30 protein-coding genes are annotated in these 43,965 nt (G+C 40.4%); 5 read left to right on the top strand and 25 right to left on the bottom strand.

Annotated elements, in window-relative coordinates; genetic code table 11:
- The 3 genes from WC955_04890 to WC955_04880 all read right to left on the bottom strand — a co-directional run.
- On the bottom strand, window positions 1-459 hold a 459-nt coding region (locus WC955_04890; protein ID MFA5858383.1), incomplete at its 3' end, for a hypothetical protein.
- A 49-nt stretch (window positions 460-508) separates the two neighbouring features.
- Window positions 509-2,287 carry a hypothetical protein gene (locus WC955_04885; protein MFA5858382.1) on the bottom strand — a complete coding sequence of 593 codons (1,779 nt, stop codon included), beginning with the start codon at window positions 2,285-2,287 and terminating at the stop codon, window positions 509-511.
- 18 nt (window positions 2,288-2,305) lie between these two features.
- Window positions 2,306-2,878, bottom strand: coding sequence for an NAD(P)H-dependent oxidoreductase (locus tag WC955_04880; GenBank protein ID MFA5858381.1), 573 nt, complete (start codon window positions 2,876-2,878; stop codon window positions 2,306-2,308).
- Window positions 2,879-3,062: 184 nt separating this feature from the next.
- Here WC955_04880 and WC955_04875 point away from each other — a divergent pair, with 184 nt between their 5' ends.
- Complete coding sequence (locus WC955_04875; GenBank protein ID MFA5858380.1) at window positions 3,063-3,803, top strand: glycerophosphodiester phosphodiesterase family protein; 741 nt, start codon at window positions 3,063-3,065, stop codon at window positions 3,801-3,803.
- Between the two features lie 28 nt (window positions 3,804-3,831).
- Window positions 3,832-5,208 carry a hypothetical protein gene (locus WC955_04870; GenBank protein ID MFA5858379.1) on the top strand — a complete coding sequence of 459 codons (1,377 nt, stop codon included), beginning with the start codon at window positions 3,832-3,834 and terminating at the stop codon, window positions 5,206-5,208.
- A gap of 3 nt (window positions 5,209-5,211) precedes the next feature.
- Here WC955_04870 and WC955_04865 read toward each other — a convergent pair whose 3' ends face one another.
- On the bottom strand, window positions 5,212-8,268 hold the full coding sequence (locus WC955_04865) for a glycosyl hydrolase (protein ID MFA5858378.1): 3,057 nt from the start codon (window positions 8,266-8,268) through the stop codon (window positions 5,212-5,214).
- Window positions 8,269-8,424: 156 nt separating this feature from the next.
- Here WC955_04865 and WC955_04860 point away from each other — a divergent pair, with 156 nt between their 5' ends.
- A complete protein-coding gene (locus WC955_04860) occupies window positions 8,425-9,321 on the top strand; it encodes a dihydrodipicolinate synthase family protein (protein MFA5858377.1) in 897 nt (298 codons plus the stop codon).
- Entirely contained in the window at window positions 9,321-10,808 is a 1,488-nt protein-coding gene (locus tag WC955_04855) for a glycoside hydrolase family 43 protein (protein ID MFA5858376.1), read from the top strand. The genes WC955_04860 and WC955_04855 overlap by 1 nt, the downstream gene beginning before the upstream one ends.
- 22 nt (window positions 10,809-10,830) lie before the next feature.
- Here WC955_04855 and WC955_04850 read toward each other — a convergent pair whose 3' ends face one another.
- Window positions 10,831-12,450 (bottom strand): metallophosphoesterase, encoded by a 1,620-nt coding sequence (locus tag WC955_04850; protein MFA5858375.1) that lies wholly within the window; start codon window positions 12,448-12,450, stop codon window positions 10,831-10,833.
- 132 nt (window positions 12,451-12,582) lie between these two features.
- Between WC955_04850 and WC955_04845 the strand changes: the two genes are divergently transcribed.
- Window positions 12,583-16,485 carry a phosphodiester glycosidase family protein gene (locus WC955_04845; protein MFA5858374.1) on the top strand — a complete coding sequence of 1,301 codons (3,903 nt, stop codon included), beginning with the start codon at window positions 12,583-12,585 and terminating at the stop codon, window positions 16,483-16,485.
- Between the two features lie 19 nt (window positions 16,486-16,504).
- On the opposite strand, the gene WC955_04840 is transcribed toward WC955_04845, so the two are convergent.
- The 20 genes from WC955_04840 to WC955_04745 all read right to left on the bottom strand — a co-directional run.
- Window positions 16,505-18,979 carry a hypothetical protein gene (locus WC955_04840; protein ID MFA5858373.1) on the bottom strand — a complete coding sequence of 825 codons (2,475 nt, stop codon included), beginning with the start codon at window positions 18,977-18,979 and terminating at the stop codon, window positions 16,505-16,507.
- A gap of 6 nt (window positions 18,980-18,985) precedes the next feature.
- On the bottom strand, window positions 18,986-19,798 hold the full coding sequence (locus WC955_04835) for a sugar phosphate isomerase/epimerase family protein (protein MFA5858372.1): 813 nt from the start codon (window positions 19,796-19,798) through the stop codon (window positions 18,986-18,988).
- A 20-nt stretch (window positions 19,799-19,818) separates the two neighbouring features.
- Window positions 19,819-21,366, bottom strand: a complete 1,548-nt coding sequence (locus WC955_04830) for a sulfatase-like hydrolase/transferase (GenBank protein ID MFA5858371.1) — start codon at window positions 21,364-21,366, stop codon at window positions 19,819-19,821.
- 62 nt (window positions 21,367-21,428) lie between these two features.
- Window positions 21,429-24,269, bottom strand: coding sequence for a hypothetical protein (locus tag WC955_04825; GenBank protein MFA5858370.1), 2,841 nt, complete (start codon window positions 24,267-24,269; stop codon window positions 21,429-21,431).
- Window positions 24,270-24,272: 3 nt separating this feature from the next.
- The gene (locus WC955_04820) at window positions 24,273-25,112 is read right to left on the bottom strand and encodes a sugar phosphate isomerase/epimerase family protein (GenBank protein ID MFA5858369.1); all 840 of its coding nucleotides are present in this window, start codon (window positions 25,110-25,112) and stop codon (window positions 24,273-24,275) included.
- Between the two features lie 60 nt (window positions 25,113-25,172).
- Complete coding sequence (locus tag WC955_04815; GenBank protein MFA5858368.1) at window positions 25,173-25,742, bottom strand: epoxyqueuosine reductase QueH; 570 nt, start codon at window positions 25,740-25,742, stop codon at window positions 25,173-25,175.
- 48 nt (window positions 25,743-25,790) lie between these two features.
- On the bottom strand, window positions 25,791-27,587 hold the full coding sequence (locus WC955_04810; GenBank protein ID MFA5858367.1) for a glycoside hydrolase family 2 TIM barrel-domain containing protein: 1,797 nt from the start codon (window positions 27,585-27,587) through the stop codon (window positions 25,791-25,793).
- Between the two features lie 384 nt (window positions 27,588-27,971).
- Window positions 27,972-28,352 (bottom strand): response regulator, encoded by a 381-nt coding sequence (locus WC955_04805; protein ID MFA5858366.1) that lies wholly within the window; start codon window positions 28,350-28,352, stop codon window positions 27,972-27,974.
- Window positions 28,353-28,410: 58 nt separating this feature from the next.
- Window positions 28,411-30,696, bottom strand: a complete 2,286-nt coding sequence (bamA, locus tag WC955_04800; GenBank protein MFA5858365.1) for an outer membrane protein assembly factor BamA — start codon at window positions 30,694-30,696, stop codon at window positions 28,411-28,413.
- A gap of 110 nt (window positions 30,697-30,806) precedes the next feature.
- Window positions 30,807-31,403, bottom strand: coding sequence for a hypothetical protein (locus tag WC955_04795; protein MFA5858364.1), 597 nt, complete (start codon window positions 31,401-31,403; stop codon window positions 30,807-30,809).
- Between the two features lie 63 nt (window positions 31,404-31,466).
- A complete protein-coding gene (locus WC955_04790; protein MFA5858363.1) occupies window positions 31,467-31,799 on the bottom strand; it encodes a hypothetical protein in 333 nt (110 codons plus the stop codon).
- Between the two features lie 111 nt (window positions 31,800-31,910).
- A complete protein-coding gene (locus WC955_04785; protein ID MFA5858362.1) occupies window positions 31,911-33,884 on the bottom strand; it encodes an ABC transporter permease in 1,974 nt (657 codons plus the stop codon).
- Window positions 33,881-34,918 (bottom strand): efflux RND transporter periplasmic adaptor subunit, encoded by a 1,038-nt coding sequence (locus tag WC955_04780; protein ID MFA5858361.1) that lies wholly within the window; start codon window positions 34,916-34,918, stop codon window positions 33,881-33,883. Before WC955_04780 ends, WC955_04785 begins: the two co-directional genes overlap by 4 nt.
- Window positions 34,919-34,920: 2 nt before the next feature.
- Complete coding sequence (locus WC955_04775; protein ID MFA5858360.1) at window positions 34,921-36,219, bottom strand: TolC family protein; 1,299 nt, start codon at window positions 36,217-36,219, stop codon at window positions 34,921-34,923.
- 83 nt (window positions 36,220-36,302) lie between these two features.
- Complete coding sequence (locus tag WC955_04770; protein ID MFA5858359.1) at window positions 36,303-36,725, bottom strand: hypothetical protein; 423 nt, start codon at window positions 36,723-36,725, stop codon at window positions 36,303-36,305.
- Window positions 36,722-37,210: a zf-HC2 domain-containing protein gene (locus WC955_04765; GenBank protein ID MFA5858358.1), complete on the bottom strand. Its 489-nt coding sequence runs from the start codon at window positions 37,208-37,210 to the stop codon at window positions 36,722-36,724. Before WC955_04765 ends, WC955_04770 begins: the two co-directional genes overlap by 4 nt.
- Window positions 37,211-37,212: 2 nt before the next feature.
- On the bottom strand, window positions 37,213-37,893 hold the full coding sequence (locus WC955_04760; GenBank protein ID MFA5858357.1) for a sigma-70 family RNA polymerase sigma factor: 681 nt from the start codon (window positions 37,891-37,893) through the stop codon (window positions 37,213-37,215).
- 286 nt (window positions 37,894-38,179) lie between these two features.
- Window positions 38,180-39,694 carry a sulfatase-like hydrolase/transferase gene (locus WC955_04755; protein ID MFA5858356.1) on the bottom strand — a complete coding sequence of 505 codons (1,515 nt, stop codon included), beginning with the start codon at window positions 39,692-39,694 and terminating at the stop codon, window positions 38,180-38,182.
- Window positions 39,695-39,727: 33 nt separating this feature from the next.
- Window positions 39,728-41,257: a PorV/PorQ family protein gene (locus tag WC955_04750; GenBank protein MFA5858355.1), complete on the bottom strand. Its 1,530-nt coding sequence runs from the start codon at window positions 41,255-41,257 to the stop codon at window positions 39,728-39,730.
- 16 nt (window positions 41,258-41,273) lie between these two features.
- Window positions 41,274-43,965 (bottom strand): T9SS type A sorting domain-containing protein (locus tag WC955_04745; GenBank protein MFA5858354.1); only part of this gene is annotated, 2,692 nt, incomplete at its 5' end.

The following is a 43,965-nucleotide window of genomic DNA, read 5'->3' as shown; positions in this document are numbered from 1 at the left end:
CCTCATTTTATCAATAGGGAACGTTATAAGCATCGGCTGCCCTGTAGGAATCATTGCGAATAAAGAAGTAGAGGTTGTACTAACGAGACGATCGTAATTCTGTGAACGAACTTGTAAAGTAAACGCATACTCGCGGAGAAGGTGGTTTGAAGGTAATGATAAAACAGACATCTTTAAACTGTTATATTCTGTCCAGTCAGTAATTTTTGGGGTATAGATTACAAACGGGCGGGCTGACTTTACGGTTTTTGGATCGTCTAGCAAATACTTCAATGCGTGTTTACCGGACACCACAAATTCTGTCCCACAGATTTCCAGTGTACCGTTAAGCCCCTCATTTTTTATACAACTGGAAATACTGGTTTCAAAATCTTCAAGAATAAAAGTATCCGCAGCGTAGGTTATAGATGCACAAATTAACAATACCGCCATTGCTATACCAAAACGTAACTGTTTCACGAATTCCATCCTTAATAAAAGCATACTCGCGTTAAAACTTAAATTTTTATTATTTCAGTAACTCCAGCTTTTGTTCTGCGGTAAACTTTTTTATCATCTCATACTTCCATGACCCCTTCGGCGGGGTGGTATACACCCACATAATACCGGTTTGTTCCCACTCGATCTGCATTGCTTTCTCAAGATATTCTTTTGTTGGCCGTCCTTTTGGCCAGGATGAATGCGGGGTGAAGTAGATACACGGAAAAATAAGTTTATCCTTGCACAGATTGTAATAATCATAAATATCGACTGGCAGCGTAGAACAGTCCAAGCCCGCTTCCGGATCCGCAGCAGAGGAGTGTTGATACCCCCAGACGAACGCGTCGATATATGGCAGGTACCCGGCTTTAATACAATTATCTATCTGTTCGCGGTACACGCATTGGCCTAATAACAGTTTTGGATTAATTTTCTTCATTGCTTCGTACATCTTTTTTGTGTAGTCCAATGTGAAATACGCCCAGTTATGATAAAAATCGTCGATCATTATCATTGTGAGGTTAGGATATTTCAACGAAATCCTGGAAAGTTTTACCATCCATTTAACATAATCCATATTAAATGGCGGATATTTACGTTTTTGTATATCCTTATCCCCGCGGTTAATAGGAGCTTCAGTCGGGGGTACGAGGTAGACCCATACTTCAATCCCTTCCTTTGCCGCTGCAGCACAGAAGCCCGGCAGTTTTGCATATTCCTTCGCTGACTGGCCGTAAATAAGGTACGAATAATTATTCACCCCAGCATCTTTTAGCATATCAATAATCTTTGGGATATCCGGATACTTATCTTTATCATAAATATGGCCGGCATACATAGATACAATACCGCGGGAGAAGGGATCACCAGTTTTTTTTCGTGCAGCGTAGGTGTCTAGGTTACTTTTTACCATCTGTACCAAATCTTTTACCATAAACACAAAGTCTTCTCCGTTGAATGAAACAACATTTTTTTCGTCAGGAGTAAGCGCAACTTCCACTGTTTTAACTATATCGTTTGATTCAAATCCCATCTTATACTCAACCGATTTTCCTGTACTACTGGAAGTAATGACAATAGTTTTTTCTATCTTATCCGTAACTGGTTTATTATACTCTACGACCAACTCCACCTTTTTCCCGGGATCGTAATTATATACCCCGCGGTAGTAACAGCTACCTTCCTGATTAAACCTAAGCGAATACCATTGCGGTACATTACCTGAAGATTCCATTGGTATAGATTCCGCCATCATTGTTTTTACCGTATCCGTACTTAACACTATTTTGTCGATATAATACGCGCCGTTACTGTTGATAAACGAAACAACTACGTCCTTAACTGCAGAACGAAAATTCATTCTGTCAATCGGGAATGTTACTAGCACCGGCCGGCCTACGGGGGCTGTTACAAACAAACTGGATGATGTTGCCTTGTTTAGACGGTCATAATTCTGTGAACGAACCTGCAAAGAAAACGCGTACTCGCGGAGAAGGTGATTCGAAGGTAACGCTAAAACATACATCTTCAAGCTATTGTACCCTGTCCAGTCAGCAGTTTTCGGGGTGTACAACACAAACGGGCGGGAAACTTTTGCTGTTGTTGAGTCATCTACCACATACTTCAACGATTGCTTGCCGGATACCACAAACTCTGTCCCGCAGGTTTCCAGTGTACCATTAAGCCTCGAATTTTTTGTGCAACTGGAAATATCCGCCTCAAAATCTTCAAGAACAAAAACGTTCTCAGCGCAGGTCAAAGCTACAAATATTGACAGTATAGCCATAGTAATACATATTTTTTTCATTAATACCCTCATCATCTATTATTTCCCAATCTTTTTTAGTTGCTCAGTAAACGCGATAATTTTTTTGTTGTATTGTTCTTTATTCATTAATGTCGCATGGTCAAACCACAGAAACTCTACCGCCTTTTTACCGGCAATGGTATCCAGATCGGCAACGATTTTTTCAGGAGTACTGCTGCCTGAAGTTATGATATACGCAACATTCTTAAACTTTCCTTTTGTACTTTCGACATACGTTCTTAAAGCAGGCGGCATATTACCCGCCCAGATCGGTGTGCCAAGTATTATTATGTCATAATTTCCCGCGTCTTTCGTAACCGGAGCAAGAACAGTTTTGTTTTTACTCACTGCATCACGACCGCCGAAGATAAATCCCAGTATACCTTTCCGGCTCTTTTTATCGACAAGTTTTTCTGTATCCGCGTTCAGTAGTTTTGCTACGTCATTAACTACGCGTTCAGTATTCCCCGTACGTGAATAATATGTTATTAACACTTTCAACTCTCCTCCCTGTTTACTACTTTGTTCCGCAACAACGTTTGAAACGGATAATGTTCCCGCCAATATAAAGGTTAACAATGTTTTGTTCACTTCTATACCTCCTGATTTAAGAATTATCGTTTTTTTATTGTTTTTATTATACATTTTTGTGTTATGGTCATGCTCATACAATATTTCACCTATTGTCAGCTACCTTATTTTTTTGTAACATACTTCATAAATTATTGTTTTTTAGAATAAGTTAAAACTATATGTATTGGAGGTTAATGAGTAGATGAAACTATTTGGCCACCGCGGTGCCCGTGATCTTGTACCGGAGAACACAATGCCGGCATTTGAATTTGCATGGACGTTACCGGTTGACGGGATAGAACTTGATGTACAACTGACAAAAGATGAAAAGGTTGTGGTTATCCATGATACTAATACAAAACGTACCGCCGGGGTTGACCTACAGGTCAAGGACGTAACGTTTGATGAATTACGCGCGCTTGATTTTGGGATTTTCAAGGGCCCAAAATTTAAAGGCTATAAAATCCCGTTATTTGAAGAAGTTATATCTAAAGCCCCTAGGGACAGGATTGTTGAAATTGAAATCAAAAGCGAAGTAACAATCATCCCGTACCTAAAAGAGTTACTGCAGAAATATAACGCACTCGATATGATAATCCTCACAAGTTTTAAGTACGACGTAGTAACGGCATTACGGCAAAATTTTCCTAAGGTTCCGGTACAGTGGATACAAGCATCAAAAACTGATCCTTTAACACAGATACGCCCGCCCTACAGCCCGGACCTTATAACAAAAGCAAAAGTAGCTAATGTTACCGGCCTGAGCCTCAACGTTGCAGCATTGGAAGATAGTTATGTTGAAAAAGTACTTTCAGCCGGGCTAAGGTTACACGTATGGCAGATGAGCAGCCGTGAAATTTATTATAAATATACCGCTATGGGAGCATACGGCGCGTCAACTGATAACCCGGTAGAGTTTAACCACAAAACATTGGATAAGTAATAAGAAAGATAGGGTTATATGTATGGATATGAAGGTACTAAAAGTTGAGAATACAACAGAAGCTGTTACTGTTACCACTACCGGCGCAATGTATAAAATCTACAAAAACTCTGTCGGTACGATTGAGTGTTATCAGAGAATAGGGAAGCAACGCTTACTCGCGACTATGCGGTTAAACTCTACCCTTGAAAATCTTGAGGTTGACCATTTTGATGATAATAAATGTATTCTTTACAAACCGCTGTATGCTCTTGGTGTTAATATCCGGATAAACGCAGATTCATCGATGTACCTTCGTACATATGCAACCGTAAAAGTAGTTTATAATTCAACCTGGTCACCGGAATATTTTTCTGTGGAACAACAAAACTTTATCGCGATTGATCCGCATGGAGGAATCGCGGGATATACTCTCCCCACAGTCGGTAATGGCGGTGTATCAGAAATTAATAACGCAGGTACAGGGGTTGGGAAAGACGGATGGGCAGTAACTTTCAGCATAACATACGGCCAGCAGTTTATTACATCTGTATTCCCTCCGCGCGAGTATGACCACAAAAAAGCTTATACCCACAGGATTGTCCATCACCTGGTTTCACGTGAGAACAATACAACATGGACTCCGTATCTTTCAGATAATGAGATCAGGAAATACAGTAAGTACGGAAACGTTTTAGTGCTTCACTGGTGGAGTAAAGGATTTGCTACGCGAAAAGGTAAAGCCATAAAGTCGCGGAATGATATTTATAAAACAGAAGCCGCGTGGTCAAGTTACAAATACTTACCGATTAACCCGCGCAAACTTCAGCAGGTATTAACCACTGCGCATAAACACAGGATGAAAGTTATTGCTTATATGACGCCTTTCTTTTATCCGGGCGACCTCCTGGAATTCATCCCCGAACTAAAACGCGTAGTGAAAACTTACGGATTTGACGGGATATATTTCGATGGTGTACCAACCGATGTTGTTCAGGCACATACCGTTATGCGGGAAACCAGGAAAGTTTTGGGGAATAAACTTTTTTATGTCCATATGCCCTCACCGATTATTACCAAGGATTACAGCGGCGGGCGGTATGTTTATTTTCCGTTTATTGACACTTATGCAGACTACATCCTCCGCGCGGAACATGTTTTATCATTCACAAAACAATACTTGCGGTATGTTATCTCAGGTTACAATATCAGCAACGCCGTGGGTTTTGTGTGTAACTATGACTACAGCCCTGATTTTGTGAAAAAACTAATACCCGACATCCTGAAATCGCAAGTACGGATCCCGTACTGGACTGGATGGGAAGTATACCTCAAAGAATTAGGCAAAAACTATTTCCCTGAAGACAAAATGCATGAGGTAATGCATAAACATTACTTCCCGGCATTAAGAAAAACTAAAGTTTAGGGCTTACTTAATCCTTGACACTTCCACTTTAGTATGGCTCATCAAACCATAAGGGAAGATGTATTCATCCTTACTAAACGCCCGTCCTTCCGAACGGAATGTCCCGCAACTCATATAATGAGGATACCGCGCGTCATGCAACGGGCCAAGGATATTTCTTTGACTGCCGTAAACGGTTATATTAACAATATTCTTCCCGGGCTTAACAAACCGTGTAATTTCTACGCGCTGTGCGGAACGCCAGGGTAATGGTATAGGGTTATTGTTTACATTAACCACAGCAGTGGTACACTTAGCTTCCCCAAACGTAAAATAATATTTTTCATCCCCTTTAGGATCGAGTTCAAGTTCCGTAAGGTATTCCATGCTCCCACCATAGTACGGATATCCCTGGAAACACCAGTCTCCATACCGCAGAACGCCAGGTTCATTCACAACTTCTTTTGTGTTACTGTCAATACCAAAATCACCAACAAGATAACAATCCTCTACCTGCATACTATTCTTATAGTTACATTTTAATGTAACCACATTTTCGCCTGCAATGATGCCGGGTAACTCGATTTTATCAAAACTGCGGTCACACCACCATCCTGATGATTTATTTGAGACAGGATTACCGTTGAGCTCGATCTCAAACTGTTCCGCTCCTTCCACCACAAAAAATGCGGGAAGTTTTGGGATATTTTTAACCTTGAACTTAAACTTCAACACAAACTCCGCTGGGCCAATATTTACTTTTTCGTTTATCCATTTCCACCGTTGCAACCCGCCATTACCGGCAACCTGACGTAAACCAAGTTTTTCGCGGACTAACCTCTGAGCATGCCATACCGGCATTTCCTGTGACCACTCACTCCCGTTAAATTTGAACTCACAAAAATCCAGCGGTAATGAGTTTAGATCCAACCTGCGGTGTTTAAACACAGGGCCAAACGGGTAAGACACTAAGGTTTCATTACGTTGAGGCTTAACTTCATTCTTAACCTTACCTCCCTGACGGATAACGTATAACCTTGACTGTACCGGCATAAACGCGGGTTTTATCTCAAGATACCCGTTGTTAACCACTGCGTTACACTCTTCAATTTCACCGGTTAACAGATTCCATTCTTCCACGGCCCCGCGTGTTTTTACCCGCACTTTTGTTGTATACGTTTTATCCTTGCTCATATTCGCTAAGAATAAAACGGTATAACCCTCAACTTCGCGTTCGTGGGATACAATATCGCTGACTTCAATCCCTAACTCGTCAGTCACCGAAATACTGCGGGGCAGTACCTGTGTCAACGCATTCTCCAATGCTTGTATATCCGGCAGTACTGTCATATTTTTATGTTTAAACAGTTTTTTTAGGTCAGCACTGCTTTTCCCATCGGCAAGTACCGGTAATGGTTTTATGGCAATAACCTTACCGCCGTTATTCATAAACTTTTTCAGTAAATTCATGGTATTCGAAAATAATGTTAATGCAGGAGGCAGCAGTACAACTTTATACGCAGCATTATTTATTTTTATTGTTTTCCCGGTAACTTTCCCGTATTCCTCAAGTATCATTTCATCACCGTAATCATAATCACGGTGAAGCGATATTAACATCTTCGACAAATTCTTAAACGCATCGTTATAAGGAGTAATCAAATGCTTGGCGTAAGACGTGTATAACGACCATGCTGTAGAAACAGGGTGGATAAATAAAATGTCACGGACTGCTTTACCTTCACTTAATGTTAATGACAACCTCGCAAAATAATCTTCAACCACATTGTTTTGTTTCCACCACGAGTTCTGGTAATTAAACGACGGCGGGTAGTCGCGTTTCGCGCAACCGCGTAACGTATACAACGCCAGGTGTTGACACCTGAAGTTCACGCCTAACGCGTATTGCCAATCACCCACCCATTTTTGCCCTTCAAACGTAAACTCCCAGCCTGTACAGCCATATAGTTCGGATAATACGCGTTTACGGCCAAACTGGTTAGCTACTGACGTACACTGTTTCACCGTAGTAATTTCACGGAATTGTTCCGCTAAAATATCCACCCCGGGTTGTTGTTCATAAACATACAGAGGCATAATTGCGCCGGCAGTATGAACTTGCGTATTTAACGATTCTTCTGAAAGATAATGGCCGGTAAGTTTTATCTTATGATCCTCACACCAATCATATATCTGTTTTGAGAACGCTTCACGGTAAAGCTCGGCAATTGTATGCCAATAATCATGCGAAACTTTCCGGCTTTTCACTCCATCAAAAAACAGGTATGGTACTACACCCAGGACATCATACCCCCGCTGGTTTTCAAAAAATGAAACAAATTCTATCGTCCATGGGACAAACCTCGTATTTTTTTCCGCAGGCCGGAATCCGTGTATATGCGGCTCATCCGTAAATATTCCCGGGATCGCGGTTCCAAACGCATCACCTACTTCTTTATAATACGCCTCATATGTTGTTTCAATAAACTTTTTTACGGAATCACGGCTGAGGTTATCGCAGTAAGGATACCCGTTATGCCAGTCCATCGGCTGGGATGCTTCCATTTTGAATACCGCAACTTTTTCTGTTTTCAACACTTTCTGCGGTACTTTAATATCCTGTACGCGTTTGCAGGAGCTTAGTTTATTCCCGTTAATACTCACAATAAACACCGCAAGGATTGTTTGCAGTTCAGTATCCGCAGGAAAACTCTGGGGGTACGTGTCAAGTAATGTTAAGGTTAACCCTTTTGCCCAGAATTTAGGCCCGTTCTGGGTTACTAACCCGCCGGAGAAGCCGCTAGGCCAGCGGTCTTCGTCATAGAGCCACGCATGCATCCCAACTTTTTTTGCTTCATCCACAACGCTGCGGATACAGTATAACCAGTCTTTCCCCATGTATTCAGTTTCTAACCCGTCACGCGAATGCATGAAGAACCCGCCCATCCCGACAGACTTCATGTCATTAACCTGGCGGACAAGCTCATTTGCATCCATCGTATCATTCCAGCTCCAGAACGGCGCACCGCGGTACTCAATCCCCGGGTTAACAAACAACTTTTTCATTTTTGGCAGTAACATTTACATCTACTCCTTTTTCATTTATTATAAGTTTCAAATAAATATTGATAATAATTATACAAACGTTTTTACTGAAATTGTATGTTATATTGATTGTATGTTATAATGTTTATGGAACGTTATTTATGAGGCCATAGTTTAAAGAAGGAGAATCTGATGGAAAACAAAATGTCCGGCGTGTACGCTGCAATGCTAACATTATTCAATGAAGACGGCGAGGTTTGCGAGAAACGTATCCGTAAACACGTAAAGTTTCTTATCTCTAAAGGCTTACACGGATTATACATCTGCGGCGGTACCGGTGAAGGGTTATTGATGAGTGTGGAAGAACGTAAACGCGTTGCTGAAATTGTAAAGGACGAGGCGGGTACTAAAATAAAAATTATTGCGCATATCGGCACATTAAACACGCGTGACGCTGTAGCGCTTGCGCAACATGCGGAAGATATCAAACTTGACGCATTGTCCTCAATCCCCCCGATTTATTTTAAGTATACTTTTGAAAACATCTATAACTATTATAAAACCGTAGCGGAAAGCACGAGTTTACCGTTTTATATGTATTACATCCCGGGTTCAACCGGTATATCGTTAAGCAATGACAAAATTGCGGAGTTAGGAAACATAAAGAACATAAAAGGGTTGAAGTACACAGCAACAGATTTTTATACATTACAAGACTTATTGATAAAGATGAACGGCAAATGGATTGCATTCTCCGGCCCGGACGAGATGTCCTTACCTGCATTAACTATGGGCGTTGCAGGAAGTATTGGCTCCACCCAAAACGTACTACCCGAAATATTTGTTAAAATATACAATAATTTCCATGCAGGAAAAATAAAGGAAGCTGCGGCGTTACAAAAACGTATTACCTACGCGGTGTCTACACTCCACAAATTTGGCTTCCCGGGATGGAAAGCGGCATTACAATTACGCGGGATTGATTCAGGTTACTGCCGTCCGCCGTTCACCACAAAACTGCCTGTGAGTAAACAAAAAGAACTTGCGGGATTATGGAAAAAATATTTCCCGGAATATTACGGGAAATAATGCGTTTTATATCAATAATTAACGGTTGTGTTCTGGCAATAACGTTGTCTATGGAAGCACATACTTTGGATAATTACAATAAAATTGATCTTTCAACTATACAACCGCAAAGTGATAAATTCTATACTAATCCTCTTAATATCAAAGGAATCGGCGACCCGTTTGTTCTAAAATCTTATGACGGAAAATATTACTGTTATCCCACATCCGCGAGTGACGGTTACCGCGTGTGGACATCCACCGATGCTATATATTGGAAAGGATTAGGGAAAGTTTACACCACTAAACCCAGCTCTTGGGCAAAAGCGCAGTTTTGGGCACCTGAAGTGGTGGAGTATAATGGGAAATACTATATGTACTACTCAGCCCGAAGTACAGTTGAGAAGATAAAAGGAAATATGCATATCGGTGTAGCGGTAAGCACCTCACCCGCAGGGCCGTTTCTTGATGAACACAACCAGCCGGTATTCGATTATGGATACAGCGTTATTGACGCCCACGTATTCTTTGATGATGACGGTAAGAAATACCTGTACTACTCCCGTGATTGTTCCACAAACCGTGTTGAGAACCGTAATGAGAGCCATATTTACGGTATAGAACTCAATGACAACATGGTATCTGTCAAAGGTGAACCTGTCCTTCTGCTAAAACCGGAACAACATTGGGAAAAACCGAACTACCACACTCTCTGGAATGAAGGGCCTTTTATGGTGAAGTACAAAGGCACATATTATCTGATGTACTCCGGGCAGTGTTACGCTTCGCGATGGTACGCCGTGGGATACGCAGTATCACAACAACCGTTGGGGCAATTCGCAAAGTATCCGCATAACCCGATCCTCGCTGCGGAATGGGATAAAGTATCCGGCCCGGGACACCATAGCGTATTCCTGTCTCCTGATGGAAAAGAAATGTTTATCGCGTACCATACTCATACGGATATAACAAAACATGGAAGCAACCGCCAATTATGCATTGATCGTATGGGGTTCAGGGAAGACGGTACTATTTACGCCAACGGCCCGACATTAACTCCCCAACCTGTTCCCGCAGGACTATCGTACCGGGCAAACATCGCTCCAAACGCTGTGGTTACTGCAAGTTCTGTAAATATCGCATACTCAAAAGAAGCAGTGAATGACGGTGAGGTTACTACATTGAAACGTTTTGAAAAACATGAATGGGTTTCCTCAGTAGATGATCCCGAACCATGGATACAACTTGAGTGGGAGAAAGAACATATCGTTGATACCATACTTATTTACCCCAGTATATTAAAACAACGTAAACCGTCTACCGCGAAATTGTTTTTTAGTAACCGTACATATATTGACAATATATTTTTCCCGGAAGAACCCGGCGCAGCAGTTATTATCAACCTTCCGGATACGCGGATTACATGGCTGAAAGTTGTGTTTGAAATCACAAACTCTACGTCAACATCATGCTGCGGGATTTCTGAAATTACAATACTCGGGAAGTAATTAAGTTTAAGGAAACGGCCTCCTATTTAACAAATTTTAATTCAATAAATTTTGTAGGTTGATGCAAAGTGTTCAGCATTCGAGCGAAAGACACCTGTGTCCCGCTGGAGGGACGGGTACGGCTAAGATTGAATCCCATATTCCCGTATTTCCCAATATCTTTTAACGGCAACCTTATTTCGATTGACCAATAATCTTCGTATTTCTTAACAGCAGACTCACAAGTGCTTTCCCACACACGGCTGCGGGACCGGCCGGAATTATAACAACTTTGATCTAACAAAACATTGTTTGTATTAATAATAAAATGATAATACTGTATTTGCTGACCTGCGGGAGATATGAAGAGTTCAATATTATCATCAAGCCATACCTGGTCGTCATGTTTGATAATATTAGCCGTAACGGTTGACATATTGGGTTCATAACATTTTATGCCGATATACAGATTATTATCATCATACGCAAGATAGCCCGTTGTGCCTTCTGATACAGGCTTGAGGTTTATATCACGGAAAGGGCGTATATTAACCGTAGTAGTTGATTTCCATTCCTCGTCACTGATAATACCGTCAATAACGTATGTTCTTGTAGTACTTCTTACCTCCATAGTCCTCACCCAGTGTGAAGGCACTGTGGATAAGCCGTTAGGTACTAACTGGTACGATACTGTTTTATAAAACCCTGTCTCCGGTATGGTAGACACACTGAACTCGCGTTCTTCATGGCATCCACCGGAATATTCTTCCCTCCCGTTATGCCGTTCATCGATATACCAATTAGGATTATAACCCGTAAGAGTATCAGTACTCGCAAGCGCGTGAGTGGAATCCGGGGTTAAGTCATAAAACTTTGAATCTATATGATCGTCATACACTTCAAAGTACCGGTACCCTGCAAGCGGAATATCTGCAAGGTCACAGGTTGTAACATTAGTAACATTACGTTTTTTTACTAACGAGTTAGAATGACTATGGCCGGAAAGATACAGTATTACACGGTTCATTGAGTTTTTATCAAGTACCGTTTGAAGGTCAAACCCTTCTCCCCCCAGCCGGTCAGTCATCCCGCGGTTACCTCCGCGGGAGAAGTATACAGGAAAATGCGTGGCAACTATTGTAAACGAACTGGGATATTGTTTTAGTTTATTATCAATCCAATTAACAGTATCATCCGCTGACGTATGCCGGAATGTTGCAAGTATAAACACCGTGTTTTTATACGTAAAATCATACCTCCACGTGTCGGTACCAAAAACACGGCAATACCTTGTTTTATCCCAGTCAGCCAAAGCATCGCCGCTGTATTCATAGTCGTGATTCCCTCCGATGAACCGCACCGGGCAGTTAAGCTTTTCAGTTAATTTTTTGAACTTAGCTAAACTACCGATATCGCCTCTGTTGGTAAGGTCACCGGTTATAATTATAAAATCCGGGATATTATGATTCTTTTGCGTATTAATAATTTCAGTAAAAAGATTAAAATTATCTGTATTCTGCAAAAACCAAGACGATTTTATTGTGTCAGTGTCAATTATATGAGTATCCGAGATATGCGCAAAAGTATACTTTGGTTTTGTTTCCGTTGCGTTTAATGGTTGCGACGATGATATCAAACTGATGATTATTAATAAAACAAGCATTACATTTACTCCTTATTACTTATGATAAACATTTCTTTAATAATAGTTTATGATATAAACTTGTATAAATAAACTAATAATATGAAGATTTATGCGTGTTCCTACTCAACATGTTTTGTATAATTATAGTTAATGAATATTGTTAAAAGAACAGTCTATCTTATTTTGTTCATCATCCTTTCTATTCCTTCACTATACGCTGAGACACAGATTACAGAAGGCGTGTATTTCAGTTCAATGACAATCTCCGGACCGAACAATATATTTATTGTTAAACTTGACCGGGCGTATATTGACCGGTATAAATTCCAAAACGGAATGTCTGCCGGGAATGTGTATCATAACCGCGAATATACGAGTTCAATATTTTCACGGTACGATAAACCAGGAAACAACGTTATTGCCGCTGTGAATGCCGGGTTTTTTGAATCAGACGGTGAAGCACGAGGCGGAATTATCTACGAAGGCAATGTTATTCAAGATTTTGAAACTTTTAATACACGCATGGCGTCATTCGGGCAATTATTCGACGGGACACCGGTGATAAATAAAGTTACTAATAAATCGTTAAAACTCACACTGCCAGATGCAACAACACATTTTGACCGTATAAACAATGACCGCGGTGCAGGACAGCTTATACTTTACACTCCGGAATGGTATTCTACTACGAAGACAGCGAATACACCCAGCGTAGAAGTAGTCCTAAAAAATGTAAGTTTCCCGCTTAGCCCCGGGAAAGAACAGGCCTGTACGGTATCCGCTGTTTATAACAGTACAAACACGGTTATTCCAAAAACCGGATTAGTTATATCAGGCCACAAAAATTCTGCGACACTGTTATCCGGACTAAAAGCCGGGGATACCGTAAAAATATTGTTAGAACTATCAGATCCTGTATGGAACAACGTACGTGGCGCGGCTACGGGTTTAGGCTGGTTAGTACATAACAGCGTGGCAAACACTTCCGCCTGGGGTACCGGCGGGATTTACGATTACGCCAACCCGCGTACGGTTATCGGGTTTAACGATCAGTACATATACATGGTGCTTATTGACGGGCGGACAACTGCTAGTGTCGGTATGACCTTTACGCAGATGGCATCGTTTTTGATTAATACATTGAACTGTAAAGAAGCTATGAACTTTGACGGCGGAGGGTCGGCCTGTATGGTAGTCAACGGCGTTGTTGTTAACCACCCGTCAGGCGGTGTGGAACGTTCTGTTGGCAACGCAATGATGCTGGTGGAGATACCTGTAAAAGAACAGATACCTCCGGAAGGATGGACAAACTTTGTATCCCTCAATTCTGACAACACTGCTGTTCAAGAAAATGATATTGTTGATATCACCAATCCTATATGCAAAATTGATGTTAAGGATACGGATTCCGGAATTAATCCGCAGTCCGCATATTACAAATACTCAAATGACGGCGGAGCGACATGGCCACAGACATGGCTCACGGCAGTATGTACTAATTTAGCAGGTACGACTAGTTACTTCACAATAACTTCCAGCGTGCAGTTCACCACAACATCGCTTGTGAATAACCGTATAAAGTTTAAAGTCAGTGATAACGCAGGAAATTATGATGAAAGCAGAGAGTATACGGTACGCATAGCTACATATAATATTATTGACACCGTACCGCCTTCAAATCCTACAACATGTTATTCATGGTCGAGTTCATCCAAAACGTTTCAGGTCGTAGATAATATATGGCAGAATGCCTGTGATAAACCATATTTTGAATGGACCGGTGCAAGCGATAACCAGTCCGGTATCTTAGGATATTCCGTGTGTTTTAGCACAAATCCAGGAGAAGTACCCACAACGGAAATTACGCAGCCGAATAATACAGCACTAAATCACTATACTGTTAAAGAAAGTATTTCTGGAGGTGAAACGTCTTACCTGATCGTCCGTACATGCGACGGGACAATGAACTGGAGCACCGCAAAAGTGTTATTCACCACGAAATACGACGATGTTCCTCCTAATCCTGTAACACAACTTATATTGAGGCCGGGGTTAGACAATGTGATGTTAACATGGTCCACACCTGAAGATAATGTTTCTTCAATAAAATATTATAACGTTTACCGCACAACAATTGAGATTGATCTCTACGGCGTATTAACTGGTACAACAAGTAATAATTACTATCTCGATTACAGTGCTATTGTAAACACAACATATTATTACAGAATTGAACCTGTAGATTATGCCGGGAATCCGCAGGCAAACGGTGATACGGTTGAATCTATTCATTACACTATACCAAATGGGATACAGCCACCGTTATTATGCCGCGGATGGGCTTCAATAAATAAAATTATTGAACTTAATTTTGACACTTGGCAAAACATTACATTCCTGCCGTACTTCGAATGGTCCGGAGCGTTTGATACCCAAAACAGTATCTCCGGATATTCTGTCTACTGGGGTAAAGACCCTGAAGCGGATCCCGGAACTCAAACTTATCAAAGTGATAACAAGTACTCAGTTACAGTTTTTGATGCTTTAAATCCTGCTGAATTTGAAGGAATTTATTATCTCCGTTTACGTACAAGAAACGGTCTTGGAGAATGGACATCACCCTCAACGATGTTCATTTTTAAGTACGACAAAACTCCTCCGGGGGCAGTAACAAAATCGGCGTTAACAACAGAAAACTGCGGAGTAACACTCACCTGGGATAATGCTGAGGACACCCTAAGCGGGACAAACGGTTATAAAATACTTAGGTCTACAGATATTATGATTTTGAGTTCATTAATTGAAACCCTGACACAAAAAGTGACAACATATTCCGATCTAACAGTTTCCGTAGGTACAACGTATTATTATCAACTCCAGGCAATTGATGCTGCAGGGAATACACAAACCACGGGGAATGTTATCAAAGGTATTTTTGTTACAACAAACACCATAGGTTCTTCTGAACTTACCATAACATTATCCAATGCCGGCGGTGAGGTTATCAACATCCCGGGAAATGATATTAAAATCAACGCTGTGTTCACGGGAAGTAGTGTGCCATGTTCATCCAAACTGTATTACCGTATAAAGGTTAATACAGGGCAACCCGAAAACTGGTCTTCACTATATACCCGGGAATTACAAAAAGTTGATTCAACAAATTATAACGGCGTAATCCCGAAAAATGTTATCACCGATAAAACAGCAGGTATTGAGTATTACGTATCCGCATACGACACTTCCGGTATAATTTACTTAAGCAATGCAACAACCATAGCTTTTGAACTAACAAAATCAGCGTTAATACGCAACAACCTCGGCGGGATTATTACATTAATTGACGGTAATACCAGCGACGGAAATGCGCGCTTACTACTCCCAGCCGGTGCATTAGATGAAGACACAATCCTTACCTTTGGAATGACCGGTATTAATACAGTACCGCAGTTGAAAAATAATGATTTTGTGGATACCAGTTATTCAGACCGATGCGTTGCTGTGTATACCGTAACACCTTCGGGGACTGGCCTAAACTCATATGCAACACTTACATTGCTGTACTACGACACAAATAATGATGGTATGGAGGACACCAGAAGTATTCCGGAAGATAAACTCGGTGTTTTTTGGTATGATGACAACCTTGCAGAGTGGCGGTATCTAGGCGGTAAGATTGATACACAGCAAAATACATTAACAGTACCGGTAGGACATTTTAGTTCATTTGCCGTATTTGCGGTAAACTTAAATAATATCTCAGCCTCAGCGTTTAAACCGCGGGAACGGATTGTCACGCCAAACAGTGACGGCAAAAATGATGCTGCTATATTCAACGGTATCCACAACTATTACGCATTGGCGTTAGAGGATGATAAAACAACCGGCGTTAAAATCTATACCCTCACAGGTAAACTTGTCTGTGAATTAAAAGATACCGATACTTGGCAGGGAACGGATACAGAAAATAACTTCCTCGAAAACGGTGTGTACATTTATCAGTACACCGTCAACGGTCAAATGGTTTCCGGTACGATCGTTATTGCGAAATAGCGCAGGATATTTTCTTTACTTATTTATACCCTATGAAATCCACAACACCTGATGCATTAGTTATTTCAGCTTCCACATCTTTTAATACAACACCGGTTGTTGTTTTACTGTCTGTACAGTATATATGCACTTCAAACGGGCGGTAAGTATCGGAATACTTATTATTCTGTACTCTCACACCACGATTTTCGGATAATACGTTAAGATTATCCGTGCGCATAATTTCCGGGATTACAAACTCATCCTTAACAGTATTTGAAGTTGTGTTCACTGTAAACAAATAATAGTTTTCCTTGTACTTCTTCACCACCCCGTGAATACCGGTCAACACTTTGATTTCCCCCGCAGGAACAGTGTCAGTACCTAACAGAATAACATCTTCCACTGCTTTGATTTCCTTAATAATATACGGGATCCCGAGTTTTAATGCCGGGTAATTTATGGCATCCTGGTATTTATAATAATTATACCCTCTCGCACCATAGACAATCGGTAGCCATTGCATACACCGTTGTTCCGTAAACGACGGTGCACGGTTTAACGGGTGGTTAACCCCGCCGTAAAAGGTTTGCACAGTCATCCCTACGAGTTTACGGTTATTCCCCGCAACCTTTGCAGCATTAAGAAAATCTACCATATACATCATTGGATGAGTATAAGTCCCGTCACTTTTTGGGCGTGGGTACGGGTCCGGGAAGAAAATGTCAAGTGCATTGTAGTACGTCATGATACCGCGATCAATTCTGTCATTACATATAACTACCGGATGATACGGGTCAATATCAGAAATTAATTCATACGCTTCTTCCAGAACATTCCTGTTTATACGTTTCATCTCGGGTTCATCTATAAGGTAGTAACACATAACCGCAGGATGCGTACTTACAGCGTTAATAATGGATGTTAGATCATTCCTAGTTTTTGCAGTGAGTTCATCATTATCATAAAAATATTTGTAAATACCTGCTAAACCCAATGGCATTAACTCGCCATACATCTTATTTTCTTTCAGTTCATCCATCAACCTGGTATTTTTCCCCAGCAATAAACCATCCGCACCGGTATCAGCAAGGTCTTTAACCGTCCCCGCTCCGCCCCACCAAATAATTGGGAATTCAGGCTTACCGTTGACTATCAGGTTGAGATTACTGTCCACCCGCGCTTCAAGTGCAGGCGACTTCGCAAGTTTCCTAACTTTTTTACTTTCTACTGTGCGAAATACACCATTATCTAAATACTCGCAGGTGAGCGTGTAAGTCCCCACAGGGATTTGTTTTATATCAAGTTCGGTTAACCCGCTGTTCTTATACTGTTCCGCAGAAGCTAACACTTTACCGTTGTCATCCATGAACCTAAACACTAACTTATCCTCTTTTTCATTCCAAAAAGTAGGATCAACCGTTGCGGAGGCAATTAACACATCAACTGTTTCATCATAATAAATATTGTTTTTATAAAAAGGCTGCTTAATATCAATGGTTAAAAGATGAGAGAGACGCGCCGGAGTTTTCTGATACAGAGTACAGATTTCGCCTTTGCTGTCAGATAGACTATACAATATCATGATATTGCGTTTATCTTCAGCATAAAACGAAATCTCGGTTTCTTCTATTTTACCGGGCACTAATAAATATTTACTGTCTTTTACAACACTCTGTTTCCCAGCCCAGGCGGAGAATAAGACACTTGTTTTATTCTTACTATAATTTGCAAATTCCACGATTGGCGATATTTTTACGTTTTCACCTTCATGAACAATACTAACTTCCTTGAATGAGATTGAACAACAATACCGGGCTGTGTCAACTCCGGTTAAAGCCCGTGTGATATCAAAAGTATCCGGATTAAGGAACCACCCGTTTTTTGCTACACTACTGTCCTCTTTCATTTTCACCATCCCGGCACGGCGGGTACGGCAGAGGTTTAACCTTACCACGTTTTTAAGCCGTTCTTCCGGTGTTATTGACGCAAAGGGTACTACAAGTTCAGCAGACCATTGCCCTGTACCTACATTCGCAGAAGAATAACATATAAGGTTATCAAATAACAGCGGAGTTTTACCTTTGTCTGTGCGGTACTCAACATCATGATTACCATTCGCGCTTATAATGAAATGGTAAAACCCTTCACTATCAGAATCAGCGTCAATCATTACCTCAACACAATCGTCAAGGTTAGCTTTCTTCCCAAAATCACGTGTGCTGTCACGGATAAGTTTCGCTGTACTGCTTTCTTCACAGACAAACCCGAAGTAAAACGCTGTATCATCATGCGTTACATACGCAACGGTTTTCATTACAGGTACTTCTGTGGTTTTGTGTACCGCAAAATTATCGTATTTATTTGCAGACTTCCAAAGTGGATCATCAAGTTTACCGTCTATCTTTATAGCAGGAAAGGAATATGCGGTTGATGCAAAAAGGTTTAACATCCATACTGCGATCAACCATACCATACCGGCGAACAAATGTACTGCATTTTTTTTAAATACCATATTTTTTTATCCGTTCTTCAATGCTTTCCAGTTTTCCGCAATAATTTTTGGGACATTATCCTCACCAATTACTTCATAAATAAACGGGCCCGGGTATTTATGTTTGACAAGTAACTGCAATATTTCTTGCCAGTTATTAACCCCTTTCCCGGGTAAAACATGCCGTTCATCTTTACGGTCATAGTCTGATACATGTACGGTACAAACCAGTGGCCCTACACGGTCAAGAAATTCTTCTGTCATTTCAATGATTGAATGGTTCATATCGCAACACACACCGATTTGAGGATACGGTGCAATAATAGATTTGATATCATCACTACAGTTCCCCAAACTAGTATCATCTTTCATATTTTCTAACGCAATCTTAAGTTTATACTCCCCCGCGAGTTTTGAGAGTATCCCTAAAGATTCCTGGCAGTTATGAAACCGTTCCTGCCGTTCTTCAGGTTCAACATTACTCGGGCTGGCATGTATGATCAACCGTTTAGGGCCATACTTCGCGATCCACGGTATTATTTCTGTATATGTATCAATCACAAGTTTACGCGCTGCAGTGTCCCGTGTGGAAATATCCCACGGTTTGCCGTAGGTTAGATGCAAGGATATTAATTCCAGGTTGTTGTCATGTATAGAGTTAAGAATAGTTTCTGCCTTAGTGCGGATATTCGCGAAAAAGTTGGTAATCGGCTCTTTTGACGGTAAGATCATTTCTATGCAGTCAAACCCGGCATCTTTATAATTCTTCATTGTATGAGGATTTGAAAATGAGTACAAACTCCCTAGTTTCCATTTTGCAATTTCTTTTTTGTAATCCATTTATAACACCTCTTTCGGTCTTAATCATCACTATCCTTAGTTTCTTTAACCGGTTTAGCTGTTTTTGCCTTCACCCGGCCATAACCTTTAGTAAATTCTTGTATACACCGTAGTTCTGTAAGTTCTGGCTTCTCCCCAACTTCTTTTACTAAAGCGTCATACATTTTGGTAATGATATCCTTATACTTTTTATCCCCAGCGAGGTTAGTATATTCCTCAGGATCTTTCTCAAGGTCAAAGAGTTCATATACCGTTTTACCGTTCTCAGCCGTAGGAGTATGAATAATAAGTTTATACTTCCCCTGCCGTATCATTGTCATACCGGACGCAATGAGATGCGCGTAGTATTCCGAAATCGCGATGTCTTTCCATTCACTTTTGGGGTCAGACATTAACGGCACTAATGAATCACCATCCCAGTTGTTCTCAGTTGTAACCCCGCTAAGGTCCACTATTGTTTTTGTAACATCGACCAGCGAGCACACGTTATCCCGGCGCTGCCCTTTCTGCCATTGATCAGGGTATTTTATGATCAACGGGATTTTGGTTGCAGAATCATACATATTATTTTTCCACCATAAGCCGTGTTCACCCATATTCTCGCTATGGTCGGTAGTATAAATAATTATTGTATTATCCTCATACCCTGTTTCTTTGATGGTATCCAACACTTTACCTATTTCTTCATCCACCCATTCGGTTAACGCGTAATAGTATTCCCTTGCTTTTTTTACGTATTCTTCCGGTACTTCTTCATAATTAAAATTGTACCGCAGGTGCTGGTAGTTCAACGGCAACTTTTCTACGTAATTCTTCGGGAGTTTAGGAGATGGGACCTTGTCCTTGTAATTAAGCCAGTATTTTTCCGGTACTATCAACGGAAAATGAGGGGCAAGGTAGCCGACTATCATGAATAACGGCTTATCTTCCTGCGGTTTGCGGTTCTTCAGAAACTCAATTGTTGCAGAGGTAACATTGCGATCATGTTTTAGGACGGAAGAAGTGTCGCTGGAAGCAATCTGTGTGAACCTATTACTAATCCCGGGAATAGGTTTTGTGATATCAATAGTACTGCGTACGCCTTTACCTGTCATAAACACTTTATTCATATTCCCACCGATTTCGGTCATACTATGACGCCGGGTACCGTCGAGATGCATTTTCCCGCAAAGTATTGTTTCATACCCTGAATCGTTCAACACTTTCGATACCGTTGGGTAGTCTTCTGTTGGCAGCCAACAGCGGTTATTCCACACGCTACAACGGGAAACATATTGTCCCGCCAAAAACGAGTTACGGGACGGGACGCATAACGGCGAGTTTGTGTAGCAGTTCGTGAACGTAACACCTTGATTGCTTAGCTTATCAATATTTGGTGTCTTCACTATTTGGTTACCATAGCAGCCCGATATTTTTTGATTATGCTCATCCGACATTATAACAATAATATTCGGCCGTTTGGATTTAACCGCTTCAGACTGGATTGTTTCCGCTGCCGGAATACTTGTTTTTAATGTGAATAACGCAATAATCCCTGTTGTAACTTTGAATACTTTGTTAGTTTTCATTAAAAAAACCCTTTCTTAATCTCTTGATTTGATAATTGTTGTATTTTACAATAAATAAGGCCTTATTCCAATAATCTTTTTTCTGACTTAATAAATGTATTTTCGGTAGTTAATACTTCTACATAAAATTCAATCTTTACTTTATCACCATCCATAGGGATACTGAACTCAAATGGATAAATTTTATCAACTACCTCTTGCCATTTACCGTTTATCTCTATGTTTTTATAACACAGTTTTGCTGACTTAACACGTGACGCTAAAGCGTCGGTGTATATATACGCACTTTTTAAATTGTCACCCATATGAATAACCATACCTGTCATATTCCCGAACGGCGTTTTTATACTAACAAAATCTTTGGCTGGCTTAGGATTGATTTTTTCTCCAAAAAACCTGTCCTGAAACCTGGGTTTAACCTCAATTCCGTTAATAGCAATCGCAGTGATCCCAGCGGAAGAGATTTTAGTGCTGATACTGCCGGGAGATATTTCAATATCAGGATATGCTATGTTATCTTTCCAGGCCTGTGTTTTGTATGATTTACCCGGATCATAAGGGATAATCTCTTTATTTAAGGCCGTCTTAAAATCAATATCGTTTTTTGATTGGTTCAAAAATACTATATATAACTTATTATTACCATAACCGGCAATATAGTTTACTTGCGCAGTGTCTGTCCGAAGTAACTTCAACGGCATATAAAGCCTTACATTGTTGTCATTATAAAATGTACCGGGACGGTCACCATAAATACGGTTAACCATATACGCATAATTTTTTAACTGGTAAGACGGGAATGATATCTTACCCTTGGATTTTGTATATGCTTCCGATATCATGTAATCTATCAGGAATGAAATCATCGGCCATACGTGGTTATAATGAAAACTGTTATAATTCAAATCTTCAAATTTACGTAGAGGGTATTCCGGTTTTTCATAAACAGTGGTATAAGATCCTTTAATGTTATACCCCGGGAAACTGGAATACCTTCCCACTACCGCCCAGCGTGCAAGGTCGTTAAACATAATTTCGCCTGTACAATACCCTAGTTTCAAAAAGTATGCGGGATAGTTTGCCATAAATATTACGCGATGAGACGTATGTGTCCCCGCGCATTCCGAGCATAATCCAATCTCGGATACACGCCATGCAGGAACTTTTTCTTCGGGTACAGCAATCGGGGACATACTTTTTCTCTTATTTTTTGTTAACGGCGCAAAACCGTCTTGATTCACCAAAACCGTAGTATCAGGTACAGGGGGAGACACATATATACTTGTTGTAAATAACCTCGCGGCTTTTACGCTTGCATCAAGATATTTTTTATTCCCGGTTTCCTCATATAACTCATATAAGTCTATCCATAACGGCGCAAGGTCTATCCAGAACGACCCTCCGAGGCCCAGAAAATCCTTTGCATTTGTATTCACACGTTTATCTATATATTCATCCGCCATCTTCAAAGCCGTATCTAAATACTCCGTAGTACCGCTGAGTTTGTACAACATAAGTTCGTTGTACCATCTACCTCTTTCAGATTTATTGCGGATCTCGTATAAACTTCTTGCACGGTTGTAAAACACAGACGCACGCCCTTTAGAAATCAAAGACAATACTGCGGCATCAGAGAAGTTCATGCATGCACGCCCTAATGTTGATGACGGCACCTGGCCGTCTGCATACACTTCATTTTCCCCTACTTCTGCGGGTTTAAACAACGATGTTTTTCTTGACATAAAATATTCAAGCATAGGCAGGACACGGGTATTATATATTTGTTCGTTATCAGTAAGGATTGCAAGTTCAAGCGGGTGAACCGGTGAAACATTCTTTACCGCACCGGGAACGTCTGTTTCATAACTATACCCCTTTTGTTCTTTTACCCAAATACCATATTTATCACTCATCGCATAGTCAATCATGTTTTCGATTGTATTATTCATTGAACCTGTCCCGCTGTTATCCCGCATATCTCTCAAGCCATAAACTTTTTGGACAACATAACGATATGTATCAAACCAATCACCTGGCTTGATAATAATACGTGTCTTAAAACTATACTTATCGCCAGGGTGCATCAAAGATTCCTGTGTTCCTAATACAGGCGAAAATATTAGTGGTTGAGCGTACCCCCTGGTATTTCTGATCATTACTCCAAACCTGGAATTTTGCGCTGTTGCCAACCGGAAACGCAATTCTTCTTTATCCACTGCCAATACAGTGTTTATCCCTTTGGAAGCAATCATCACCATTGGAACTTGACAAACGTATTCGGGTGTAAAATATGGTTGCAATGGAAACCGTTTCTCGGTCCATATAGGCGGTTGAAACAATATATTGGCTTCTTCTGGCACGATCTGAGGCAATCCTGAAAATCCTATAGAAAAATATCCTGTTGTCATTGGATAAAACATTAAATTCACCTGTATGTCAGATGTGTCATTATATAAAGACAACTCTGCTTTAATCTTGAACTCACTGGTTTCAGGAAAGTTATATTGAAGAATACCGTTGTTAACCACACAATTATCGGCTGTAAGTTCTACAACTTTTCCTGCTTCAAACAAATTCTTTGTTGCCTTACCTTTGGCAACAGATTTCCAGGAAGGGACTTTGTAATTGAACAACGTTTCTGATGAACGTTTCTCATCAATACCTATTTTTGGGCTGTAGTTCACGAGTTTAGGATTATTTTGAGCGTATATTACCGTGAATTTTGGAAGTATTAAAGGATAACTAATATTTTCTGTATCAACAACAAACGAGTGCCCTGGTTTAAGCACAAATTTGTATTGCGGATTATTCACAGTTATTTCGTTTCCCATAGCCACCATCGCCCAGCTTGGGAGAATACAACAAAGCATAACCACAGAGAATGTTTTATTAAAATATTTCAAACACTATCCTTTTAATAATGCCTGCCAGTTGTCGTACAACATTTTTGGGCTTGCTGCGCTACCCATTACTTCGTACATAAACGGGCCGGGGTAGTTGTACTTAACCAGTAACTTCAGGATATTCTGCCAGTTATTCACGCCTTTACCGGGTAACATATGCCCTTCTGCCTTACCATTATAGTCTGATACGTGTACCGTACAAATTCTGGAGCCTATACGGTTAATAAAATCTTCTGTGGTTTCCAATAATGAATGGTTCATATCGCAACACACACCGATTTCCGGGAATGGGGAGATCAACTCTTCCACCGCAGCACCGCTGTTACCTAAACTTATATACGATAACAGGTTTTCTACTGCCACCTTGATATTGTACTCATTCGCATACCGTGAGAGTATACTCAAAGACTCACGGCAGTTATGCGTGCGTTCATCCCGTTCCGCAGGCTCTACATCCCCTGGGCTGGGATGGACAACCAGCCTTTTTATCCCGTACCCGGAAATCCAATTTATTATCTGTGAATACAGCTCAAGTACAGCTTTCCGAGTTTCACTTTTACGTGAAGAAATGTCTAACACCGGGCCAAACGGCAGGTGTAACGATACAAGTTCAATATTTTCGGATACTATTGTTTCAACAATTCTTTGCGGTTCTTTATCGCGGATAATGTCATTAAAATAATTTTTGGGCGGTATATCTCTTGGTAAGCCAAATTCTATACAGTTAATCCCGGCTTCCGCGTATTCCCTAACCGCTGATTTTCTGCGGGCAGTATATGAACTCCCTAGTTTCCATTGTTTAATAACTTCTTTGTAATCCATATTTTTAGGTTCATCATTCATATTTTATATATTCATCCTAAATCACTTGTTTTAAAAAGCGGGATTAATAATACGTATTTTTTAACTAACCGGTAAACTGTATACACACCCGCAGTAGTGTTGATGATAAAGGTTATGTAATTTTGAAAAATCAACACTTTTTTTGTACCCATCCTTTTTTTTGAAATCACGTACCAGAAAACTTTTACTATCTATTTCTAACCCTGTTTTATTGACAATCCCGGCATTCTTATGCGGGCTTACAGTCAGAGTTGTAGCAAAAAACGGGATATTCATTTCTGTTGCTTTCTTATAAGTTTCCTCTAACCTTATCTTGAAACATACCCCGCATCTTTTCCCGCCTTCAGGTTCATTCTTATAAATATCAGTTAATTCCAGCCATTTAATATTATCGTAACCGGCTACTATAAGATCAATCTCAAGAGTTTTTGAAACATACTGCACAACTTCCAGGCGTTTATCGTATTCTTCACGCGGATGAATATTAGGATTACAAAAAAACCCTGTTACCCTATAATTTTCTTCTTTCAGCTGTGAGATTACAGAACTTGCGCAGATACCGCAGCAGATATGAAGCAATACCGGCGCTCCGTTACCATTGATTTTATCTATCTGCATTTTTTTCGTCATATACCTTTGAATACCCTTCTCAAATACATTTGATCAAAAAACGATTTCCTACTTCACACGAAATGGAACATTTGCAGTCCCAACATGCCCGCTTGCGCCATCGTATACATAACAATAAAGCCGGTAATATCCCGGAGTGGATGGGGTAGTAATATTTTTTGCATGTACATCACCAGGATCGTCACGCATTGAAACATCCACTATATCTGCAGGTTGTTTTGTAAGATCCGTATGCAATTCTTCCCGTAGTTCGTACCTATAACGCAATTGTTCTCCCTCATCGTGTGTAATTTCTACCATAGCACGATATTCTGTCTCAGGTGATAATACAATATTTTCATACGCGCGTTTGTTGTCAAGATACATAATTTTAATCCTGGGCGACATATTTGCGGGATACTTTCCTGTCCAGGAAAAATACATTTCGTCGTAGATCGGTGTTTTCATGGTTTCGCTGTCTAATAACATATTATACCATGTATGCGTACATCCCACCACTCTCGCGAGCTTGAATGCATATGAACCGATACACCTGCCGGATACTGACGGGGAGGTTATAAACGCAGCATACCGTGAACTATAAACCGGTGCTTTGTCATAACTTGACTGTTCAATCGGCGCACCCCAGGTAGTAGTTATAACTTCATAACTCGCGTTACACGCGAATTCGGTGATAAGGTACGGCCCCGGCCAGCCTCCATACTTTGGCGCCGGGCCGGTAATGTTTTGATGCGCATTCTTTAAATGTTTATAAGCATTAACCGCAACAATATCAATCTCCGGTGCGTATTTTATCACGTTTTGAACTTTTTCAGGGCTTGACCCGGCAAGTACGGCAACCGTTGGATGGTTAGGGTCAACTTTTTTTATGTACCTAGCAATATCGTTGATAGCTTTATAGCATTCCACATCTTTTGTATTAGCCTCTACCTCATTACCTACCGCCCAGGCGAGTACTGCGGGATGGTTTTTGTATTTATCCACTACAGAAATTAACCGGGTATACTGCTCAGCAACTTCTTTTTTACTACCGGCATAAGTAAACCCCGGGTTTTCCTGCCGCATATGCAACCCGAACAAAAGTTTCATTCCAAGATCCTGCGCACGGTCAAGTATATCGTATCCGTTTAAGTACACATAACTGTATAACCTCGCGGAATTCGCTCCAGCTTCATGCATTTTTTCAATATCTTCCACCCCGCATACGCCTTTCACAAAAAATTCATTTCCATTAACGGTAAGAGCGTATTTCCCGATAGAATTATCCTTTACTATTTTAACTACAGATGGAATATCCGGGTACCTCGATTTTTCAGTAGGCACAACAATTTCAGTAGTTTTTGCGATAACTACAGATGTTGATACCAATACGCACTTAACCGCATCCGCAGCTGTATTCCCATCGTCATTACACTGTATTAGGATATAATTACTGTTATAACTCATCCTAAGATTATACCTGCCGATAAGGTTCCACTTCCCGCAGTTCTTTGTTTGATCAACCTTGATACCTTTATTTAGCCCGGTTCTATCTTTAACAATAACACTTATAGCATCCGGCCTGTTCTCTCCATCCGGCCAGCTTATGTATATATCATACTCCCCGGCGGTTTGAATATTAGGTGTCCATTTAGCGTAAGTCCACGGATCATTTTTTGTGCATTGCAGATAATCAGTGCCATAACTATCTGCTGTGTTTACGCAAACCGTCCATGCTGAGGATGGAACGCTGGTAAACCCTTTATCAGTATTATCAACCACAACTTCTGTAGCAGCTGCAAAAGCAATGGCCAACGGAAAAAGTGTTAATTGTAACAACACGGGCAAAGTAAAACGTAACATCATAGTTCCCTTTATTTAAATTAACTTGCTGTTTTGACCCACTATTAACATCCAATAATAACACGTTCCTCCCTTTTAATTTACCGACGATTGTATTATAGATCCCTCCGGGTCAATTTTCAATGTTAAACTGGGTCATAATTCAATGTTATTTTGCACATGCAGCCTCCTGTATAAGTATTATATGCTCCCATCTAAGATAATAGCAAAAAAATGTGTCCAGATTAGTAAAAAGACAAATCCTATGGGGATTTAACCCTATATATGCAATTTTACCTAAGGTTCGAAATTGTGCTACAACCTGTAGCACAAATACCATGGGGGCTTAACGGCACTGCAAAAATATATTTCTAATAACAAATATGCGGATTTACCCAATGTTACCCTTTACAGTATACGTTTAACTACCAAAGTAAACGTATTATTATCAAACGGTTTAGGTAAAACCAAGTCTACTTGAAGGTCCACTAAACATTTAAATAGTTCTTCAGTAGGTTCAGAACTAACAACTATTATCTTGGTATTTTTGGTGTCCGGGTTGTTTCTAATATGCTGGCAAATTGCAAGTCCATTACAACCGGGTAAATTATAGTCTGTAATAACTAAGTGCGGTTGAAAAGCTGCTATCTTTTGCATAGCGTCCAATCCGTTATAAGAAACTTCTATTTCTGGTATAGGATCAATTCTTTTTAATAGGCGTACGATAATGGCGACAATCTGTCGTTCATCGTCTATAACCAATATTTTGGGGGTTCGCTGATGTTCCATACTAAATCACCTTCAGCTCCATAAAAAGTGGGGCGCATATCAAACAAAACACTATGTCTTAGAACATATTTCCAATAGTGAAATAGAACTGCATTTGGTTAACTCCCGGTTTGTTCAACGGTAAACCCCAGTCAAACCTTAACGGAAACACTGGTGTCGTAATCCTAATCCCAAAACCAACCCCGGCTTTGAGTTCATTTGCAGAATTGCCTATATTCAATGAAATATCTTCAGGCCGTTCCCACGCGCCGCCGATATCGGCAAACACAGCGCCTTGCAGCATCGTCTTTCCATTATCCATCGCTAACGGAAATTTGTATTCAAAATTACATACGGTCATATATTTACTACTCCCTGCGGGGCCAATTTCACCATAATCATAACCGCGCACAGTATCACCCCCGCCGATATGAAAATACTCGCTCAACAACTGTTTATCAGGTTCAAGATACTGTGATACATACCCAACCTTTGCGCTGGCTGAAAATACAAATTTCCAAAAGGTAGGGAAAAACCATGCGGTTGAAACTATAGGTTTACAAAAATGCGCTTCCGCACCCAATGGCCCACCTGCTACCTGCAACGACAAAGAGTTCCTCGAACCTTTGTTGGTGTCAAAGATATTATCACGTTTATCATATGCTACGCCTACTGTGATTTTAGAAATATCCGGTGAGTAGTATATTTTATCCATATACTCAGTCAAGATTTCATAAAAATCCACTTGCTCAAACGAGTACCCTGCGCTCAACGACATATATTCTGATAACTTCGGAGTGAAAGTTAATGCCACACCTCTCCGTCTTTCTTTATAAGCATCAGATACCGTACCGTAATATAGCGAACTATCAGTATTAGATATACTTGATGTAAAAGCGATAGGTTTACTTAAGAACCACGGATCTGTAAAACTTATCTCATAATTTTGCTTGCTTTCTCCAAATTCTACCTGCATATTTAGCCGGTACCCGTATCCGAACAGGTTCATATGTTGCACCTGCAGCGTACCTACCAACTTATCCGTAGAAGAATACCCCATACCAGCCGACATCATGCCCGGCTGACCGTCTGCCACCATGAACACGACGTCAACGAGGTCCGGGTTTTCTGTGGGCTGGATATCAATTTTTGCGTCTTCAAGAAACCCGAGGTTGTTAAGCCGTTCCATAGTACGCCGAATTTTGTTTGCCAACAGCGGCGAACCAGGTTTCACCAGTATCTCGCGGTCAATCACATTGGTTTTGGTATACGTGTTGCCATCAACATATATCTTGTTGACATACACGATATTGTTTTCTGTAACAATAAACGCAATACCTACCTTCCCGGTATCCGTGCTTTGTATCAATTCCGGCACCACTTGCGCACGCAAGTACCCGCGGTCCGCATACATCTGGTGCAACAACGCCAAGCTGGTATCATGTTTTTCTTGGTTGAACACCTGTTTTTTTTCGTATGTTAAAACAGCTTTCAATTCTTTCTCAGGAATAACGCTGTTACCAGAAAAACTTATTTCGTCAACGACAAACTTCGGCCCTTCTTCAATGTTTATTATCAACACGGTCTCAGTACGCTCGTCGTTATATTTAAACTCGGGCTCTAGCAACTGCATGTTTAAAAACCCGTTGTTTTTATAGAACCTCACAAGTTCTTCTTTATCTTTATCGAACACATCCTTTTTAAAATACTGTTTTATCTTTGTTTGCATTAATCCTGCAATCTTTTTTGGTTTGAACTTAGCGTTTCCGTTAAAGATAAGGTCTTTAACAAGAATGCGTTTCCCTTCGGTTATCAAAAAAGTAAGTATTTTTTTCTTGGATTTTGGATCATCTACCGTAGAATATTCTGCTTCGCAATCAGCAAACCCTTTTTCCCGGTACAGCGATATTATCTTGTCACGATCCGCTTCGGCTTTCACAAAATTGTAGTACCCTTTTTTCTTTAGCGTAAGATCGCCTTTAAGTTTGCCGTCAGAAAACTGTTTATTCCCTTTAAACTTAATATCCGCGATCCGGGGCCGTTCGGTTATTTTGAACACAAGCTTTACGCGATCTTTTTCTTTCCCTTTACCTTTAACTTCAACAATATCCGGCACAGCGTCTTCTACGCCTTCGAGTTCAAGTACGCGTTCAGTCTCTTCTTTAATAACATCTTCGTTGACTTCGCTGCCTTTCCGTACTTTCAGTTGATCAAGAACCGTGCGTTGCGAAACGGTTTTCGTGCCTTCCACAACAATATCAGTAATTTTTTTTGACTCTTCCGCGAATACAGACGCTTGAGAAAACAATACCGAAAGTATCGCAGTTATCACTAAACTATCAACTCTTTGCTTGATTAATGTCATAAACCTGCATCCCTAATTTATCTGTAAAGTTTGAATTATTCTATATACTAAATCAGGGTATATAAAAGATTGCATTTTAATGCCCCAAGTAGTATCTCTTACGCAATCAATTATTCACCTCTGAACGGCGGGGGCCCCTCTCCAGCTCCCTCCCGCCCCCTAGGACTTCCAAACCCGCCACCTCTGTTACCCATTTCTTCTCTCATTTGTTCTTTCATTTTGGCTTTTTGTTCAGCCTCCTTTTTTCGGAAATAACTGTATAAAACTGATCGTTGGTCCCCAGATAATAATATTTTCAGTTTCGCTTTTGACATCATTCTTGTTTTGTACTGTTCATCCCTCAAGGTGTTTACCTGATTTATAAGAGATTCGATTTCGGTTAATTCAATTTGTGTGTTTTCATCTTGTGTTTTCATAATATTTACAAGTTTTAACCGGTTTTTTAATTCGCTTTCACTCATTTTTATCGTTTCTTGGGTTTCAACGGTTTGGGTGGATTCTATAACTAAGTTATTCAACTGCTCTTTCTGCTTTTCAGTAAGGTTCAACTTCGCCAATAGTTGGTTGTCATTACACCATCTAAAATTCAGGCCATAGTCGGACCATTCTAGATCCTGCTCAATCGTAGGTGGAAATCCTGCACAAAAACATATCCCGAAGCTACAAAAAAATATTGCAAGAAAAAATAGAATTTGTTTGTTTAACATTATTTACCTCCTTAAAACTCGTTTTAAAAATATTCAATCAAGTAATTACGAATTTATCAAAAACTATTTCTGAGGGTTTTCAAAATTACCTTGTTCCTTCGCCGGCGGTACTTTCCACTTGTTTTCCAGATATCCAGGCCTTGGCGGGCTCATTTTACCTTCCATATTAGGAGGGTTGTTGAACCCCATACTTTGGCCCATACACGGCATTGTACCGGGTTTCATTACTAAACTGAAAATAAGCACTAACGCAGCGGTAACAAAAAGAATTATTGACATGACATTACCAAACTGTGAAATATGTTTTGGGACATTGTCTCGGTTCGCGCTCCACATCGCAACGTATCCTAAAAACACTAAAAGCACTGTAATAACTATTGGCAATACTATAAGCATACCTGGTTCCTCCATTTATTAAAAATAATCTACCTTACACTCTTCCCAAGCAACCAACTTAAAATATAGTTACCACCTCCCCGCTTCTTTTCTCGTAAAAGTTGGGCAAAATCACTCATACCTCAACGCGTCGATAGGGTTCAACTTTGCAGCGTTCATCGCCGGATACAGGCCGAAGATGACGCCTATGATAAACGCAAAACAAAACGAAATTATTATCGAAACCGCTGAAACCGATGTGGGCCATTTGCCAAGCGCCCCAATCCCCAGCGAAACAATTATGCCGAGGAAAACACCGATTAACCCACCGATAACACAGATGACCACTGCTTCAACCAAAAACTGTGACAAAATATCGCGGTATTTTGCACCAACAGCTTTTCTCACACCGATCTCGCGTGTTCTCTCTGTGACCGACACCAGCATTATGTTCATTATTCCGATACCGCCTACTAAAAGTGAGACTGACGCAATCCCACCGAGCAACAAACTAAACGTTTTTGATGTAGAACTTACCATCTCGAGTATCTCGGCTTGAGAACGGATTCTGAAATCATCTTCGTCGTTATCACGAAGCTTATGTCGTTTTCGTAAAACTGCTGTTATTTCCTGGTTCGCTTGATCCATCGAATCTTTGTTAATAACCTGTATATTGATATCGCTAAGGGACTCTTTACCAAAAAGGCGCTTCTGCGCGGTCGTCAACGGAATAATTATTTGGTCGTCTTCGTCACCCATTGGACCACCCGAACCTTTCTCCTGAAGAGTACCGATAATCTTGAACCGTAAATTATTGATTTTTATGGTTTTTCCTATAGGATCAGTATTTTCATCAAACAACTCTTCAATCACGCTGTTTCCTAAGACGGCTACTTTCAACCGTGACTTAACCTCTTTTTCTGTAAAACATTTCCCGGCTTTAATCTTGAAATTGCGTATATCCAGATATTCCGGATATGTTCCACAGATACGCGTATTTGTGTTTTTGTTACCGAATATCGCTTGTGCGTTACCATTACAGGTAGGCGCAATTTTGTTTACGGTCTTAACCGTATTTTTTACATACGCTACGTCTTCCAGTTTCAACCCAGCGCTACTTCCAATGGCTGATGCGGCATGGCTCCCCGGTGCGTTGGACCTCGCGGACATTATTGTCAATAAATTGGAACCCATATTTTCTATCCTCTTAGTGATATCCTTCTTTGCTCCTTGACCAATTGAGACCATAGCTATTACCGCAGATACGCCAATAATAACGCCAAGCATTGCGAGTATACTTCTAAGTTTATTAGCTAACAACCCGTTTACTGACATTTTGATGCTGTCAAACATTTCGAACATGTTGAATAAACTATCATTGTTTCCGTTTGGCGTATTTGCAATGTTTTGATTAACCGTTAGTGTTGATAAATAATCTTTCTTCTTCTCGTCATTTACAATTATCCCGTCGTTTATTGTAATAATCCTTTTTGCGTATTCAGAAATTTTGGGATCGTGGGTAACAAGAACTGTGGTAATGCCTTTTTCGTTCAACTGCCGGATTATCTCCATAATTTCTTTCCCAGACTGAGTATCCAGATTGCCTGTAGGTTCGTCGGCAAAAAGGATTTGCGGGTTATTTGCCAACGCGCGCGCAATCGCTACTCTTTGTTGTTGCCCTCCGGATAACTCGTTTGGTTTATGGTTTATACGGCCGGTAAGCCCTACAGCATCAAGCGCGTTTTGGGCGATAGCTTTTCTGCCGGAAACATTGCCGTATATCATCGGTAACTCGACATTACTCAACGCCGTAGTCCGGCTGAGTAAACTAAAGTTTTGAAATATAAAACCAATATATTTATTGCGTAAATACGCTAACCGATCGTCGTTCATGTTATTGACTTCCACGCCGTTAAAAAGGTATTGGCCTGAATCGGGTTTATCCAAACATCCCAGAATGTGCATCAGGGTAGACTTCCCGCTGCCGGACGCGCCCATAATCGCAATAAATTCACCTCTTTGGATTTCAAGGGAAACTCCGCGTAACGCGTTTACCCGGTATTTACCCATCTGGTAAGATTTGTGTAAGTCCGATACTTGTATCATCTCGGCCTGCCTCCCATCATCATCGGCGGCGGGCCTTCAACCTCTTTTTGTTTATCGGTTTTTTTACTTGTTACGGAAGTACTGCTGTTAGTTTTGTCTTGGGTTATTATAGCTACGCGATCACCTTTTTCAATTCCAGATAATATTTCTATACCTTCCTCATCTTCGACTCCAGTTGTAACTTCTTTAGAATAGGATTTACCATCCTGATTGAGGAGAAAGACATATTTACTATTGTTTGAAGTACGAACAGCGGCGGCTGGGAGTTGTATCGCATTTTTTTTGACGTAGGTAACAACATTTACGTCTACGCTCATCCCCGACTTCAAAAGATTTAGCGCTTTGGATGTAAGTTTGATCAACACTTCGTATGCAGTGACATTGGACTCTACTGTAGCGGTGTACGCAATTTTTATGATTTTTCCCTCAACTTCGTCGTCCGGGTACGCGTCGACAACAATTTTTGCTTTCATCCCTTCCTTAATTTTGCCAATATCGGTTTCATCCATTAAAACCTTTGCCACAAGTTCGTCGGATACTTCCAAGATTGTTGTGTTAGTTTCAACTTTCTGGCCCGGCTCTACATTTCTCAAGGTTACCAACCCGGCGATAGGAGAGATGATAGGTATTTTTTGGTATGCAGCTTCTGCGATACGCAATTCGTTCTGCGCTTTTTTAACATCTGTGGTATTATTGCTTGCTTGCGCGATTTCCAAATTCTTCTTTGCTGTGGTGAGAAGGTTGATGCGGTCATCGCTGCTGACCATTGCCAGTGTTTGTCCTGCTCTTACTATAGACCCTTCATCCACATAAATTTCTTCTACCTGCCCTTTTTTGGAAGAAGTAAGCGTAATCTTTATTCTAGGTTCAAGCACTCCAGTGACTGACACCTCTGACGTGATTTCCTTTTTTTGTACTTCAACAACTGTATAGCTGTTATCTTTACTATTGGGTTTATTATTTCTTATGTACAAGAATACCGTAGCGGTTATCAGTAACAATACTGAAATGATTAATATAAGATACTTTTTCATAATCAGCTCCTTATCCCGTTCCTAATCCCCATTGCATTAAGTAGATCGGCTTTTGCTAGCTCGTAGTTAAACCGGGCTTCTATTAATTCAAGTTCTGCGGTGTTAAGGTTGTCTTCAATATCTTCAAATTCGAGAAACGAAATATTTCCCTGTTTATACTCGATACCGGCGAGTATCGCGCGTTCTTCGGCAACATCAATGTTTGCTTCGGCAAGCGCGAACCGTGATTTTGCAAGCACAGTTTTAAAATATGCGGCTTTAACTTCGATCGTTATAGTTTCTAACAAACTCTTTTGTTCCAAAAGAAGCGAGTTAAGTGTAATATCGTTTTCTTTCAGTTTTAAATATAATGGAAATCCGGCAGAGATTGGAAACGATATTGAGAGCACTGTGTTGGCATCGGAGGTGGTTGGTGTAAGGGTTTTGCCGGCAAGATTGTACCCAGCCGACGCTGAAACTGCCGGGAGGTACTCGCTTTGAGCTACTATCCTATCCAACTTATTGATTTCAATACTCACTTCTTTTTGTTTAATATCCGGCCGGTTTTTAAGAGCTACCTCTATGGCTTTATCTGCTTCCAGCTTGATTTCGTCACCGGTATATTGTTCATCAACAATTATCATTTCACCTTGCCCTTTCCCCATTTCTTTTTTCAATTGCAGCAATGACATTTCAACATTATTCTTAGCCGCAAGCAAGTCATACTCGGATTTTTTTGTGTAATATTCTGCTTGGTCCAGATTTGTTTTTTTCTCATTTCCTATCTGGTATAATAGCGAAACAATAGCACAGTTTTCTTTCCTGCGTTTGAGTTCAGTTTCCCTGGTAATAAGCAGCGCATTGTTTTGTAGAAGTTGAAAATACAGCTTCTTTATGTTCAGGATCAAAGTATTTTGTTGTTGGATATACTGTAACTCCGCAAGTTTGTAATTGTTCTGCGCTTTTTTTATGGTTGCCGTATTCTTCCCACTGCTGAACAATGTTTGAGTTATCTTTAAACCCGTATCGTACCCTGAAGAATCTCCTCCTGTATTTTGGACAAAACTATAGCCTATCATTTGCAAATAATTCAGGTTAAGATTTACCTGTGGATAAACTATGTAAACTGTTGATTTTAATTGAACATTTTTTAATTCTTTATCATAAGCAAGTGCACTTAATACCGCATTATTTTTTAATGCAGTATTAATACAGTCCTCCAAAACCATTTTGGTTTCAGAATAGCTTGGGAAAGTATAGATTGTGAATATTAAAAAAAGCAATGTTAATAAACTTATTGTTTTCCACAACTCATACTTCATTTCTTACCGGCCTCCCATCCAATTTATTAGGTTCATGGTTATTAGAACCAAATGAATGAGAAAATGTTACAGTAAAAAATGTTTTAGCGTATATCTCTGTCCCGCTGGGGTACGGGACCCCTGAATTCAGGCTGTTTCGGCGCTTCCTTTAGCATCTTATCAAATGATATTTTTTGTTCTTCGTTCAATATTGTTCTTATACTTATATTCACGGTATTCATTGTTTTTGTCATTTTATCATAAAATTCGTCACGGTATTTATCAACTACGCCTTTGTTGGATATTAGGATTTGAACGATTTGCTTTTTCTGAGCCTCAGTCAAACTTAATTTTTTTGAAAACATGTCCACCATGTGCTGTTCCGGCGACTTCCCCATCCGTCCGTCGGGCATTGGAGGCCCAAACCGGCGGTTACTAGAAAAATGCTTTATTGACAGGAAACCGGACATCACACCGAGCAGATAGATTATGATTAATACAGAAATTGCAAACAACGCCTTTTTCATTTTTTTATCTCCTTACTGGATTCACTGTTCATAATGTATTTTATTATATCATCAGGTTCAATATATTTTTTATTTAACAAATCAGCGGCTGCTGAATCTGAGATACTCGCTATAAAGTACTCCTGTAGTTCGTTATAACCATTAGCGGTATCCGAAAAATAACTTTTAAACGTAACAGTGGAAACGACGAGTAACAATGTCGTAAATACAAATAACAATTCTTTTGGAAAAATGAACAGGTCTAATATGGAATTAGCTACGGGAGCATCCTTCGGTAACCGTTCTAATAGCCGGGTTTCAAAAAACGGTGATGTTGATACGGACTTATTTGTGGTAAATAAGTTGTCGGTCAATTTTAAGCGTTCGTATTTTGCGCTGCATACCGTGCAACCGCGTATATGCGATTCTAATTGTTTCTTTTCTACCGGAGATAACTCGCCGTCAATATAGGCTGATAATAGTACCGCCATCTTTTTACAGTTCACAGTTATTTCCCTCCGTAACTAAATTCTTCATAAAAAGGGCGCATTTTATCGTCAAGTTTTTCACGCGCCCTGAAAAGCCAGATTTTTACTTTCTCCATAGAGATACCAAGTATTTCCGAAATTTCTTTATAGGACAGGCCGTCAACAGTTTTTAAAATGTAAACAGTCCTGTATTTGGTTGGCAAAAGATTAATCATTTTGTGTAGCAGCGCAATTTGTTCTTCATTTATCAACATCGTGTCTGGGTTTTGTTCCTCGCTCTTTAGTATATCGACAAGCGTGGCAGCGTTTTCACTTGACAAAGGAGCGTCTAAGGAAATGAATTCCCGTTTTGTTTTCCGCATGCTGTGTTGGCATTCGTTAATAGTTACGCTGTAGAGCCAGGTGAAGAACGAGGATTGTTCCTTGAACGTATTGATTTTACGGTATACTTTAAGAAACACTTCTTGTGTAACGTCATCTGCTTCAGTTTTGTCTTGAATAAAAGTGAACACTATCCTATATATACGATCTTTATACTTGTGTATAAGTTCCTCAAAAGCGGGTTGGTTGCCATTCTTGAGTGATTTTACTAGTTCAGTATCTGCTTCCATAAATACGGGTTGTTGCAAAACAGTGCTTCCTTTTGGGTTATCTAACCTTCTCATATCATTGGCCAATAATAGCACATAACTATCTTCCACAACAGGTGTCTCCTATCAAGCTTACTTATTAGAGCCATCAATGCACTTAAATGTTACAACTCTACCCAATTTCTCAGCGTTAGTGACCTCAAGTTAGGTACCTATATACTATTGATGTAAGAGTACCATCACAGGGGGTGCAAATTAACCCGCCATTTTGACCCACTATTAACATACAACAATGCCTAGGCCTATATTTGAACCATCCGACGCTATAATTATAAATGCCCATGGGTCAAAATTCGATGCTAGACTGAGTCAAATTTGGATGCAAACTCACAACTTATCATGCATGAGCAATCCTAGGCATCCACAATGGTTCCTTGCCCATTTCCGTATGCAGAAACCGGAGTAATAATTTAGATTTTAAGTATTGATATTTTTTGTTGTTCCATAAGTTGTTTAATTCGCAAGGATCTGTTTTTAGGTCGAACAGTTCGCCATAGGGTTTGTTATAGTAAACCGTGATTTTATACCGGTCATTAACAAATGTCCTGAGGTTAACAGTAGTTGGTTCATGGCGGTTTTCTATTATAACACTATCCCTTGCGGTATGCTTCTTCCCAAACCATACATCAGCCTGGTCAATTCCCGCCATAGTCCTGGGTACCGGGATACCCGTCATACTCAAAAATGTGGGCGCTAGATCTACGAGTGATTGTAAAGAATCTGACTGCCGGTTCGCCGGGACTTTACCCGGGTACCGCACAATAAACGGTATTTTAATCATGTCTTCATAATGGAACGCGCCTTTAGCTTTTAGCCCGTGCTGTCCAAATAAATGCCCGTGGTCCGTAGAAAATACTACTAACGTGTTTTCCGCAAGGCCAAGTGTGTTAAGTTTATCCAAAATCCTGCCGATATATTTATCCATCAAACTTATCATCCCGTAATACACTGCGATATCTTTCGGTAGCGAGTGAAGATTTCTTAAGTGTGTATGGAAACCGTGTAATGCGTACCCGCTTTCTTTCCACGGAGTGAAGTCCGGTTCTTTTTCCTGGGTTAACCCGAAATGAGGCGGATTATTTTTGTGTTCACCCGGTTTTATCGATGGGATTGAGAGTTTATCCGGGTCATACATAGTATCCCATGGTTCGGGTACCAGGTATGGCGGGTGAGGGTCAAAAAAACTTGACCACAAGAAAAAATTATCTTTTTGTTTCGCGTATTGTTCAAGCAAAACATTTGTGCGGTCCGCAATCCATTTATTGTAATGATACTTTTCCGGAAGTAACCATTTATGCGTTTGTTCCCGCGGTTTTGTCCCTGTTGGCGGTGAAAAAAAGTCGCGCCAGTTATTTAACCCGTTTTCTTCCATCCATAACGCGTAGTGTTGTCCAACAAGATACTCGTCAGTATGGTTACGTGCAAGGTCTACGTGTTCAAACCCGTAGAACGGCCCGTGAAACTTTTTCCAGAACTTAAAATCATGAAGAGTAGGGATAGATTCCAGTGACGGAAATTCTTTTGTACTTCCCAGCGGCTGAAAATGAGCTTTACCTATAAGCGCTGTGCGGTAACCCGCATTACTAAAATCTTCACCAACAGTATGTTCAGTTTCAGGTAATTTTGTCCCTAATGACCATGCTCCGTGCTGGCTGGGGTATTTACCTGTAATAATCGATGCACGGCATGGCGTGCATGTAGGGTTTGTGCAGTACGCGCGCGTAAACACAGTTCCTTCAATTGCTAACTTATCAAGATTAGGCGTCCTGATTTCTTTATTAAACCGTCCTATGGTATTCCAGTGCTGCTGGTCACTGGTTATCAGTAATACATTAGTTTTTTTGTTTGGCATAATACAAATAATCCTTTACCATGTTTTACATTTTTAAGTTCTTACACGAAGATTAAACACTATTTTGGATGGCAAGTTGTTTATCTCAACATTCTTTTCTTCTGCGATATACCCCTGTTTCCATGCTTTAACCCAATATTTGCCTGTAACAAAATTATCTATAATTAAAACACCGTTTTTGTCAGTTATCAATTTATAAACATCTACACCCCCAGAAGCTATTCGTATTGTTACCTCGCTTAGGGGCAGGCCTTTCGCATCTAATACAGTAAACATTACCTTATTGGTTTCATCCGCAGTAACAGGTGAGGTGCTCACATTAATTTCCACCCCGTGTTTTTGTGTACTAACTGCCGTAGTTGTGTTAACTTGAAGCACATACGTTTTTCGTGTATCCTTTTTGGGTATCACAGTAACCGCGATTTTTGGCGGTTCTGTTGATAATGTTATTGACGGAACCATCCTGCCGATAGGACATCCTTTTTCATCTACTGTAGTACCCGGTGGCGTGTTAGTGCATATATCACGGTAGTCCGGTACACCGTCCTTATCGCTATCCACCGGGCACCCGTCTTTGGTTACTTTAACTTTATCCGGTGTATCAGGGCATTTATCAAGTGTATCTTCAACACCATCACTATCGCTATCCTGCTTTCCTAACTTCATCTTAAACGTAACAATATGAGACATCCCCAATACCCCGTAAGGTACCCATGAGTAGTCAATAGTGTATTGTTTATACGACACCCCGGCTCCTATCCTGAATGACCCTATAAAGTCCGTTATCTGCGGGTCAATTTTTAATCCTATTCTCGGCATGAAACCTATATTATTGAACTCAAACCTGCTTTCATTACCGATACTAAACTCGTAGTTACTGTTGTTCGGTACATTAAACTCCGCGACCAGCATAGATTTGTATTTGCTTATATAATAATTATATCTCCCGCCAATTTTTAGGTTTACCGGTAATGGAACGGTTTTTGTTATATACGTCATTGACGGCCCAATATTTTGTAATGCCACGGCTATCTGTAAATTATCATTTACCAACTGCATAACACCAAAATCAAACGCCAGTCCGGACGCTGAAACTGTATCTATTGTTGAATACAAATATTTAACGGATATACCGTATGGCGTTTTCTTTAATATATTTGAATACGACATTATTACTGATAAGTCCATTGGGGAATAGGTTTCATTAATCAATGCTCCGGTATTATCATATTTCTGTATCGTACCAAGTGATAACAGGTTAACCCCGGCAGTGAGAACTCCGAATTTAGGGCATTGCGAATACGCATAGTTTTGGTAGTTAATATTTTCAAACCAAATGTTGTCGGATACGCCTATCTCAGGACGTTTAACTGAATATCTCCCCGCAGGGTTATAATAATACCCGAATATATCGTCCTCAACGCATGACAATGCACCGCCTAACGCCACTCCACGTGCGCTGATGTTCATCCGTAAAAACTGCAGCCCGCTGTCAGCCGTAGCAGCGAACGCCTGCCGGGATGCAAGTACCAACCATAGTATGCATACTAAGTATCTGTTCATATTTTTTATCATTAGTTTATTTAATAATACTAAGCTTACCTTTCATCACAGTACTGCTGTCATTGTTGTTTGTAACAACGTATAGATATACTCCTGATACTGCCTCGTTGCCGGATATATCTTTTGTATTCCATTCATACACATTATCACCGTTGGTTTCACTGGCTTCAAATACAAGTTCACCAAGAATGTTATAGATCCGTATCTTAGAGTTATTTGTTAATCCTTCAAACACAATACCGTTTACCCGTGAGTACTTATCGTTACTATACGGTTTGTACGGGTTAGGATATACTTTTAGGGAATTAAGATTATCAGCAGAGATAAGTTTTCCGAACATAGCATAAACAGAGAACTGGTTTAGTTCAACCTGTATAGTATTATTTTCTTTATCAACAACTCCACCAATAAGCACCCATTCATTGAAATACTCGTCAAGACGGTATATCCGCAGCGTTTCTTCGTACACCGGCGGAAATACACCGTCAATCTTACCGTCATTATTGTTGTCATTATATACAATACTCACACCAATATTTTGAGCGAACCCGGAAGTAATCCTGGTACCGTTAGTACGATACATATTAAGCTCGGTGATACCTGTATCAAACACCTTAACATTATCCTTACCGGAGAGTTTGGTATTAGCTTCTTCAATCTGCTGTTTCCCAACTTTTTTTGGTGTTATCAGAGGAGTAGGGTTAACATCAACATAAACTTCAGTGGTAACGGCATTTTGGGGTATATACACCCTGATTTCTTTAATAATGCTCTGAGTGTCATACTGCATAACAATTAGTTTTGAAGTTGAAACTGGATTAAATATTTCGTTATCAACCTTACTTGTTTTTATGGTAACCGCCGTACCGGTATCTACCAGCACTAAATCCTGTGTATATGTATAAACCCTGAAATAGTATGTCGTATCAGAAAGTAATTGCTCAACAGCATAATCTTTAACTGTAACTGTTCCTGAGGTTACTGTCCAATTAACATTATCTGTTGACTGCATAATTGCATAAACCGTACCCGACGAATACTGCGGAATCTCAATGTTTACTGTATGTGCAGACCGAGTTGATATGCTCAACTCTGTTATCGGTAATGTTTGAGTATATACTGTTCTTACAAAATATCCTGTACTTAAACCAATGAGGTTATATACAAGCATATACCTGGAATACGCGGTATTTGAACTAAGGTTGGTTTCTGTATACCACGTTGTATTTGATGAAATATACGCGATTGTGTCACCGGTGACTGAGAATAATATATATCCGTTCTCGTTATCATAACTATCTTCCCAGTACCAATTTATGATTGTGGTTGAGGCTGCAATCCCGTAAAAATTGTATAACGGTACCGGAGGCGATACCGTGACATTGATAAACACCGACCCTGTCTGCTGGCTTGTAACCGTCCCTCCGTAAGTATCGTACGCAATTACTTTCCAGTAATACGTAACCTGCGGGGTTAAGGTATCCTGCAGGTTAAGTTCAGTTGATGTAATATTGCTGCTGGTATCGCACACCTCAAATCCCGGGGTGGTACTATATATCACGGTATAATACACTGTGTCCTGGTCAGGATCAGTTGTCTGCTGCCAGTCAAATGTCACGGTTGTAGTGCTGGCCACACTGCTGGTTGTTGCAACAATATCAAAACTTACCGGCGCAGCGTTCGTAGCAATGTAGAAACTGTATAAATCAGAAACAGTGCTTGACCCGTCATAATTGTCGTAAGCCAATACTTCCCAATAATACGTAGTATACGGCGGTAATCCAGGCGGTAATGTAAACCCTGTGGTTGTTAACCCGGAACTCGAAACGTAGGCCGACATATCCTGTGAAGTACTTACCCGAATCTCGTAATAGACAGTATCCCCGTCGGTATCAGTACTTGCATGCCAGTCAAACGTTGGGGTACGGGTATCCACACTGCTGCTTGTCGGGATCACAATAAAATCTGTGGGGACAGTATTTGTAGTGATATAAAACAACCCGGTTTGCGCGCTTGTTACTGACCCGCCATAGATATCGTACGCTACTATCCGCCAGTAGTGTGTTGCGTACGGAGCCAAGCCGTTACTGAATGTATACTGTGTTGTAACAATCCCGCGAGTGGTAGTATAAACACTGAAATCCTGGTATGTACTATTATGTATTTCGTATTCTATATTATCCCCGTCAGGATCGGTTGTTGTGTACCATGATAATGTCGGGAAATGCGTTGTTATTACCGCAGAAGAATGGTTTATATTAAAACTTACCGGTACTGTATTGCTGTCAATAAACATGTACCACACGTTTTGTATTGCCGTTGTTGTATCTCTATATTTATCATACGCATTTACCGTCCAGTAATATGTTGAATAACACATTAGTTTTGATGTTACGTTATAAGTTTGTGTGTTCAACCCTGCGGATGATACGTATGTTCCGAACTCAGCATTTGTACTATATTTTAATTCATACCTTACATAATCCCCTGGATCGGTTTCTAATGACTGGTCCCACCCAAAATATGGTAGGCGCGTATGTACAGTCCCACTGGAATATAACATATTAAAACTTCCGGGGGTTGTATTGCTTGATACAACAAACTGCCAGTCTGTCTGTGTACTCGTTGTTGTACCCCCCGTCGTATCATAGGCGTATACTTTCCAGTAATATGTCGTATACGGGTTCAGCATTGCTTCTATCGCGTAA

Source organism: Elusimicrobiota bacterium, assembly GCA_041658405.1.
In the GTDB taxonomy this organism is placed as follows: domain Bacteria; phylum Elusimicrobiota; class UBA5214; order JBBAAG01; family JBBAAG01; genus JBBAAG01.
The sequence above is the reverse complement of the archived record's forward strand: the minus strand, read 5'-3'. Positions and strand labels throughout refer to the sequence as shown.

Coding starts and splice junctions, on each gene's coding strand:
- WC955_04750 (MFA5858355.1), bottom strand. CDS start 41,257: ATGAACAGATACTTAGTATGCATACTATGGTTGGTACTTGCATCCCGG.
- WC955_04850 (MFA5858375.1), bottom strand. CDS start 12,450: ATGCTTGTTTTATTAATAATCATCAGTTTGATATCATCGTCGCAACCA.
- WC955_04840 (MFA5858373.1), bottom strand. CDS start 18,979: ATGGTATTTAAAAAAAATGCAGTACATTTGTTCGCCGGTATGGTATGG.
- WC955_04870 (MFA5858379.1), top strand. CDS start 3,832: ATGAAGGTACTAAAAGTTGAGAATACAACAGAAGCTGTTACTGTTACC.
- WC955_04885 (MFA5858382.1), bottom strand. CDS start 2,287: ATGAAAAAAATATGTATTACTATGGCTATACTGTCAATATTTGTAGCT.
- WC955_04795 (MFA5858364.1), bottom strand. CDS start 31,403: ATGTTAAACAAACAAATTCTATTTTTTCTTGCAATATTTTTTTGTAGC.
- WC955_04855 (MFA5858376.1), top strand. CDS start 9,321: ATGCGTTTTATATCAATAATTAACGGTTGTGTTCTGGCAATAACGTTG.
- WC955_04830 (MFA5858371.1), bottom strand. CDS start 21,366: ATGAAAACTAACAAAGTATTCAAAGTTACAACAGGGATTATTGCGTTA.
- WC955_04860 (MFA5858377.1), top strand. CDS start 8,425: ATGGAAAACAAAATGTCCGGCGTGTACGCTGCAATGCTAACATTATTC.
- WC955_04780 (MFA5858361.1), bottom strand. CDS start 34,918: ATGAAAAAGTATCTTATATTAATCATTTCAGTATTGTTACTGATAACC.
- WC955_04755 (MFA5858356.1), bottom strand. CDS start 39,694: ATGCCAAACAAAAAAACTAATGTATTACTGATAACCAGTGACCAGCAG.
- WC955_04820 (MFA5858369.1), bottom strand. CDS start 25,112: ATGAATGATGAACCTAAAAATATGGATTACAAAGAAGTTATTAAACAA.
- bamA (MFA5858365.1), bottom strand. CDS start 30,696: ATGACATTAATCAAGCAAAGAGTTGATAGTTTAGTGATAACTGCGATA.
- WC955_04845 (MFA5858374.1), top strand. CDS start 12,583: ATGAATATTGTTAAAAGAACAGTCTATCTTATTTTGTTCATCATCCTT.
- WC955_04810 (MFA5858367.1), bottom strand. CDS start 27,587: ATGATGTTACGTTTTACTTTGCCCGTGTTGTTACAATTAACACTTTTT.
- WC955_04775 (MFA5858360.1), bottom strand. CDS start 36,219: ATGAAGTATGAGTTGTGGAAAACAATAAGTTTATTAACATTGCTTTTT.
- WC955_04790 (MFA5858363.1), bottom strand. CDS start 31,799: ATGCTTATAGTATTGCCAATAGTTATTACAGTGCTTTTAGTGTTTTTA.
- WC955_04805 (MFA5858366.1), bottom strand. CDS start 28,352: ATGGAACATCAGCGAACCCCCAAAATATTGGTTATAGACGATGAACGA.
- WC955_04875 (MFA5858380.1), top strand. CDS start 3,063: ATGAAACTATTTGGCCACCGCGGTGCCCGTGATCTTGTACCGGAGAAC.
- WC955_04865 (MFA5858378.1), bottom strand. CDS start 8,268: ATGTTACTGCCAAAAATGAAAAAGTTGTTTGTTAACCCGGGGATTGAG.
- WC955_04785 (MFA5858362.1), bottom strand. CDS start 33,884: ATGATACAAGTATCGGACTTACACAAATCTTACCAGATGGGTAAATAC.
- WC955_04835 (MFA5858372.1), bottom strand. CDS start 19,798: ATGGATTACAAAAAAGAAATTGCAAAATGGAAACTAGGGAGTTTGTAC.
- WC955_04815 (MFA5858368.1), bottom strand. CDS start 25,742: ATGACGAAAAAAATGCAGATAGATAAAATCAATGGTAACGGAGCGCCG.
- WC955_04770 (MFA5858359.1), bottom strand. CDS start 36,725: ATGAAAAAGGCGTTGTTTGCAATTTCTGTATTAATCATAATCTATCTG.